The 57,671-nt window shown below is 38.1% G+C and carries 48 protein-coding genes and 2 pseudogenes (1 of these 50 running past the window's edge); 27 read left to right on the top strand and 23 right to left on the bottom strand.

Features of this window, described 5'->3' with window-relative positions:
• The 4 genes and pseudogenes from AN490_RS01550 to AN490_RS01535 form a co-directional block, all read right to left on the bottom strand.
• Positions 1 to 130, bottom strand: the start of a protein-coding gene (locus AN490_RS01550) for a hypothetical protein (RefSeq protein WP_015078563.1). The gene continues 410 nt to the left of window position 1, outside the view; 130 of the gene's 540 nt are visible here — the first part of the coding sequence; it begins with the start codon at positions 128 to 130; the stop codon falls past the left edge of the window.
• Complete coding sequence (locus tag AN490_RS01545) at positions 127 to 408, bottom strand: hypothetical protein (protein ID WP_015078564.1); 282 nt, start codon at positions 406 to 408, stop codon at positions 127 to 129. Before AN490_RS01545 ends, AN490_RS01550 begins: the two co-directional genes overlap by 4 nt.
• Positions 408 to 1,145, bottom strand: coding sequence for a TIGR04255 family protein (locus AN490_RS01540; RefSeq protein ID WP_299999309.1), 738 nt, complete (start codon positions 1,143 to 1,145; stop codon positions 408 to 410). Before AN490_RS01540 ends, AN490_RS01545 begins: the two co-directional genes overlap by 1 nt.
• A gap of 101 nt (positions 1,146 to 1,246) precedes the next feature.
• Positions 1,247 to 1,581, bottom strand: a pseudogene (locus AN490_RS01535) (glutaminase); the annotation flags it as partial.
• A 766-nt stretch (positions 1,582 to 2,347) separates the two neighbouring features.
• On the opposite strand from AN490_RS01535, the gene AN490_RS01530 reads away from it, so the two are divergent.
• From AN490_RS01530 to AN490_RS01520, 3 genes are all read left to right on the top strand, one after another.
• Positions 2,348 to 3,463 carry a septal ring lytic transglycosylase RlpA family protein gene (locus AN490_RS01530; protein WP_299999307.1) on the top strand — a complete coding sequence of 372 codons (1,116 nt, stop codon included), beginning with the start codon at positions 2,348 to 2,350 and terminating at the stop codon, positions 3,461 to 3,463.
• 148 nt (positions 3,464 to 3,611) lie between these two features.
• A complete protein-coding gene (locus tag AN490_RS01525; protein ID WP_271837327.1) occupies positions 3,612 to 5,231 on the top strand; it encodes a bifunctional pantoate--beta-alanine ligase/(d)CMP kinase in 1,620 nt (539 codons plus the stop codon).
• Between the two features lie 383 nt (positions 5,232 to 5,614).
• Positions 5,615 to 6,217: a superoxide dismutase gene (locus AN490_RS01520; protein ID WP_299999304.1), complete on the top strand. Its 603-nt coding sequence runs from the start codon at positions 5,615 to 5,617 to the stop codon at positions 6,215 to 6,217.
• Between the two features lie 157 nt (positions 6,218 to 6,374).
• On the opposite strand, the gene AN490_RS01515 is transcribed toward AN490_RS01520, so the two are convergent.
• The 6 genes from AN490_RS01515 to AN490_RS01490 form a co-directional block, all read right to left on the bottom strand.
• Complete coding sequence (locus AN490_RS01515; RefSeq protein ID WP_299999302.1) at positions 6,375 to 7,721, bottom strand: O-antigen ligase family protein; 1,347 nt, start codon at positions 7,719 to 7,721, stop codon at positions 6,375 to 6,377.
• Positions 7,703 to 8,545 carry a YaaW family protein gene (locus AN490_RS01510; RefSeq protein WP_015078571.1) on the bottom strand — a complete coding sequence of 281 codons (843 nt, stop codon included), beginning with the start codon at positions 8,543 to 8,545 and terminating at the stop codon, positions 7,703 to 7,705. The genes AN490_RS01515 and AN490_RS01510 overlap by 19 nt, the downstream gene beginning before the upstream one ends.
• Positions 8,546 to 8,823: 278 nt before the next feature.
• Positions 8,824 to 10,071, bottom strand: coding sequence for a DUF4912 domain-containing protein (locus AN490_RS01505; RefSeq protein WP_299999299.1), 1,248 nt, complete (start codon positions 10,069 to 10,071; stop codon positions 8,824 to 8,826).
• Positions 10,072 to 10,481: 410 nt separating this feature from the next.
• Positions 10,482 to 10,634 (bottom strand): hypothetical protein, encoded by a 153-nt coding sequence (locus tag AN490_RS01500; RefSeq protein WP_299999297.1) that lies wholly within the window; start codon positions 10,632 to 10,634, stop codon positions 10,482 to 10,484.
• Positions 10,592 to 12,877 carry an IMS domain-containing protein gene (locus AN490_RS01495; protein ID WP_299999295.1) on the bottom strand — a complete coding sequence of 762 codons (2,286 nt, stop codon included), beginning with the start codon at positions 12,875 to 12,877 and terminating at the stop codon, positions 10,592 to 10,594. Before AN490_RS01495 ends, AN490_RS01500 begins: the two co-directional genes overlap by 43 nt.
• A 308-nt stretch (positions 12,878 to 13,185) precedes the next feature.
• A complete protein-coding gene (locus tag AN490_RS01490) occupies positions 13,186 to 13,494 on the bottom strand; it encodes a DUF3067 family protein (RefSeq protein ID WP_015078574.1) in 309 nt (102 codons plus the stop codon).
• Between the two features lie 7 nt (positions 13,495 to 13,501).
• Between AN490_RS01490 and AN490_RS01485 the strand changes: the two genes are divergently transcribed.
• From AN490_RS01485 to AN490_RS01470, 4 genes are all read left to right on the top strand, one after another.
• On the top strand, positions 13,502 to 13,675 hold the full coding sequence (locus AN490_RS01485; protein ID WP_299999292.1) for a hypothetical protein: 174 nt from the start codon (positions 13,502 to 13,504) through the stop codon (positions 13,673 to 13,675).
• A 224-nt stretch (positions 13,676 to 13,899) separates the two neighbouring features.
• Complete coding sequence (gene petC / locus AN490_RS01480; RefSeq protein ID WP_213800604.1) at positions 13,900 to 14,439, top strand: cytochrome b6-f complex iron-sulfur subunit; 540 nt, start codon at positions 13,900 to 13,902, stop codon at positions 14,437 to 14,439.
• Positions 14,440 to 14,570: 131 nt separating this feature from the next.
• Entirely contained in the window at positions 14,571 to 15,572 is a 1,002-nt protein-coding gene (petA, locus tag AN490_RS01475; RefSeq protein ID WP_299999288.1) for a cytochrome f, read from the top strand.
• Between the two features lie 159 nt (positions 15,573 to 15,731).
• A complete protein-coding gene (locus AN490_RS01470) occupies positions 15,732 to 16,502 on the top strand; it encodes a glucosamine-6-phosphate deaminase (RefSeq protein ID WP_299999287.1) in 771 nt (256 codons plus the stop codon).
• A 42-nt stretch (positions 16,503 to 16,544) separates the two neighbouring features.
• Here AN490_RS01470 and AN490_RS01465 read toward each other — a convergent pair whose 3' ends face one another.
• The 4 genes from AN490_RS01465 to AN490_RS01450 form a co-directional block, all read right to left on the bottom strand.
• Positions 16,545 to 17,240, bottom strand: a complete 696-nt coding sequence (locus AN490_RS01465; protein ID WP_015078579.1) for a DevA family ABC transporter ATP-binding protein — start codon at positions 17,238 to 17,240, stop codon at positions 16,545 to 16,547.
• Positions 17,241 to 17,246: 6 nt separating this feature from the next.
• Complete coding sequence (gene devC / locus AN490_RS01460) at positions 17,247 to 18,422, bottom strand: ABC transporter permease DevC (RefSeq protein ID WP_299999282.1); 1,176 nt, start codon at positions 18,420 to 18,422, stop codon at positions 17,247 to 17,249.
• Positions 18,423 to 18,647: 225 nt separating this feature from the next.
• Positions 18,648 to 19,850, bottom strand: a complete 1,203-nt coding sequence (locus AN490_RS01455) for an ABC exporter membrane fusion protein (protein ID WP_299999280.1) — start codon at positions 19,848 to 19,850, stop codon at positions 18,648 to 18,650.
• Positions 19,851 to 20,221: 371 nt separating this feature from the next.
• The gene (locus AN490_RS01450) at positions 20,222 to 20,551 is read right to left on the bottom strand and encodes a hypothetical protein (RefSeq protein WP_015078582.1); all 330 of its coding nucleotides are present in this window, start codon (positions 20,549 to 20,551) and stop codon (positions 20,222 to 20,224) included.
• 896 nt (positions 20,552 to 21,447) lie between these two features.
• Here AN490_RS01450 and AN490_RS01445 point away from each other — a divergent pair.
• The 10 genes from AN490_RS01445 (at position 21,448) to proC (ending at position 39,650) form a co-directional block, all read left to right on the top strand.
• Entirely contained in the window at positions 21,448 to 28,170 is a 6,723-nt protein-coding gene (locus AN490_RS01445) for a type I polyketide synthase (RefSeq protein WP_299999278.1), read from the top strand.
• Positions 28,171 to 28,285: 115 nt separating this feature from the next.
• Entirely contained in the window at positions 28,286 to 30,970 is a 2,685-nt protein-coding gene (locus AN490_RS01440; protein ID WP_299999276.1) for a PfaB family protein, read from the top strand.
• A gap of 139 nt (positions 30,971 to 31,109) precedes the next feature.
• Positions 31,110 to 32,714 (top strand): PfaD family polyunsaturated fatty acid/polyketide biosynthesis protein, encoded by a 1,605-nt coding sequence (locus tag AN490_RS01435; protein WP_299999370.1) that lies wholly within the window; start codon positions 31,110 to 31,112, stop codon positions 32,712 to 32,714.
• Between the two features lie 114 nt (positions 32,715 to 32,828).
• Positions 32,829 to 34,157, top strand: a complete 1,329-nt coding sequence (locus tag AN490_RS01430) for a condensation domain-containing protein (RefSeq protein ID WP_299999274.1) — start codon at positions 32,829 to 32,831, stop codon at positions 34,155 to 34,157.
• Entirely contained in the window at positions 34,158 to 34,463 is a 306-nt protein-coding gene (locus AN490_RS01425) for a phosphopantetheine-binding protein (RefSeq protein WP_148761347.1), read from the top strand. It abuts the gene before it with no gap.
• Positions 34,464 to 34,603: 140 nt separating this feature from the next.
• On the top strand, positions 34,604 to 36,463 hold the full coding sequence (locus AN490_RS01420; protein ID WP_299999271.1) for a hypothetical protein: 1,860 nt from the start codon (positions 34,604 to 34,606) through the stop codon (positions 36,461 to 36,463).
• A 402-nt stretch (positions 36,464 to 36,865) separates the two neighbouring features.
• Entirely contained in the window at positions 36,866 to 37,144 is a 279-nt protein-coding gene (gene pipX, locus AN490_RS01415; RefSeq protein ID WP_027402694.1) for a transcriptional coactivator PipX, read from the top strand.
• On the top strand, positions 37,141 to 37,809 hold the full coding sequence (locus tag AN490_RS01410; protein WP_299999266.1) for a YggS family pyridoxal phosphate-dependent enzyme: 669 nt from the start codon (positions 37,141 to 37,143) through the stop codon (positions 37,807 to 37,809). Before pipX ends, AN490_RS01410 begins: the two co-directional genes overlap by 4 nt.
• A gap of 365 nt (positions 37,810 to 38,174) precedes the next feature.
• Positions 38,175 to 38,777: a cell division protein SepF gene (locus tag AN490_RS01405; RefSeq protein ID WP_271837142.1), complete on the top strand. Its 603-nt coding sequence runs from the start codon at positions 38,175 to 38,177 to the stop codon at positions 38,775 to 38,777.
• A gap of 57 nt (positions 38,778 to 38,834) precedes the next feature.
• The gene (gene proC / locus AN490_RS01400; RefSeq protein ID WP_299999368.1) at positions 38,835 to 39,650 is read left to right on the top strand and encodes a pyrroline-5-carboxylate reductase; all 816 of its coding nucleotides are present in this window, start codon (positions 38,835 to 38,837) and stop codon (positions 39,648 to 39,650) included.
• Positions 39,651 to 39,697: 47 nt separating this feature from the next.
• Here the strand turns inward: proC and AN490_RS01395 are convergent, their stop codons facing one another.
• From AN490_RS01395 to AN490_RS01380, 4 genes are all read right to left on the bottom strand, one after another.
• A complete protein-coding gene (locus tag AN490_RS01395; protein WP_053540356.1) occupies positions 39,698 to 39,961 on the bottom strand; it encodes a type II toxin-antitoxin system RelE/ParE family toxin in 264 nt (87 codons plus the stop codon).
• The gene (locus AN490_RS01390) at positions 39,954 to 40,223 is read right to left on the bottom strand and encodes a hypothetical protein (protein ID WP_234413229.1); all 270 of its coding nucleotides are present in this window, start codon (positions 40,221 to 40,223) and stop codon (positions 39,954 to 39,956) included. Before AN490_RS01390 ends, AN490_RS01395 begins: the two co-directional genes overlap by 8 nt.
• 26 nt (positions 40,224 to 40,249) lie before the next feature.
• Entirely contained in the window at positions 40,250 to 40,468 is a 219-nt protein-coding gene (locus tag AN490_RS01385) for a DUF433 domain-containing protein (protein WP_299999260.1), read from the bottom strand.
• Between the two features lie 183 nt (positions 40,469 to 40,651).
• Entirely contained in the window at positions 40,652 to 41,731 is a 1,080-nt protein-coding gene (locus tag AN490_RS01380; RefSeq protein ID WP_299999259.1) for a hypothetical protein, read from the bottom strand.
• Positions 41,732 to 41,962: 231 nt separating this feature from the next.
• On the opposite strand from AN490_RS01380, the gene AN490_RS01375 reads away from it, so the two are divergent.
• The 5 genes from AN490_RS01375 (at position 41,963) to AN490_RS01355 (ending at position 46,538) form a co-directional block, all read left to right on the top strand.
• Positions 41,963 to 42,583 (top strand): type I restriction endonuclease, encoded by a 621-nt coding sequence (locus tag AN490_RS01375; RefSeq protein WP_299999257.1) that lies wholly within the window; start codon positions 41,963 to 41,965, stop codon positions 42,581 to 42,583.
• Positions 42,584 to 42,620: 37 nt separating this feature from the next.
• Positions 42,621 to 43,055 (top strand): DUF29 domain-containing protein, encoded by a 435-nt coding sequence (locus AN490_RS01370; protein ID WP_299999255.1) that lies wholly within the window; start codon positions 42,621 to 42,623, stop codon positions 43,053 to 43,055.
• 160 nt (positions 43,056 to 43,215) lie between these two features.
• Positions 43,216 to 45,897: an RNA helicase gene (locus AN490_RS01365; protein ID WP_299999253.1), complete on the top strand. Its 2,682-nt coding sequence runs from the start codon at positions 43,216 to 43,218 to the stop codon at positions 45,895 to 45,897.
• Between the two features lie 180 nt (positions 45,898 to 46,077).
• Positions 46,078 to 46,317: a DUF1902 domain-containing protein gene (locus AN490_RS01360; protein WP_299999251.1), complete on the top strand. Its 240-nt coding sequence runs from the start codon at positions 46,078 to 46,080 to the stop codon at positions 46,315 to 46,317.
• On the top strand, positions 46,317 to 46,538 hold the full coding sequence (locus AN490_RS01355) for a type II toxin-antitoxin system HicA family toxin (RefSeq protein WP_148761377.1): 222 nt from the start codon (positions 46,317 to 46,319) through the stop codon (positions 46,536 to 46,538). Before AN490_RS01360 ends, AN490_RS01355 begins: the two co-directional genes overlap by 1 nt.
• A 50-nt stretch (positions 46,539 to 46,588) precedes the next feature.
• On the opposite strand, the gene AN490_RS01350 is transcribed toward AN490_RS01355, so the two are convergent.
• Positions 46,589 to 48,433 (bottom strand): tetratricopeptide repeat protein, encoded by a 1,845-nt coding sequence (locus AN490_RS01350; protein ID WP_299999247.1) that lies wholly within the window; start codon positions 48,431 to 48,433, stop codon positions 46,589 to 46,591.
• A gap of 331 nt (positions 48,434 to 48,764) precedes the next feature.
• On the opposite strand from AN490_RS01350, the gene AN490_RS01345 reads away from it, so the two are divergent.
• Complete coding sequence (locus tag AN490_RS01345; RefSeq protein ID WP_299999245.1) at positions 48,765 to 49,166, top strand: hypothetical protein; 402 nt, start codon at positions 48,765 to 48,767, stop codon at positions 49,164 to 49,166.
• Positions 49,166 to 49,606, top strand: a complete 441-nt coding sequence (locus AN490_RS01340; protein WP_299999243.1) for an HNH endonuclease signature motif containing protein — start codon at positions 49,166 to 49,168, stop codon at positions 49,604 to 49,606. The genes AN490_RS01345 and AN490_RS01340 overlap by 1 nt, the downstream gene beginning before the upstream one ends.
• Positions 49,607 to 50,009: 403 nt before the next feature.
• Here AN490_RS01340 and AN490_RS01335 read toward each other — a convergent pair whose 3' ends face one another.
• From AN490_RS01335 to AN490_RS01325, 3 genes and pseudogenes are all read right to left on the bottom strand, one after another.
• On the bottom strand, positions 50,010 to 51,872 hold the full coding sequence (locus AN490_RS01335) for an NACHT domain-containing protein (protein ID WP_299999241.1): 1,863 nt from the start codon (positions 51,870 to 51,872) through the stop codon (positions 50,010 to 50,012).
• 128 nt (positions 51,873 to 52,000) lie between these two features.
• On the bottom strand, positions 52,001 to 52,924 hold the full coding sequence (locus tag AN490_RS01330) for a CHAT domain-containing protein (protein ID WP_299999239.1): 924 nt from the start codon (positions 52,922 to 52,924) through the stop codon (positions 52,001 to 52,003).
• A 122-nt stretch (positions 52,925 to 53,046) separates the two neighbouring features.
• Positions 53,047 to 53,256, bottom strand: a pseudogene (locus AN490_RS01325) (adenylate/guanylate cyclase domain-containing protein); the annotation flags it as partial.
• 33 nt (positions 53,257 to 53,289) lie between these two features.
• On the opposite strand from AN490_RS01325, the gene AN490_RS01320 reads away from it, so the two are divergent.
• The 3 genes from AN490_RS01320 to AN490_RS01310 all read left to right on the top strand — a co-directional run bounded on the left by AN490_RS01320 (position 53,290) and on the right by AN490_RS01310 (position 57,234).
• Complete coding sequence (locus AN490_RS01320) at positions 53,290 to 54,354, top strand: NADH:flavin oxidoreductase/NADH oxidase (protein ID WP_299999237.1); 1,065 nt, start codon at positions 53,290 to 53,292, stop codon at positions 54,352 to 54,354.
• 179 nt (positions 54,355 to 54,533) lie between these two features.
• Positions 54,534 to 56,090: a DEAD/DEAH box helicase family protein gene (locus tag AN490_RS01315; RefSeq protein WP_299999235.1), complete on the top strand. Its 1,557-nt coding sequence runs from the start codon at positions 54,534 to 54,536 to the stop codon at positions 56,088 to 56,090.
• Positions 56,020 to 57,234 (top strand): DUF790 family protein, encoded by a 1,215-nt coding sequence (locus AN490_RS01310; RefSeq protein ID WP_299999233.1) that lies wholly within the window; start codon positions 56,020 to 56,022, stop codon positions 57,232 to 57,234. The genes AN490_RS01315 and AN490_RS01310 overlap by 71 nt, the downstream gene beginning before the upstream one ends.
• A gap of 80 nt (positions 57,235 to 57,314) precedes the next feature.
• Here the strand turns inward: AN490_RS01310 and AN490_RS01305 are convergent, their stop codons facing one another.
• Positions 57,315 to 57,644 carry a BrnA antitoxin family protein gene (locus AN490_RS01305; RefSeq protein WP_299999230.1) on the bottom strand — a complete coding sequence of 110 codons (330 nt, stop codon included), beginning with the start codon at positions 57,642 to 57,644 and terminating at the stop codon, positions 57,315 to 57,317.
• Between the last annotated feature and the right edge of the window lie 27 nt (positions 57,645 to 57,671).

Here is a 57,671-nt window from a genome sequence, read left to right as displayed (position 1 = left end):
CCTGAGTTTCATAGTTTTTTCCAAAAGTTGTCGGATCAAATATTGGTAATGGTACAATACACCCAGGTAGGTAATCTCCTTGCCTGAGCGTCGCTTCATTTATCTGCACCCAAAAAGATTCTATCGTCATTCTTCTTCTAAAGGATATGGCATAGGTTTTCCACGCCCTTTAAATTTGGCACGCATAATTATACGTTCTGAGCGTTTTGGTAAAACAGGATTGTAATTTATTTCACTACTTATTTCAATAGATTCTAGATATTGCTTGATAAATATCAAATTACGCAAAATATCATCAATCTTGCGTCCTTCTGGACTTTGCAACTGTGAAGTTGCTTTTGTGTCTAACACTATTCGTCTTTGTGGGATAAGAGTCCCATTCGGACGTAGGGGGGTAATAGTAGCCATTAGTTAATCAACTCCCTTGTGCGTTCTGTAATACAAGCTTCAAAGGCTTGATTATTTTGTGTGTGCATTTGTTCTAGAAGTTCCCAAATTCCTAGTTCATTATTAGCAATATTCTGTTCCACAAATAAGTCTAAATCTAATAGTATAGAAACAACTTCTTCTGTAGGTGGTGTAACAATTGCTTGGTTAATAACTAGCATTGCTCCTAAATTATCCTGAGGAATTTGTAGCTGCATAAAATAGCCGCTTAGTCCTTGAGGTAAGTCACCAGAAACTTCAGGAAATGTCCTTAAATATTCTTGTAAATCACCAACAGGTAGAGGAATATCTAATCTATTAATATACCTAATTGCTAAACGAGTAATAGCTTGTGGATATGTCAATGATTGATATATACTCCACAATCGCTGGGCTTCATCTCGGAAGTTTTCCCAACAGTCATAGGGCGCTAACCGACTGAAACTAAATCCATCCAATCGCATTTCTATAATATGCTTTTGGTCACTACTTAAGACTCTATAACCAATTTGAGATTGAGTGGCTGTGGACTCTACAGTAGCAGCTACAATCATTTGTCCCTGCAAAATGAACACATCTTCGCACTTTGGGTACTCAGTTTGAATATTTGAGTACATTTGCCACAAAACATCGAGCTTAACTTTTGGCGACAGTTGAGCTTGGATGTTAATCACTGCTTCGGTGATTGGTGCGTGTGAATAGTGTTTTCTAGCTTCCATACTAGAACTATTGTAAACTGCCTTGTCAGTTGAAACAATACAAATTACACTACTTTACAATTTATATGGGTGTTTCCCAAGGCATTTTGTTTAAAAATAATTGCTATAGCCCCAGCATTTACCACCGGATGATCAGGACGCTTGGAATGTCCATCAAGGACAATGGCGTTAATGGCGTTAAATGCGCCTCCTGTCCATAAACAAAGACTTTGGCAATTAACTGGATAGTAAACGGTTGTTGAAAATCTCCAACTTCGTAAATTTGTCCGTTTGTAGTAACAATACAAATCATCAATAAATCAGGATTTAATTTGGTAAGTTTGGGAATATAGTTGGCTACTACACCATCTTTCAGGGATTTATACTGGGAATGCAATTCTTTGAGAGTGTCTAAAAGTGCTGGTGGTAATATTTCTGGATTTTCTAGCTTAAAGATGGGGCTGATTGATTGATACAAAATTGATTGCTGGGGTTATTACGGTAAAAGCTAATATAAGGTAGTTTCTTATACTTAAAATACTTATATATACGCGCTTACCACTCTTTTCATTGTCTCATTAATTATTTATCTCAGGATAAGAATAAATACTTACTGGAGATAAATCACTTTTATTGCTTCAGTAATTATTGTAATAATTAAAACTTATAAAGTTAAATATTTAATAGTATTTACTTATTTAAAATCTAGATAAAAAACTATCATTCTTGAGCGAAACAACCAAAGTATTTTGCAAATAAAATCTTTGTAGAGATTGTTTTTGCGCTAATTTTAGCTTCTAACAATCAAATTATTGAAAGTAAAATTTTATCTAAACGCAAATTGACTTGATCATTTTTCAATACTTAATAATTTACAACTACTGAGGATAAATGTTAGGGAGTAACCGTTGAATTATGTGATCAGCCAACATGAAGTTTCCCTAGGAAAATCTGGAAATTTTCCAAAAAAACGTTACATAGCCAAAATCCTGACTTGAACACGGTTTACAAGCTCAAACTCAACCGTAAATTTAAGCATTTCTTTCAGACTTCCGCTAAAACCCTGATCCCCAAGCCCAAAAATTCATGCTAATGTATTCGAGTTACAAAACGCAAAGTGAAAGCGGAACGGGTTCGAGTTTCCAAAGGGGATCACTATTCATCAAGTGAAAAACCCTAGCTAAATAAAACTTAAGTTCTATAGTCGCTTTAAAATCGGACGCATGAATCAAAGACATTTGTGGACTACAGTTGCCGTATTTCTAGCTGTTTTGGGTCTACCCTCAGTTGGTCGAACTCAAACCATTGCGGGAATTTCCCCAACTAGCCAAGCATCATCTGCGAATGATGCAGTCAAAGTAGGAGAGTACCAATCCCAGACAGAAAGCCCCATTTCCAATCCTGTGATTACCAGAATTCATCCTCACAGTATTCGCGGCTTACAAGCAGCAACTCTTTATATTCGGGATATTCCCGTTCTCACCTTTTTGGGTTCTAACCCAGTTACTAACAGCAAAACAAAAGTTGGAGTAATCGGCAATGGCGAGAATTTAAATTCTTACCCGCGGACTGCTACCAACTCCGCCAAAGTTACCAGTTTTAGCAATACTGGGAATGTAGTCGATTTTAATAAAAAAGTTAGGTCCATTGACAATGATCCAGTTCAAAAAGCTAGTGTTATAGCCGCTAGAATCAATGAACTGATCGAAAAAAATGTAGACGCGAGCAAGATTACCGTCAGTTGGAAAACAGGAGACAACTCCACAATTAACAATAAAGCCCAAAAGCCAGGCTTCATCGTTCAACAACCGTCGGCAGATCGCTACACCATTACTATTGACGGTCAAGAACTGGTAGAAGTCAATAAAGTCACAATATTAGCAGATAGTACCAAAAATCTTGCCCAAGATGCCTTACAAGCAACTAATAGACTGCGGCGACTTATAGGTAACGCATCTCCTATTCAAGCAATTGCCAACTTACCAGTAGATAGATCAGTCTCCAGTGCCAGTTTACCGCAAAAGATTGCCTTTGGAAATATCAATCTCAGTTTTCAAGGGATAGCTTCTTGGTACGGATATGATGGCTCTGGCAATAAAACCGCCAGTGGTGAAAGATATAATCCCGAAGGATTAACTGCGGCTCACCGGAGTTTACCCATGGGGACAAAAATCCGTGTCACTAACACCCGGAATGGTCGCTCTGTCGTCGTGCGAATCAATGACAGAGGTCCCTACATCCGAGGTCGAATTATTGACCTTTCCGCTGGTGCTGCCCGGCTATTAGGCATGATCGGCAGTGGCGTTGCTCAAGTCAGTCTTGAGGTTTTAGGAAAATAACCCGTTTCCTAATTCCTACTCTCTTTTCGCTCTTCACTATTAAATTCCCCTGGTTCGTCCCTCTTATCCCCCAATTATCCTTTGCGCCACGCTGCGCTATCAGATATACACTAACGGGGGAAAGGATTATTGGAACTAGGGGTATTTTGTGCGTGTGCTGACAAAAGTTGTAGCCTTACGCTGCTATTTAAATCGCCGTCGCTGGCCAAGCCATCTTAGGCTACCAGAGGATCTCGGACTTGATGAACAAACCAGTTGGTCTCCCACAGCAGTTGGTTTAGTGCCAACTATGGGGGGTTTACATCAAGGTCATTTAAGTTTAATTGAACGGGCTAAACAGGAAAATTCGACGGTGATTGTCAGTATTTTTGTCAATCCCCTGCAATTTGGACCAAATGAGGACTATCAACGCTATCCCCGCACTCTAGAGCAAGACCGACAATTTTGTGAACAGGCGGGAGTTGATGTGATTTTTGCCCCAACTCCGGAGGAAATTGGTGTCCCTGGGAAGAATATAGCAGCAACTCAGGTGACACAAGTGATCCCGCCATCTGATATGATATCTAGTTTGTGTGGTAATTTTCGGCCGGGTCATTTTCAAGGTGTGGCAACGATTGTTACCAAGCTTTTTAATTTGGTACAACCTGACCGAGCTTACTTTGGACAAAAGGATGGCCAACAACTAGCAATTATTAAACGGTTAGTAGCTGATTTAAATTTGCCAGTAGAAATTGTTGCTTGTCCTACAGTGCGGGAATTGTCCGGCTTGGCTTTAAGTTCTCGTAATCAATATTTGACGGCTACAGAAAAAGAGCAAGCAACGGTGTTATTTAAAGGTTTACGGCAAGCTGAGGCGGCGTTTCGGGCTGGCGTTCGTGACAGTGGTGAACTCATAGCATTAGCGCGGCAAGAAATCGCAAAAGTTAGCAATATCAGCTTGGAATATATTGAATTGGTTGAACCGAATACGTTGATGTTTTTAGAAAAAGTTGAGGATGAAGGAATGTTGGCGATCGCTGCTCGTCTTGGTTCTACACGGTTAATTGACAATACGATTTTGCGCGATGGCAACGACGGACTACGCCAACCAATCATTGCTATTGATGGTCCGGCTGGTGCTGGTAAATCTACCGTCGCTCGCCAAGTGGCACATCAATTAGGTTTAGTCTATTTAGATACGGGCGCTATGTACCGGGCGATTACTTGGCTAGTGCTGGAACAGGGAATTGCCATTGATGATGATTGTGCTGTTACTGAATTAGTTGCTGGGTGTAAAATTGAACTGACTCCCAGTCAAAGCCTGCAATCTCCCGTCAGAGTCCAGATTAATGACATTGATGTCACTCAGAAAATTCGCACAGTTGAAGTCACTTCTCAAGTATCAGCGATCGCTGCTCAAAGCACTGTGCGTCAAGCATTGGTTCAACAACAGCAAAGCTGGGGACAACGTGGCGGTTTAGTGGCCGAAGGTCGGGACATTGGCACTCATGTTTTCCCAGATGCGGAAATTAAAATCTTCTTAACCGCCTCTGTGGGTGAAAGAGCGCGTCGTCGTCAGCAAGACTTTCAAAAGCAGAACCAACCCGCAGTTAGTTTAGAACAACTAGAACGGGACATTGCTGAACGGGACTTGAAAGACAGCAATCGCAAGGTTTCCCCCTTGCAAAAAGCGGCTGATGCGATTGAATTACAAACTGATGGTTTAACAGCTTCTGAAGTAGCAGCACAAATTATTAGCCACTACAATCAACGGCTATCCCATTGGTAATTCGGGAATTTTTGAGTTGAAAATGGTGGTGAGTGCCGACGGACTCACCATTATTAGATTTTAGTGCTTTGAACTACATCCTAAACTATTTGCAGATTGATTCATCTATCTTGAGATGGATATTAGTCTGAGTTGATCATTATATATTTTAGGCTGGGCTTTTTTCTCACGCTTCAGGTGCAGAGGCAACAGAGGGAAGTTAGGAGTTTGGTCTAAATAGATGAAATTTGCTTTATTTATAAACTAATTGCTGGGAATTTTCAGTTTGGTAGTAGAATAACAATGTTAAGTTTTGTATAAAATTCCTGAATACGAAACCTGTAATTTGCCTAGCTCTGGCAATAGCTTTCAACTAGAAAACAGTAAAGAGAGGATTTCACAAAATGGCATTTACCCAACTAGCTTTACCTTTTGCTTCTGATGCTTTAGAATCCTATGGCATGAAAGCGGAAACCTTTGAATATCACTATGGTAAGCATCATAAAGCTTATGTAGATAATTTGAATAAGCTTGTTGATGGTACAGAATTAGCTAATAAGTCTTTGGAAGAAGTAATTCAAATTGCTTTTGGTGACTCTGCTAAGGCTGGAATCTTCAACAATGCGGCTCAAGTTTGGAATCACTCTTTCTTCTGGAATTGCTTGAAACCAGCAGGTGGCGGCGCACCTACGGGCGCATTAGCAGCTAAAATTGAAGAGGATTTTGGTAGCTTTGAGAAATTCAAAGAGGAATTTTCTACTGCTGCTGCAACTCAATTCGGTAGTGGTTGGGCTTGGTTGGTTGATGATGGTGGTACACTCAAAGTTATCAAAACCCCTAACGCAGAAAACCCCCTTGCACATGGTAAAAAAGCATTGCTTACCATTGATGTTTGGGAACACGCATATTACATTGACTTCAAAAATGCTCGTCCTGGATTCATCAAGAATTTCTTAGATAATTTGGTGAACTGGGATTTTGTTGCTGCAAATTTTGCAAAAGCTTGATGCTTAGATTTTAATGGGGAAAGAGGTAATTGATAATTGTTAATTACCCCTTCCCTCACACTAATCCTCTTGTTAAGATTGCTTTACACATTTGGGTTTTCCCCAGTCTACCTACTTGTTTGACACTCTCAGCGGCTTTAGCCGCTGAGTTTCCCACTTACCGCGAGGTTTTATGACGTGATTGATATTCATACATAACTCCGCACAATGCAGCAACAAAAACCCAAGAGAGAGTATTCAACCGAATATCAAATGTGGTGACATCAACGGTATTAAATAATATCCACCCTATAAAGGTGATGAGATAACTAAAGAAGATTAGGCGATTTTCTGGTTCTATAGATGCAGAGATCCCCGACTTCTTTAAGAAGTCGGGGATCTTATTCTTATTGTTAAATAAAATTTGACTAGCTGCAATTAATATCCAAGCCAGCAAACCACAAAATAGCAAAGTAGTAATTAACCCAGTTTCCGCAGACAGCATTAAAAATAGGTTATGGGGATGGTTGACATCAATTTGCATTTGGGTTTTATAAAGTCCACTAAAACTGCGTAAACCTGAACCAGTTAAAGGATGTTGCTGAGTTAAATTCCAGGCAAATTCCCATTGAGTTTTCCGCATTAATTCCAGCGGTCTATCAGGAAACATATCATCATTTAACCGCGCCCAAATGCCGTAGGGAACAAAAAGGCGGAAAAATTGGGCAATAGGTGAAGGTGCAAAAGCTGCTAAGAAAAAACAACTTGTAATACTGACAACAGCAGCAACAATTAATCGCCAACCTTGATATAAAGCATAAACTAAACAGGCAAAAATAGTTATTCCCCAACCATTGCGAGAATTGGTTAATATCAAGGCGATAAAATTAGCAAATACCGTAATTGTTAAGAAGATAATCAGGCGATTTTTTTGCTTGAGTTTGTGATAGTTTTCTAGCAATAAACCTAAACCCAAAATAAAGATAGTTACTAAGTATGCGGCTAAGGTATTTGGGTGCATGAAGTTAGAAGCCATGCGTCCTGATAATGATTTTTCTGGTGCAACTATCCAATCAAAGACAATCCATAAAACCTGAAATCGGAAATTCCAACCGAGAAATAATTGCCCAAAACCGATGATTAAAACAGGTACAGAACCAAACACCATGATCCAAGAAATTTGTCGTAATTGGTTGGGTGTTTGCATCAGGGAAGTTAGTCCTGTAAAAAAGAAAAAGAAGGGGATGAAGTTGAATAAACCTAAAAAAGCATCTAATTTATGATAGGCAAATCCGGTAGTAATGAGTAGTAAGATACTCAAAAGAGCAAATCCCTTGTGAATTGGCCGATTGCTAATAAGCCGCGATTGTTTTCGCCAAGTTAACAATGATGCCACGACGATAGAAATACCGCCCAAAAATGGACTCAGGGGGCAAGATAATAGTCCAAATTGCAACCAATTCCAAGGGGTTTGTAAGTGGGAATTTGGATGATAAAAACTTTTGTTTAAGCTATTTCCCAACATTCTGTACGGGTAAGACGAATTTGCGCGAGGGTGAAGACACAAGGAATAATTCTGCCATAGTTTGTGGCGATCGCTCTCCAACCTAAATCAGCAAAAAACCAAGCCCACATGACTGGACCAACCAAAGCAAATGCACTGCGAACCGCACCATAACGGGCTGCACTCATAGTCATACCTCGACGGGACATTTGTAAAGCTACATAGTTTTGAAACTGTTTGGTTGCTAATCCTGTACCTGTAATTGTGGCTTCTTTCGCTACTTGATAAGTAGCTAAATGAATAGCAAATTGACGGGCGATTTGTTGGAGAACAAAAGGTTGGATTACAGACGTTACAGCCAAGGCACTACCACCTTTAAATATTAATCCTAAAGGATCACGTTGCAATGATAATGGTAATGGTTGTTTAAGTTTTGATTGTGCTAATTGATGTTGAACATTAATAGTTAGTTGTTGTTTTTCCTGTTTTGGTAGTTTTTTCCAAACCTTTCCTAAGAGATGCAAAAATACTTCTGCTTCTAAATCAATTGTTGTTAGATCTTGATAATAGTGAATTTTCAAATATTTGCATACTTGAATTAGGGCTTGTCTGTAAGTTACTTGATCAGTACGTCCCCGTAATACTGTCATCCCGTCAGCAGCTAAAAAACGAAAGCGATTTTCTATTGTATCTAACCAAGTTTGACGATCTTGGCTTTGTACTGCAATGGGTTCGGGTGTGTGAACATAATCTAAGGGGTTAAACTTGCGACTAAACAGAATTGCTGTTAAGTCCTGTAGTTCCTCTTCTGTAGCTAGTTCCAATACCGCTCTGAGTTCTTCCAATTTCCCTTCCTCTCTTCGGTGCAGCTTATCTGTCCCCTATTCTACTATCTTGTAAATCAGATTTTCCATATTCATGACTGCTCAAATGTCTTTTTTGTCTATATAAACCTCATTTTATGCTTAATTTATATTTTTCTTCCAGTAATTAACAATTGTGACAGTTGAGGTCGGAATGTGAGCTAAAGTTGTTTATTTTTTTCAGTAAAAAACCCGCTATAGTATTCCTATAGCGGGTAAAATTAACAATTACAGTTATGGTTAATTTTCAGATACAAATATTATGCCAGCCATTCCAGAACAGCTTCATCTTTAGTATTAGTATGACGAGAAGGTGTTTCCCGCTCAAATTTCATGTGAATAGAACGGGTTTGTTCACCATCAGCCGCAACAGCTAAAATTGGATAGTCAATTAAACCATCTTGGAAGGACATTTGGAAGCGGAATGTACCATCGGAATTGAGTTTAATTGGACGACCACCAATGGTAACATTTGCATCAGGTTCAGTTGCACCGTAAACAATCAATTCAGCGTCAGCAACTAACCAGAATTTGCGAGGACGTGCAGGAACAGCAGAAGCGGAGAAACCGGACATTCCCACACCGGACATGGTTAAACCAGATACGGTAGGAACAGCCCACATACCCACACCAGATGGGAAAACGTAGGAACTGAGAGTTTGTTCGGGAGCAGCAGAACCGGGAACGTGCTGCATAGAACCGAAGATAGAACCTGCTACCCGTTGAGCTTCAGCGGATTCTGCTAGACCAAAGATTTGTTCGTAAATGGGATTTCCACCACCCGCAGTCGCAGCAGCAGCAGTTGCTAATTTCTTAGATGGGGGAACTAGTTCGTAGAAGGTCTTAGCACGCAGGTCTTCTTCAAAGTCTACAGTGATGAACACATCTTCAATCCAATCGGAAGGATAGACGGGGGGAATATGTACTCTCGCAGAACGTGCTAATACTAACCAACCACCATCAGCGGTGCGATAACCAACATCTATCACATAATCGCGATCGCTCACAGGAATTGGCAAATACCATTCTCTGGCTAGTTCATCCGCAGGATATTCTTGGATACTGTGGGGACTTTGATAATCTAGATCAAGATCAGTGACATCATAAATCCGCAAAGCTAGGGTTTGTCCACCTTGACGACGCAATTCTTCTTTATGGTCGTTAGGAATATCCCAGTAAGTGTAAGCCCATTGAGGATCACGGGGTAATAAAACTATCCGGCTGTCACCATAACCAGCAGGTAAATCCGCCAGTGCTTCATCAACGTCAGCCAGAGAACCACCAGTCCGATCTTCTTGACCTAGCTCGAATTTTGCTGCTTCCACGGTTTCTTGTGCCTCCAGATTAGGGGATGAACTGAGCGAGAACTTACTATGCTGAACTTCTTCAATTGATGCTAATAACTGCGATTTCCGCATTCTGCTATAGCGAGATATACAATATTCACTGGCAACTTTGCGTAATTGCCGTAGGGTCATCTCTTCTAGCGGTGGCCGTTCTTTTGCCATTAATTTGGACTCCAGTAGTTTACAAGGTAAATTATTTTTTCCGGGTTAAAAAAATTTTGATGAAATATCATCTACCCAGATTTTTTTATTCCTGACTCCTGGTTTGTCTCCAGTTTTAAATTTGTTTACTGTTTGTTTTTTTATTGAGAACCAACTCATCTAAATTCCTAGTTATGCCGTTGTTTTGCATTTCTTTGGGATTGCCAAGAGTTGTTAAGTAAATATTAACCAGTAAAACTATCTAGGGATCAAGGGGTCTAAAGATAGGTTTTACTATATTTCACGTAGTTATCAGCCCTGCGGGGATCAGTTTGTCATGGAATCTTAATATAGTGATCTCAGACAGAAGATTACTGTCAAGGTTTGATGACATTGAGGGCAGGGAACACGGAAAAGAGTAGATTTAACAACTAACAACTGACAACGAACAATTGTACGGACGAAGCATTTGGAGAACTATTTTTGGCAATGACCGATAATTTATCTTCCAAATGCTTCGCCCCTACTAACAACTGACCAATTACAAAAAATTCTGAATTACTGACATTCGCTGAATCAGCCATTTACCTTCTTTGCGAACCAAATCATAGCGAACGCGCAAGTTTTCATTAGAAGACTTTTTCTGCTGACTATTCTGATAGAACTGGGTAACTTCTTGTACCTTAGCGTCTACAGATACATAATCTTTATCTGTACCTTTTTTAGAAACAGCTACTATTTCTACATTATGTTTATATTGGCGATAGCGTTTCTCTTCTTGTTCTTGCTGGGCTACTGACTGCCATTGTGATAAAACTGCACCTGTTAAAATTTCCTTTAAACCATCAATGTCATGTTTTTGCCCTAAAGCTGAGGTTTTGGCAGATAACCAAGTTTCAATTACTTCCTTTGCTGTCTCCTTGGTCAGTTCTTCGGTGCTTGATTCAGGTTTGGTGTTAGGGTTAGGAATGGTTATTGGTGGTTGATTTAGTTGTATTGCTAACTGTTCTCCCTGTAATGATGCACTGGGAAAGAAGATATTTTTGACTAAGCCAAAAGTTGTTGATACTAATAACGAAAAAATTAATACTCCTCCCAATGAAAACAAAACTAGCCAAACTAAGCGCGTTTTTGGATCTAGGTTACTGAGAAAATTAGTTTGAGACTGGATAAACCGCTGAGGAAGGGTATTAGTAGTGGGTTTTCGTCTTCTGCGTTTGGGGGACTGGTGGTTTGTTACTGCGGTCGGAGTACCATTGGTTTGATGTGGTCTTAGGTTCGGGGTTGCTGCTGTTGAAGGTATTTGTGATGTTTGATTTCCCGCATTTGCATTTGTTGGTGGATGATTCCATCTCGGTATGGAAACTTGGGTAGATTCAGGTTGAGGTCGAGGGTGGGTTTCTGGTAATTCAGGATTGACGGGTTGATGGTGTTGTGATGTTTTTGTGGTGTGATTATTATGGTGATTGGAATGATGAATATCTGGTTGGGGAAAGGATTGATGATTAATTACTGACCATTCATTGGTAATTTGGGCATCGGTGGGTAAAGATTCTAGATAAGCTTGTACTTGTCTATCGGCAAAGTAATCTTTTAAAGAGGCTTGCTGTTTTGCTAAATCCCGAAAATGGGGAAATACTTCTTGCTGTAACCATTGTTCACTATATAAACACAGTCCTGGTAATAGGTCTGGTGAGTCTTGGGATTTTTCCCGAATAAAAGCTAAGGCTTCATATTCTTGACTTAGTTCTAAAACACGGGTGGCTTCTTCGGTTTGTCCCATTAGCAAAGCACAAAGCGATTGTTCTAAATGCACGTCTTGGCGTTTGCCTAATTGCATTAACATTTGCTTGGCTTGGCGAATTAATGCTGGTTGGCGTTGGGCAAAACCTCTGGCGATTAGGGAGTATACTGCTAAATATGTGGCCACGGCTGAGGGGCGTTTACTTTCTAATTCAAAGAGTTTATGCTGTTCTGCGACTGTTAAATAATGGCGAATTTGTTGGATAAATCGTAAAAAGTCATCTATATTTAATCCTGATTGATCGTTGCCTGTACCATCAATACCGCCACGATCTTCTAAGATACTTTGTAATAATTCTAATCCTTGCCGACGTTTGGGAATTTGTGTTTGTGGTAGTGCTAATAGTTCCAAGATGCGGTAGGGACGCAGTTTGTAAAGATCAGCGGTCATTTCAGCGCGGACGCTGGGAAATAAGCCTTCTCGTGCTAATAATTCTTCACCTATTTCTAAGGATACGGCGGCATTTTCATAGTGACCTTGTTGCCATTCTTCCCGTCCTAGTTCTAGGCAAGCTAGGGAGACGGTGAGGATAATATCTGGTAAGTCAGGGTTTTCGGGAATTTCTATTTGGGTAGCACGATGACCTGTTTTCAGACTAACTGAACTAGGTTTATTAACTAGGTACGGGCGACCAAGTTTTAATACTAATTCATATTCTCCTAGTTCTTGGAGGATTAACAAAGAGCCAACTAATCGCTCTGGGGTGATTTCGATGCTGAGACTTTGAGCATCTTGATCTTTGGAGTTATTATCTGTTAGGGTTTGTTGTGGAATTTGATCAGCAGTTTTGTTAGGAGTATAAACGTGAGCTAGATAAAGCTGATCGTAGGCTTTGCGCTCGTCGGTATCTAATAAAACCATATAAGCTTCTTCAATCAGCTTCTTGCGAGAAGATATAGATGTAGTCGAATATTCCCGTCGGGGCAATTGGACAATGCGATCGCTGTATGCCTGTCGCAATTGTTCCTCATTAGCCGCCAACGGTAATCCTAGAATTCGGTAATAATCAAGCGGAATTCGCACAGCTTACGTCCCCTGCACTGTGTTCTCGTAGCATCTCGTAAAAATTAACATAATTTACCCAGAGCGTTCCAGGCTTCTAAAACCGTCCCATAATCATAGCTTGATTAATACCGTGTTGACCTAGTACAATAAGTGTAGATAGTAACAGATATATTAGTCATTTACGTTAATTTTTTTATAGCCCTTATTACCTATTTAAGTAGGTGAAGTAAAATCGCCCAAAACTCTCTTCCTGTTCCCAGTTAAGAGTTCCCTGTTCCCTTGCCCCAACGACAATTTTTAACGCCAACCTACTTATTGCCTGATTTTTAAACAATCCATTCAGATGCGCGTTCACCTAAGTCAAGGGGAATGCTAACTGCTTTACCAAGACGGGGACGCTCTTTGGTTTCTAGAATGAAAGTTTGTACTTGTTGTATTCCCCCTAAGGCATTGAGATAATTAGCAATGCTGTCAAGATGATCTTGGTAATCTGTTTCGCTTAAAGGGAAAGAGGCTTGTCCAAAATATTTCCACATGATTTGCAGGAATATTTTGCCCTGGGTGCGGCGAAACTGGACATCATAAGGTTGTCCCCATTTATCAATCAACAGTTGGCGTAATTCCTTTCCAGTCATAGCAATTTTGGTCCGTTGTCCGTTGTCCGTTGTCCGTTCTCCGTTGTTAGTAGGGGCGAAGCATTTGGAAGATAAATTATCGATCATTGCCAAAAATAGTTCTCCAAATGCTTCGCCCGTACAGTTGTCAGTTGTCCGTTGTCAGTTGTTAAGAAGTTTCCTTCTGTTCCCTATTCCCTGAGCTTATCTAGATTTTACATTTAGTTATGATATTAAGTTCCGTGACTCCAGTATGATAAGGATATAAAGAAATGTAATGCTAACAGATAAAGATGCTCACTATGTCTTGCAACTGAGAATTAGGGTATCGCTGTGAGCGTTATGATTTCGATTCAGATAAGAGTGGCTCTTGTGCTGGTACTCTTGTCAAAATGATTAATAAATTACACAAACAGCGCGGAGATTATGGCTCAATTTTCAGAAATCACAGATGTTCCCGATATGGGTCGTCGTCAGTTTATGAACCTGCTCACTTTTGGGACTGTTACCGGGGTGGCGTTGGGTGCATTGTACCCTGTTGTTAGCTACTTTATTCCTCCTGCTAGCGGTGGTGCTGGTGGCGGTACAGTAGCCAAGAATGAATTGGGTAATGATGTTAGTGTTAGTCAATTTCTAGACAGCCATAATGTGGGCGGTCGCAGTTTGGTACAAGGACTCAAGGGAGATCCTACCTATATTGTAGTGGAAAGTAAAGAAGCGATCGCTGACTACGGGATTAATGCTATTTGTACCCACTTAGGTTGTGTTGTCCCTTGGAATGTGGCTGAAAATAAGTTTAAATGCCCTTGTCATGGTTCACAATATGACGCTACTGGTAAAGTAATTCGCGGTCCTGCACCAAAATCCTTGCCTCTAGCCCATGCCAAAGTGGCAGACGACAAAATTCTGTTAACACCTTGGACAGAAACCGATTTCCGCACTGGGGATGCCGCTTGGTGGGCTTAAATAGTGCAAAAGTTATTAGTCTCAAGTCAACAATCTAGGGCTTTTAATCAACTCTTGACTACTGACTACTGACCAATGACAACTGACAACTGACAACTGACAACTGACCACTGACAAATGACTTTATAGAGATGAGAAATGCCCTTACACCTGCGAGGTTAACTCGCACTGCTAAAGCAATGGTTAATACATTGCTTATAGCGATCGCTACTGTGACTTTTTTCTTCACTAGCGATATAGCCGTCCCACAAACTGCTGCTGCCTATCCTTTCTGGGCGCAAGAAACCGCTCCTGCAACCCCCCGCGAAGCAACGGGTCGAATTGTTTGCGCTAACTGTCACCTAGCAGCTAAACCCACAGAAGTGGAAATTCCTCAATCTGTGCTTCCTGACACTGTATTTAAAGCCGTTGTCAAGATTCCCTACGATGCCACTGTGCAACAAGTGGGTGCTGATGGTTCTAAGGTGGGCTTAAATGTTGGTGCTGTATTAATGTTGCCTCAAGGCTTCAAGATTGCCCCAGAAGATCGCATTTCTGAAGAACTCAAGGCAGAAGTGGGTGATATGACATTCACTCCTTACAACGACAGTACAGATAATGTTGTCATTGTTGGTCCATTACCTGGTGAAGAATATCAAGAAATTGTCTTCCCTATTCTTTCTCCTAACCCCGCTACAGACAAAAATATCCACTTTGGCAAATACTCTGTTCATGTAGGCGGTAATCGTGGACGTGGACAAGTTTACCCCACAGGTGAAAAGAGCAATAATAACGCATTCAACGCTTCTGCTGCCGGTACAATTAGCAAAATTGCTAAAACAGAAGATGAGGACGGTAACGTTAAGAATCTAATTAGTATCACAACTGCAACTGGTGATGTTGTTACAGATACAGTTCCTGCTGGTCCTGAACTAATTGTCACTGAAGGACAAGTAGTTGCAATTAGTGATGCTTTGACTAACAACCCCAATGTTGGTGGTTTTGGTCAAAAAGATGCAGAAATTGTTTTGCAAGATTCTTCTAGAGTTGCATGGTTGGTTGCTTTTATCTGTTTGGTGATGTTGGCACAAGTAATGCTAGTTCTCAAGAAGAAACAAGTAGAAAAAGTTCAAGCTGCGGAAATGAATTTCTAAATCATAACTATGATTTGTGTGATTGATTTGATTGATTTGATTGATTACAACAATCAGGGTTGAGGATACTGACAAATTCTTTGCTAAATCATCAGCTATTTGACAGGCTTTTTGCCTGTCTTTTTTTATAATTGATAATTAGTAATTGGGAGTAAACAAATGATAGAACCTAGCAAATCTTTTTATGTTGATCATCTATTGGTAGAGGTTTATGCTTCTGAAATGGAAATGTCAGAAAGTGTGGCTAAAATCACACATCAATATTTACAAAATCTGCTTGATAAACAGGATACAGTTGCGATTTTATTAGCTACGGGAAATTCCCAAATTCGATTTTTGGAGGCTTTAATTGCTTTAGAGGGAATAGATTGGTCACGGATAATTTTATTTCATTTAGATGAATATTTGGGAATTACATCCGATCATCCTGCTAGTTTTCGTCGTTATTTGCGGGAACGGGTCGAAGAAAAGGTGTGTCCCCAACAATTTTATTATATAGCAGGGGATACATTACAACCAATAGCTGAGTGCGATCGCTATACTCGACTCTTAGAAAATCAACCTATTGACCTATGTTTTTTAGGTATTGGGGAAAATGGACATTTAGCATTTAATGATCCAGCGGTGGCAGATTTTCAAGATCCTGCTAAAGTTAAACTTGTCAAACTGGATGATGTTAACCGTCAACAACAAGTAAATACAGCATATTTTGCCAATTTAGCAGATGTTCCTCAATACGCATTTACTGTAACTATTCCCATGATTTGTCACGCTAAAAAAATAATTTGTTTAGCACCAGCAACCAGAAAAGCCCAAGTAGTTAAAACTCTGTTAACAGGAAATATCACTACTAATTGTCCAGCTTCTATTTTACGTCAACAACCCCAAGCTACTTTATTTTTAGATGTTAATTCTGCTAGTTTACTATAACTAGATCCCCGACTTCTTTAAGAAGTTGGGAATCTAAATAAATCAATCATGTTGGATTAAATAACCATCTTCCATATTAATGATTCTGTCAGCAATATCTAAAATTCGGTTATCGTGGGTAACAATTAAAATGGTGCAATCTTGTTCTTTTGCTAATTGCTGCATTAAATTAACCACATCTCTTCCTGATTTACTATCTAAAGCCGCCGTAGGTTCATCAGCTAAGACTAACTTAGGATGACTCACCAAAGCCCGCGCAATGGCTACTCGTTGCTTTTGTCCCCCGGAAAGATCAGAGGGATAATAATTAATTCTATCTCCCAATTTCACAGCCTGGAGCATTGTTTCTGATTGGATATAAGATTCCCATTGAGAAATATTGCGTTGTAATTCCAAAGACATTTGCACATTTTGCATAGCTGTGAGGAAATCTAGTAAATTATGAGCTTGAAAAATATAGCCAATTTGTCGCCGTACCTGGACTAATTCTTCATTACTAGCACCTAATAATTCCTGTCCATTAAATTTTAAACTTCCCTCTTGGACAGAACGCAAACCGCCAATTAATGTTAATAAAGTAGTTTTTCCTGAACCAGATGGTCCAGTCATAATCACAATTTCTCCAGCTTTGATAGTTAAATTAATATCAAACAAAGTTTGAGTTCGTAATTTACTATGACCAAAGTAATGATTAAGGTTTGTGATTTTCAAAATATTGGCATCAGGTAAATATTGCATTATTAGTTAATTAAAGATTTCTGCTGGATCTACTTTACGGAGTTTATTGGTAGAAAAGAAACCAGAAGTTAAGCACATAATAATCACAGAAGTGAATACTAATAATCCCTTACTTAAATCCATAACAATTGGTAATTTAGTTGCATCTTTAGCAATATCATATAGTCCTAGAGAGATAGCAAAACCGGGAATAAAACCCAAGACAGCTAAAATTATAGCTTGCTGAAATACGACATTTAAAAGATATTTATTTCTAAATCCCATAGCTTTAAGTGTCGCAAATTGGACAAAATGAGTTGATATATTACTATAAAGGATTTGATAAACAACAATTACACCAACCACAAAACCCATCATTACCATTAAATTAAATACAAATCCAATTGGTGTTCTTAATGTCCAATAGCTTTTTTCAAAGTCAATAAATTCTTGGCGTGTCATTACCGTGACATCTTTTGGTAAACTATTAGATAAAGTTGTGAGAATTGTTTGGGGGTTAACATTAGGTTTTAGATGAATTAAGCCTATATCTATTTGATTTGATCTATGTTCTGGAAAGATTTTAAAAAAAGTAGAAGAACTGACTATTAAATTACCATCCACACCAAAGGAAGGACCAAGAGTAAATAAACCACTAACTTTAACTTTATAACCAATAGTTCCCAAATAACTAAATATTTCCATACCTATAGGTTGATTTTTTTGAAAATATTCAGCAATTGGTCCAAATTCTGGCCGGGCTGCGCGGTCAAAAAATACTTGATCAGGAATTTTTAGTAATTGAAAATCTTGATCTACTTCTGGTAATCTAAAGATAGATTTTACCGGATCAAATCCTAGAACGTAAATAGGATATTTGCGGCCATTAATGGGATTTTTGAGTTTAGCAAATTGGACATATAAAGGTTCAACAGATTCTATGCCGTTAAAACCTAATATTTGATATAAACGACTACGAGGAAAGCTTTGAGTAGAAGTCAAAGATTTATATTGGGAACTAATTAAAAACAAATCACCTCGCAGGTGTTTATGGACTTGAGTAGCACTAGAATAAAGAGCATCCTGAAACCCAATTTGCATAAACATCAACACAGAAATAAAAGCAATCCCAGCCAATGCTACAAAGAAGCGCACTTTTTGTTTTATCAATTGTAGCCAAGGCAAAGGTATATTTAAAATCATGTTTTACCTCCTATTCCTTATATAAATGCACCCCACCTCAACCCCCTCACCGCAAGCGAGGAGGGGACTATGATGTATTTCCCGGTGTTATGAGGTACATATCTAGCGGGCAAGATGCCCGCACTACAAGAGTTTCATGATTCAACTTTGTACCTCATAAGAGCGGAAATCGCTGTATAAATCATCCAAATCAAATTAATCAGACAAATCATAGTTCAGACTTTGTTATATTTTAATAAGTGCCTGTACCTGTAAATTAGTTAAACTAGAAACTCGTTGATTATCTGCCGAGTTGTCAATGCGAATTTTCACATCAACTATTTTGTTATCTGTATCTGAACCGGGATTAGTATTGAAGATATTTTGTCTACCAATTTGTAAACCAATATCTGTGACAGTTCCCTTTAATTTTCCGCTAAAAGCCTCACTGGTGATAGTTACTGATTGACCTAAACGAACTTTTTTAATATCAGTTTCGTAGACTTCTGCAACTACATACATTTGTTGAGTTTGTCCTAGTTCTACTATGCCTTTATTGCCAATTATTTCTCCTGGCCAAGTATTAATTTTTAGAACTTGAGCATCAATAGGGGAACGGATAGAACTTAAATTTAGCTCGGCTTGAGCTTGTTGAACAGATGCTATAGCACTTTTTACATTTGCTTGAGCTAGTTGCACATCTGTGGGGCGAATTTCGGCAATACTATTAAGTCTAGCTTGAGATTCAGTTAACTGTTTTTGCAAAGTTTCTATAGTTCGTTTTAGACTAGCATTAGCTTCATTAAGTTGTTCTTGCACAGTATCCCTGCGTAATCTTTTAGTATCTGCATCAGAAGCAGAAATAGCACCATCTTGATATAATTTCTGATAGCGTTGATTTTCGGTTTCTGAATTTTTTAGTTCAGCTTCTAAACGAGAAATTGTAGCTTTTTGAGTAGAAACTGATCCTCGTAAATCAGCTTCTAAACGAGAAATTGTGGCTTTTTGGGCTGAAATATCCCCTCCTTTTGCCCCTGCTTCTACTTGTTGAAGATTCGCTCGACTAACTTCTACTTGTCGGTTTGCTTTTTCTAAAGCTGCAAGATTAGGTATATAATTATCAAGAATTGCTACTAATTGTCCTTGACGAATTTTATCTCCTTTTTTAACTAGGAGTTGATTAACTCTTATCCCTGTTTGAGAATTAGGTGCGGAGAGACGAATTACTTCTCCTTGGGGTTCTAAACGTCCTAAAGCAGCAACAGCAGTAATAGTAGGGGCTGAAATGGGAGAAGTAGAAGATATGGTCGGGGATGATTTAGACGTTTTCTGAAAATATGAAAGGCTATAGATAGATATTATGCTAGTAGCTATAACTCCAGCACTTCCTAACATTATCGGCCACAAACTCATAGGTTTTGTGAATGAGTGCTTTTCTTTGTGTACCATAATTTTGTCTTTTAAATTAGGAAATATGACAATATTTCTGACTCTAAATTAGAGACAGAAAAGCCATTACACTTGATAGCATCTCTTGATAACCTTATCTGGTTCAGTTAAGAAAAAAGTAGGTTGGGTTAAGTGACAGCACCACCCAACATTATCAATCATTTTGTTGGGTTTCCTGCCGTCAACCCAACCTACATAATTAACTAACCTGGATTAATTGATAACCTTAATATCCAACAAAATACAACTAATCAAAAATTCTTTACTTTGGTTGACTAAATGGAAAGTTACATAAAATACTTAAATACTAAAATTCTGCCAGGTAATTGGTAATTAGTTGCTGACTATTACCAATTACCATGATCAAAATTTTATTTATTTAACACAACCTCTTTCTCTTTTTTCTTCCGCATGATTGCCAAATATTCGCTGCGGGTTCCGTCTACTCGATAATGATCACAAATTTGACAAAGTTTGAGAAGATCCAAGCGACTGAAGATTTTTTGATGTTCAATAGCGTTGTCATTCCGCCACCGCCAGAATGTGGTTCTATCAATTCGACGATTGCTTTCAGGCCATCTTCTCCGTGATAGAAAATCTACTAATTCATCTTCATGAAATGAGTAACCTTTTGGTAATTTGAGGAGTTGTTCTCGTAACTCATTCAGCGGGATGAGTGGATCTAATTCAGATAGTCTCATGCCAGCAATTCCTTGTAGTTTTTGTAATTCCAATATTGCAGAAGCCAAATAATGCAATAACGTTTAATTGACTAATTTTATGCTCGAAGACTGTTTGAAATTCACAGTCTAAACTTCCCTGATTTAATAATTTAGAGTAAACTTATTTTTTGGGAATTTCAACCTATATGCAACATATTGTTTCATAGACCTTGTTGATCGCACTATCTGGGATTTGTAAAAATTGCAAGCCTCGGATTTTTAATTCTTTAAATAAAGGATTACTAATTTTGCATTATCTCAAATTTAGGACTTAAGTTGATGAAAAAATATATTTTTAACTCCTTAGATATATTTAATAGTGACTTATTTTACAAAGGTGAAAAAATATTTCTGGAGATAGATGTAAAAAATAACTATTTAGCATTAGACACTAATGAACAATAATTACATATTGCACATTCTATTTCTATCCAGAGAATTTGTTATTCTTAGTTATTGTAAAATAAAGTTTTCAATAAGTTGGAACTAATAATATGCAATCTCTATGCAACTTTTGTCAAAATGGCTAAAACTTAGATAATAATTAGTGTATTGGATAAGCAAAGATATTTCTGCGACGACTCTATCAATTTTACATCTGCAAGACTTTTATAAAGTTGCACGTAAGTTGCTTATGAGTTGCAATAGGGTTGTCACCAAACTCAGATTAATATAGGCGAAAATTTAATTTATAGTCTGGAGGATTAATCAGACTATTTCATATTTAATCGCCACAATATTTATCAATAATTTATGTCGAGTTCAGATTTCAATACTTTTAAGAATGAAAATCAATTCTAGCTTAGTTTAATTTAGTCAAAAAACAAGCTGCTATTCACCTCTATATTGCTCGATCAAAAGAGGGAAATATGATCATGGCTGCTTCCAAATTTGAAGCTGCTTTTGCACAGTTGCAATCTGAAATTAGTAACTGTGAAAAGTCTGTACTCAAGATGATAAAGGTTAAAAAAAATATGCCTGATACCACAAAGATGAAAAATGAAATTAATGCTAAATTGCGAACAACTAATGTAGCAATTGTTGGGATGGCTTCTATTTTTCCCCAGGCGAAGAATTTACAGGAATACTGGGAAAATATTATTCAGAAAGTGGATTGTATTACTGATGTTCCGGCTTCCCGTTGGCAAATAGATGATTATTATGATCCTGACCCCAAAGCAGCGGATAAAACCTATTGTAAACGGGGTGGTTTTTTACCAGATATTGATTTTAATCCCATGGAATTTGGCTTACCTCCTAATATTTTGGAGGTGACAGATATTTCTCAATTACTCGGTTTGGTAGTGGCAAAAGAGGCATTAGAAGATGCTGGTTATGGGACATCTCGCCAATTTAATCACGAACGAACAGGAGTAATATTAGGAGTAGCAATTGGTAGACAATTGGCTGTTCCTTTAGGTGCAAGATTGCAAGATCCACTTTGGAAAAAAGTTCTCAAAAATAGTGGTTTATCAGATGAAGATAGCCAGAAAATTATTGAAAAACTCAAAAGTGGATATGTGCAATGGGACGAAAATGCCTTCCCCGGAATGTTAGCTAATGTGATTTCTGGACGTATCGCCAACCGTCTGGATTTGGGCGGAATGAATTGCGTAGTTGATGCAGCCTGTGCGAGTTCGCTAGGTGCATTAAGAATGGCTATTAGCGAGTTGGTAGAACATCGCGCCGACATGATGATAACTGGCGGAGTGGATACGGATAACTCAATTTTCGCCTATATGTGCTTCAGTAAAACCCCTGCTGTTTCCCCTGGAGAAAAGGTAAGACCCTTTGATACTAATGCAGATGGAATGCTATTAGGAGAAGGCGTGGGAATGCTGGTACTTAAACGCCTAGAAGATGCCCAACGAGATGGCGATCGCATCTATGCAGTCATTAAAGGGATGGGTAGTTCTAGCGATGGCAAGTATAAAAGTATTTACGCACCTCGCGCAGAAGGACAAATTAGTTCTTTGGTTCGTGCCTATATAGATGCAGGTGTTTCCCCTGCTAGTGTAGGATTAATCGAAGCACATGGCACGGGAACGATGGTAGGAGATCCTACAGAATTTACATCTATTACCAGCGTTTTTGGCGAAAATAACCCGAAAAAACAGCATATTGCTTTGGGAACTGTCAAATCTCAAATTGGACATACTAAGGCGGCGGCTGGTGCAGCTAGTCTCATCAAAGCGGCTTTAGCGTTGCACCACAAAGTCTTACCACCGACGATCAATGTCAGTAAACCCCATCCTAAACTGAATATTGAGAACTCCCCATTTTATTTAAATACGGAAACTAGACCTTGGGTAAGTCATCCTACCCAACCAAGAAGGGCAGGAGTCAGTGCTTTTGGCTTTGGTGGTACAAATTATCACGTTGTCCTGGAAGAATACGAGCATGAACATCATCACCCTTACCGTTTACACCATAGGCCAGAATCCTTACTGCTATTTGCCCCCACCCCTTCAGAGTTGTTATCTCGTTGTCAACAAATCCAGCAACAATTACAGATTGAGGGTAAAGAAAGACACTATCAACAATTAATTACTGATTCTCAAACCAGGAAAATTCCCGTTAATTATGCCAGAATGGGCTTTGTAGCTAATGATTTAGCGCAAGCTGAGGAATTACTGAAAATTGCGATTGCCGGGCTAAAACAGAAGCCTGAAGCCGAATCCTGGGAACATCCTCAAGGGATTTACTACCGTCAAAAGGGGATAGATCCGACAGGTAAAGTAGTGGCTTTGTTTTCTGGACAAGGTTCACAATACTTAGAAATGGGGCGGGAGTTGGTGATGAATTTTCCCTGCTTGCGCCAAACCTATACGCACATGGATAGCCTTTTGTGTGAGGACGGGTTACAGCCCTTGTCAACGGTAGTATTTCCTCAGCCTGTTTTTGATGAAGCACAAAAGCAAATTCAGTTAGCAACATTGCAAAAAACTGAATATGCACAACCAGCAATTGGAGTATTTAGTGCGGGTTTATATAAAATTTTGCAACAAGCTGGATTTAAACCTGATTTTGTTGCTGGTCATAGCTTTGGTGAATTAACAGCTTTGTGGGTTGCAGGTGTATTAAATGAAGAAGATTATTTGTTCTTAGCAAAAGCTAGAGGACAAGCTATGGCTGCACCAGCAAATCCCAATTTTGATGCTGGAGGAATGTTAGCTGTTAAAGGAGATATTCAGCAGATAACGGCAGTAATTAAAAAGTTTCCCCAGGTAGCAGTTGCTAATAAAAATTCTCAGCACCAAATAGTATTAGCTGGGAAGAAAGAGGAAATTAGTCAAGTCCAAGATATTCTCAAAAAACAAGGCTTTACTACTTTTTTATTAGGAGTTTCCGCCGCATTTCATACACCATTAGTATCTCATGCTCAAAAACCTTTTGCCCAAGCTGTTGAAAAAGTAAATTTCAACGAAGCACAAATTCCCGTTTATACTAATGTTACAGGTGGCTGTTATCCTCAAGAACCCCACGCTATCCAAAAAATCCTCAAAGAACAATTGTTCAATCAGGTATTATTTCAGCAGGAAATTGAAAATATTTATGCTGCTGGTGGTTATTGTTTTGTGGAATTTGGACCTAAAAATGTGCTTACCAATTTGGTAAAAGAGATTTTAAATGATCAACCCCATATAGCTATAGCTGTAAATCCAAATCATACCAAAAATAGCGACAAAACTCTTCGACAAGCCATAGTTCAATTGCAGGTAGCTGGGTTATCTTTGCAAAATTTAGATCCCTATCAAGTCGTAACTAAAATTCCCGAAATTCCTCAACAAAAAGTTTTGAATGTGCGGTTAAATAGTACCAATATTACCGAAAGAACTCAAAAAGCCTTTGCGAAAGCCTTAGAAAATGGTCATCATGTAGGGGTAATATCTTCCCAACCAACAATTAACGAAAATCATCAACCACAGGGTAACGAAAAGCCTCCAACTTCACTCAACGGTAAATTAGAACAAGTAGAAATTCACCCTCAAAATTCTGAAAAAGTTATTCACAGCTTAGAAAATTTCATCACAGAATTTAGCCAGCAACAACGGGATATTATCCATGTTCATGAACAATCTTTGCAAAATCAAACAGAATACACAAAGACATTTTCTCAATTAATGCAGCAGCAGTATTCATTATTGGGAAATAATGAACCTACAGAACATCAATCTCAAACTCAGCAATTAGCAATTTCCAATTCTGAACAGAACATGATGCGGTTTCATGATCATCAAGGTGATACCCTCCGCATTCATGAACAATATCTCAAATATCAACATGAATATACCCAAAATTACTTTCAACTTCTGCAAAAACATTTTCATTTACTGACTTCAGAAAATAAAGTCATCAATTATGTAAATCATCCTCAACCCACTTTTTCTCCCCAAATTCAACAAGACTTAGAAAATGATGAAAAAACAGACTTATCTCCACCTCTTCCTCTCTGTGCCTCCGCGCCTCTGCGTGAAGAAAAAATCATCCCAAATATAGATAAAGCCACCCTTAGTCAAACTCTACTAAACGTTGTCAGTGATAAAACAGGCTACCCAGTAGAAATGTTAGAACTGTCCATGGATATGGAAGCAGATTTAGGAATTGATTCTATCAAACGAGTCGAAATTTTAGGAGGTTTATTAGAAATATATCCCGATTTACCTAAACCCAACCCCGAAGAATTGGGACAATTAAGAACTTTGGAACAAATTGCCGAATATATGCAAACTTTAGTTTCAGATGTCTTAAATCAACAGATAGAAACATCAACCGCAATTATTACCACAGAGGTATTAGTAGAAGTTCCTCAACCGGAATTAATCACATCCACACCTGAAATTGAAGAACAAAAAGCAGAAGTAGAAATTCCCGCAGATTTAAGCGATATTCTGTTAACAGTTGTCAGTGATAAAACAGGCTACCCAGTAGAAATGTTAGAACTGTCAATGGATATGGAAGCAGATTTGGGAATTGATTCTATCAAACGGGTAGAAATTTTAGGAGGTTTATTAGAACTATATCCCGACTTACCTAAACCCAACCTTGAAGAAATTGGAGAATTGAGAACTTTGTCCGAAATTGCCACTTATATGCAGCAACAAGCCCAGGGAATTTCTAATTTATTGACTGAAGAAATAGTAGAGATCACAACAACCACATTTCTGCCAAATATCCGCCGCAGTATTGCCAAATTACAGCAACTTCCCACACCTGATAGTTTAGAATTTTCTCTTCCTGAAAACCACATTATATTAATAACTGATGATGGTTCTTCTACTACTGAAAAATTAGCAGAAAGTTTGACAGCTAAAGGTTGGAAAACTGTAGTTTTAAGTTTCCCTGGAATTGATTCAAATATTCATAAAGGAATCAATAGAGTAGTTTTAACTGATTGGAATGAAGAAAATTTACAACAACAGTTAGAACAGATTGCTGATAATTATGGTACTGTAGCTGCATTTATTCATCTCCACCCAGCAACACCATTACCATTAGACATAGATAAATCCATTCTGCGTCACGTCTTCTTAATCGCTAAATACCTGAAAGAACCACTCAACAAAGCCGCAAAATTTGGCCGCAGTTGTTTTATTAACGTTGCGCGTTTAGATGGTGAATTTGGATTAGGAGAAAGCCATGATTTTAGTGCAATTTCCGGAGGATTATTCGGACTTAGCAAGAGTATTAATCAAGAATGGGAAAATGTATTTTGTCGTTCCCTTGACTTAAATCCAGAAATAGATCCAGAAACATCTGTAAAACATATCCTCGCGGAAATTCATGATTCAAACTTGTTAATTCAAGAAGTAGGATATAGCAAAAAAGGAAGAGTCACTTTAATTGCAGACTTCAGCCCATTACCAACTACTAATTCTCAAAGAGAGATTACCAAAGATCAAGTTTTTCTAGTTAGTGGTGGTGCCAAAGGAATCACAGCCCAATGTGTCATTAAAATCGCCCAGCAATATCAATGCAAATTTATTCTTTTAGGGCGTTCCAGTCCAGAACCTGAACCAGTTTGGGCAGAAAATTGCGAAAATGAAGCAGAATTAAAACAGCGAATTTTAGAAAATTTCCAAGCCCAAGGGGAAAAAGCCACACCAATAATGGTACAGAAAAAGTATCAAGCAATTTCCTCACAGCGAGAAATTCAAAATACTCTTAAAGCCATTGAACAAGCAGGAGGAAAAGCAGAATATCTGAGTGTAGATATTACCGACACAGTATTACTAGAATCAAAACTTGCAGATGTAATTGAACGTTTTGGGGCGATAACTGCCATAATTCATGGTGCAGGAAACTTAGCTGATAAACGCATTGAAAAAAAATCAATTCAGGATTTTGAAAATGTTTATGCAGCTAAAGTTAAAGGTTTAGAAAATCTTCTGCGGTGTGTACCAGCGAGTCAATTGGAATATTTAGTTTTGTTTTCTTCCGTGGTGGGATTTTATGGCAACGTGGGACAATCAGATTATGCCATAGCCAATGAAATCCTGAACAAATCTGCCCATTTAATTAAACATAATTACCCCAATTGTCATGTCATGGCTATTAACTGGGGTCCCTGGGAAAGTGGCATGGTATCATCAGAACTAAAGAAAGCTTTTACAGAAAGAGGAATTGAAGTTATTCCCGTAGAAACAGGAACACAAATATTAGTTAATGAACTAACTACTGCTGATCAAGACACAGTTCAATTAGTGATTGGTAGTCCCTTAATTTATGTTCCTGCAACCTTATCCAATGAGTTAAAAACCTATCGAATTAACCGCCAATTAACATTAGCAGAAAACCCATTTTTACAGGATCATGTTATCCTCGGTCGTCCCGTACTTCCTGCCACCTGTGGGTTATTATGGATGACTAATGCTTGTGAACAACTCTATCCTGGATTTACAGCCTTCGGTTCTCCCAATTTCAAAGTTTTAAAAGGCATAGTTTTTGATGAAACCTCAACAAATGAATATGTTTTAGAAATTCAAGAACTTGCGAAACATGAAAATCAGAAAATAGAATTTTCTGCTAAAATTAGTAGTAAGACATCAGACGGAAAAGTCCGCTATCATTTCAGCACAAATCTAATTCTCAAACGAGAAATCCCCACACCTCCTAATTATGGAAACCTGAACTTTAATCAGGATGAAAATCTCCTCAAAACCAATCAAGAATTATATCAAGTAAATGCTTCTAGCCTATTTCATGGAGTCACCTTTCAAGGTGTAAAATCAGTTTTAAATACCAGCCCTAGTCAGATAACGATTGAATGCTACTTACCAGAACCCACAGCACAGCAACAGGGACAATTTCCAGTGCAAACATTCAATCCCTATATAGCAGATGTCCAGATTCATTCTCTCTGGATTTGGACACAACATTTTCATCAAGTTGGATGTTTACCATCAGAAATCAAGAACTTTGAACAATTTGCAAAAGTGCCTTTTGGTGAGACATTTTATGTGACTTGTGAAGTGCAATCAAAGACAGAATCATCGGTGGTTACAGATGTGATTACCTATGGTCATCAAGGACAAATTTATAATCGCATGATTGGTGCTAAAGGAACAATTTTACCTCGACAAATAGTCAAAGATTAGATTTTTTTCACGCAGAGATGCAGAGGCACGGAGAGAATTAAGAGTGTATTTATCTGCAAATATTTTTTCTGTGTCCTCTGTTTCAGTTAGTTTGTAAGAAAAATGGAGAATCATAATGAAATCAATTGCACGGAATCAAAAGTTAGCAATTGTCGGTATGGATTGTTTTGTGAGTAATTCACCAACATTAAATAAGTTTGAACGTCTGATTTATGAAGGTAAGCAAAATTCAGTTACATCTGAAAATTATCAGCAAACTCCTTTAAGCCGAGAGGTGATCAATTCTGCGCTGGAAGATGCTAAAATTCAACCAGATAGAAAGATAGCTTTAATCATCATTTCTCCCACAGAAAATTCTGCTAAATTAGCTAATTATATTTCTGCTGAATTAGCATTTTTTGCCGAAGAAAATTCGCTTTTATCAGCCTTGGATGTCAGTAAAAAATTATTAATTTCCCAACAAGTTGAGGCTGTTTTAATTGTCGGGATAGATAAGAATTACCCGATAGAAATTAATCTGACTGGATATGCTTTCAGTTATGACGAAAAAGCTCAGAGTATCATAAAAACAGCAGGTGCTGCCGCAGTAGTATTACAACTGTATGAAACAGCCAAGCAACGAAATCATTGCATCTATGCAGTCATTGATGGTTTGAGTGTAGTGAAAGATGCTCCAAATCATCCAGAAACTGTTAAGCAAGCTTGTCAAGAGGCGTTTCAAATAGCAGATGTTAATGCCGCAGATATTGGTTATTTGGAAGTTGTTGCTAGTGGGATTCCTAACGCAGATATAGCGGAAATTCAAGGTTTAATATCGGCTTATCAGACAGGGGCAGAAAATCTGAGTTGTGCCTTGGGTAGTGTGAAAGCAAATATTGGCAATACACAAGCCTCTGCGGGCATATTTAGCCTCATTAAAACCGCACTTTGTTTATATTATCGTTATATTCCCGGTGTTCCCCAATGGTTCAATCCTAAACAGCCAGAAATTTGGCACGGAAGCCCCTTTTATGTAGCCGTAGAATCAAAACCTTGGTTTTTAGAACCTGGTGCGACTAAAAGAATAGCTGCGGTAAATATAATGGAAGAAGATAATATTTATGGACATTTAATTTTGTCAGAAGAAATCAGCCAGATAGAACGCAGTAGTCAATATTTAGCAGAAATGTCCTATTATTTATTTCCCATTGCGGCTGATGATCGTGCTTCTTTATTAACACAAATTACCGCACTTCAACAAAGTCTCACAGATGTTTCTTCTCTATCACAACTTGCTAGTGATTATTTCCAAAAATATCAGCAATATCAACAATCAACTTACGCTTTAGCAATTCTTTCACGACATCCAGAAGAATTAAAACGAGAAATTGAAAGGGCAATTCAGGGAGTGAAAATTGCTTTTGCTACTGGCAAAGATTGGCAAACTCCTCTTGGTAGTTATTTTACAGTTAATCCCCAAGGAAAAAAAGGTCATGTTGCTTTTGTTTATCCTGGTTCTTTTACTTCTTATATAGGAATGGGACGAAATATTTTCCGTCTTTTCCCTCAACTCTATGATGATGTTGTCGTTAAAAGCGTTTATAATCGAGCCGCTGACATTGAAAAATTTATCTATCCTCGCAGCATTAATAAATTATCAAAAAGACAACTAGAAACTATAGAACAAAAATTAATAAATGATCCAGTTTCTATGCTGGAATGGGAAGTTGGTTTAGCGAGATTAATGACAGTAATGCTGAAAAATCACTTTCGCATTCAGTCCCCCCATGCTTTTGGATATAGCCTTGGTGAAACTAGCATGATGTTAGCACAAGGGGTCTGGACTAGCTTTAAAAGTACCAGTGATTATTTGAATTCATCCCCTTTATTTAAAACCCGGCTATCTGGTCAAAAAAATGCAGTTCGTCAGCATTGGGGATTACCTTTAATCCATGCAGGTAAAAGCGAAGAATTTTGGAGTAACTATATTTTGATATGTTCCTCTTCCCTAGTCCAAGAAGTTCTAAAAAATGAAAGTCGGGTTTATATCGTTTTAATTAATACACCTGAAGAAGTCATTATTGCTGGTGAAACTCAAGCTTGTGAAAGAGTTATTCAAACATTAAAATGTGACGCTTTTCCAACATCAATTAATCATGTAATTCATTGTGAACCAATGCACTCTGAATATGATGAATTAGTAAAAATCAATACCTTACCTAGCCAAGCAAATTCAAAAACAATTTTCTACTCTGCGGCAGAATACGCACCCATGAAAATTGATAGTAATTTAATAGGCAAAAATATTGCTAAAGCCCTTTGTCACCAACTTGATTTTCCTCGCTTAGTTAATCGTGCCTACAATGACAATATCAGAATCTTTATTGAAGTTGGTGTTGGTAGTAACTGTAGTCGGTGGATTAGCGAAATTCTCAAAGACAAAGAACATCTAGCTGTATCTCTAAATAGAAGAGGTGTAGATGATCATACCTCCATTATTAAAGCCTTAGCCAAGCTATTTAGTCATCGAGTTGAATTGGATTTATCACCTTTATATTCTTTTCCCAACATCAAATTGGATCAAGATAATGCTTGCGAAAATCAGTCATCTTTTCCAGATACTTCCTTATTAAATTATGAACACAAAATAAAATCCACCCCTAATTATAAAAGTTTAAATGATCATCATGTCCGGCTGGCTAAAGCACATGGATTTTTATTAAAGTCCCGGCAAACATCACTTCAACAACTTAGTCTCTTTCTCCAGCAGCAATTAGATTTGTACAAAAAAATGGTGACCCAAGTTAGAAAAGAAAAGTAGAAATACAGAGTAATTCTTGTGAATCTATTGTGGGATAGGCATCTTGCCTGTCCAAAACATTCAAATTGATGATTAGAGGTTAAATAACGTGGTTAATTTAGAAAACAAATATCAACAACAACTCAAATTTTCTCCTTCAATGAATAACAATTATCAAGGATGGCAAGGCGATTTAAATACTGTGTCTTTTGATGCAGTAAATATTAAAAATAAACTGATGAATTTAAATTCTCCTTGTTATATTCTGAATAAAGAAGGACAAATTGGCATTAGCAATGAAGGCAGTTTATCATATAGTGCTAACGGTAAAACTCAGAAATTGGAAATGCTTTTAACTGTTCCTACTATCGGATTTCATCAATTAGGTGATCCAACTTTTCTAGAGTTCTACGGCGTAAAATATGCCTATATGACTGGGGCAATGGCTCAAGGTATTGCATCTGAAGAAATGGTAATTACCTTGGGAAAAGCCAACATTTTAAGCTCCTTTGGTGCAGGAGGTTTATCTCCTTCCCGGATAGAAACAGCAATTCACAAAATTCAACAAGCTTTGCATCACAAATCTTATGTTTTTAACTTGCTTCATAGTCCTAGCGAACCTGCTATTGAACGGCGTTTAATTGATTTGTATTTACAGCATCAAGTCAGAATAATTGAAGCCTCTGCATTCTTAGATTTGAGTGATAATATCGTCTACTATCGGGCTGCTGGACTAAGTTTAAATTCAGCTAATGACATTGAAATCAAAAATAAAATTATTGCCAAAGTTTCCCGTCGAGAAGTTGCCACTAAATTCCTCCAACCTGCACCCACAAAAATCCTCACCCAATTAGTTGAACAAGGATTAATTAGCGAATTGCAAGCTAATCTTGCCGCGAAGATTCCTATGGCTGATGATATTACCGTAGAAGCAGATTCAGGAGGACATACAGATAATCGCCCCTTGGTTTGTTTATTACCTTCTATCTTAGAATTAAGAGACGAAATTCAACGTAAATATTGTTATAAACAACCTGTAAGAATTGGGGTAGCTGGGGGAATTTCCACACCCCAATCAGCACTAGCAGCCTTAATGATGGGTGCAGCTTATATTGTCACCGGTTCTATTAATCAATCTTGCCTTGAAGCTGGGACTTCTGAATATACAAAAAAGCTCCTAGCTGAAGCAGAAATGACTGATGTCATGATGGCACCCGCAGCAGATATGTTTGAAATGGGAGTCAAATTACAAGTTCTTAAACGGGGAACTCTTTTCCCCCTTCGCGCTCAAAAACTAGGGGAATTATACAGAAATTATAATTCCTTTGCCGAAATTCCTCCAGATGAAATAGAAAAGTTAGAAAAACAAATTCTCCGAAAAACAATTGCCGAAATTTGGCAAGAAACATCTACTTATTTATCCCAACGTAACCCAGAAAAATTAAGCAAAGCAGCTAATAATCCTAAATTAAAAATGGCATTAATATTTCGCTGGTATTTAGGACTATCTTCCCGGTGGTCAAATACTGGAGAAAAAGGTCGGGAAATTGATTATCAAATCTGGTGTGGCCCAGCAATGGGAAGTTTTAATAATTGGGTACGTCATTCTTACTTAGCAGATATCAATAATCGTCGAGTAGTTGATATAGCCGATCAAATTATGACAGGTGCAGCGTATTTATATCGTATTCAAAACTTAAAAGTTCAAGGCTTACAAATGCCAGAAGAATTCAGCCAATATCATCCACAAAGTAGGTTGGGTTGAGCGACAGCGAAACCCAACATTATCAAGAATTTCGTTGGGTTATGGCTAACACCACGCCACGCTGCACGAACGTTCCTTAACCCAACCTACAATTTTCCAATAAGGTTTATAAATATGGCTATAAATAGAAAATTAGGACAGCTAGAAGAAACAATGGAAATCCTGAATCAACGAGCTAAAACATGGAACTTAGTTACCATTAGCCGGATTCAAGGAAATATTCAAGAAACGGTTCTCAGACAGTCTTTAGATATTATTCAATATCGTCATCCTGTGCTTAATGCTCATATTATTAATTCTAGAAATTCCTACTATTATCAGTCCAAAGGTACAGGAAAACTTCCTTTGCAAGTTGTTAATATTAGAGAAAGTCAGGAATGGGAAGCAGTCGTTAATACAGAAATGAATCAGGTAATTGATAGTAGTAAATATCTGCTACGAGTCGTACTTGTAAAAATATTAAATCAGCAGAATATTAATTATCTAATTACAACTACACATCATGCTATTACCGACGGTTTATCAAGCATCCAACTTCATTCAGAAATTTTAACCTACTGTCAAAAAATTACCGCAGGTAAATCCATTCCAGCAGTTACTACGTTAGAACCACTTCCACCCATTGAAAAACTATTACCTCCATGGACAAATAGTTTTAAAGGCAAACTAGGGAGAATTGCTTTATTATTAAATCTCGCACTGCAAAAATATTGGAATCAACCAAAAACATTAGGAGTAGAAAAATATGTTCCCATTTCTCAACGGCGTTGCGAAATTATTCATAGACAACTTAGCGAAGAATCAACACAACAGTTTATTCAGCAATGCAGACAAGAAAACACTACAGTACAAAGTGCTTTATGTGCGGCATTAATGTTAACAGTCTCCAAACAACTGACTAAAAGCCATGAAGATAATATTCGAGTTAGTTGTTTATCATATCTTGATTTAAGAAGACATTTACAACCAGAAGTTAGTCAAGAAAATATGACGGTTTTAGCAGCCTCTATCATGGGATTTTATCGAATTACTAATAATATATCTTTTTGGGAATTAGCGCGAAAAACAAAACATACTCTTAATAAAAAAATTAGCCAAGGAGAAATTTTTCAAATGATATTTCTCGCTAAACAATTGATAAATTTTTCTTTGCTATTCCCGAATCAAGTATCTGCTACAGTTTCAGTTTCTAACGTTGGTAAAGTTAATATTCCCCATACCTATGGTGAATTAGAACTAGAAGAAATAAGTTTTGTTGGTTCTCATGCTTTATATGCAGGAATGTTTATTGTTCACGCTGCTACTTTTCAAGAAAAAATGACTTTAAATTTTGTTTTTTCTCAGCCTGCACTTAATCGCCAAACCATGGAAAAACTTGTTGATAATTGCATTGATTATATCATGAATATCTCATCTCATTACTTAATACCAGGAGGTACATAAATGAATAACAATCTCTCTCATTCTCTACCCGACAACCAAGATAACGCCACTAAAATTCAAACTTGGTTAGTTTCCGAAATTTCCTCTTTACTGGGAGTTAATCCAGAAGAAATAAATATTCGTGAACCTTTAGATAGTTACGGTTTAGACTCAGCACAAACCATAATTATCGCTAGTAGAGCCGAAAAGTTTTTGGGATTTAAATTATCACTTATCCACCTTTGGTATTATCCCACCATTGAAGAACTTTCTCTCAGATTATCTGAAGAATTAGAAAATTCTCAGTCAGAAATTATCCAGATATAACCTCTACAAATTCTGTTTAATTACTGATAAACCAGTTTTTCCTCCTTGATTATTGGGACACTTCGCTAGATTAGGATAGCCTAATTCAGCCAGGTGTCCTCTTTTCTAACTTCCTATTTTTAAATACAGGAAATTTTGTTATGAACGCAGCAGAAATTTTAGCAAAACTCACTCAACAAGGTGTATTATTCTGGTCAGAAAATAGCAAGCTAAATATTCGTTCTCCCAAGGGTGTAATTACTCCAGAAATACAAATAGAAATAGCTACATATAAAGAAGATATTTTAGCATTAATCCAGGAAATGAATGTTACTAATAATTATGCCCATGAACCTTTAACTCAAGGTATTAGTTTACAAACTATTGGTAAATTAATTGGTGGCTTTTCTGGAGAATCACCCACAGGATATCAAGCACCAATTATTAATCCTCAATTCATGGCTGAAAACTTAAAAGTTACTTTTAGACCTTTACCCGATAATTATCATCATCAAGTTATTGTCAGATTTCGCCAACAATTAATTTTCTATTTGCAAAAGCATGGTGTGAAAGTAATTCCCTGGAAAGAAGCCACAACCGAATTAAAACATACCATTAAAATCCCCATTATTAACTGGCAGAAATCTTTAAAAATGCAGAGTGTCAGAGCAGATATTGATGCTGTAATAGACGTAGAAAGACCAAACTCATGGTTAAGAAAATTAGGAATATTTATAGCTGAGGCTTGGTATAAGTTATCTTATACATGGTTGAAAGAAAAACAGCAAATGTCCGTTATTGAAATTGCTAAATTAAGTAGTTGGGCTGAAGATCATGCTGCCAAATATGTCGAAGATCCGACAAATACACAAGTAATAATTCTCACTGATATAGATGCTGAATTTGTTAATCCACTCACACCTTATTCAGAAAAAATTCGCATTGGTATCAATACACTAATTAAAACCTTTTCCGAAATTGTTATTGGTGTATCTGATGAAAAATTTTCTATTTTGAATATGAATCTTTCTGATTCTAAATTCGCTCCCAATGAAATTGAAAATTTTGCTTTAAAATCACTTATTCCTAAAGTATTTGTCCCCATTACTCCATTATTAATTAGTCGCTTTGAACTAGGAGAATATAATCCTCATCTATCAAACTATGCCGGAAAGCTGGTAAAATTAGGGCAAGAATTAGCATCTACAGGTTTATTTCCCGCCGGATTTAAATTAGATGAAGTTATTAAAAGAAAATCCCATAGAGACATTGTTAATGTTATCGTTAATGGCAGAACAGGAGTATCTTATGGTTTTGTGGCTTATGCTGAACCTCCTCATTATGTCGGTAAACCAGAAATCACTATTGATGAATGGGAAAATTTATTACCTGTGGTCGGATTTAGTAATTATGAACTTCGCCAAAATGAAAAAGGTAGACGTTTTATTAAACTAAATATCAAAGCTGAAGATAGATTTAAGCAAATACCTGATATTTGGTTAGTTAGTTCTCGTTCTGGGGCAAATAAAACAGACTTAAACATTGATTCTGATATTCTTCGCATTGGGTTACAAGATAAATTACATCTGCAATTACCATTAGGAAGTAATTCAAAAAAAACAGATATCAAACCTTCCTATGATATCTATGTCATGTTAGCTATTAGTTTAGCTGCGGCTTTATATACACCAGAATTAATCGCCAATGGTGCGCCCATAGTTCACTTTCATGGCTATCCTAGTTTTGATTGGTTTCAAGAAAATGAATATTGTGTAGGAATGAATAATCCTTCTGTACCTTGTGGAACTTATGAATCAGGGGTTTTCAACTTTCTAGGAATTGCTGATTTAGGTGATCAAATAATAAATGATGTCAATTTAATTAGCTTAGTAGAACCAGATCATGGCACAAATTTTATTGCCAGTGATTTAGAATATTTAGTAAATAGGTTAAAAGCTGGGTGCGTAACTGGACAAATTGAACTAGGTGGGAAAAATTTTCCTTCTCTTAAGAATCGGTAACAGGGAAGAGGCAGAGGGGGGGGAAATTTCCTTCTTCTTCCTTCCTTTCTTCATTCTGACTCCTGACTCCTGACTCCTGACTCCTGACTCCTACTTATATGCCGGCTGGATAAATGTCCATCTTTGCGCCGTTGGGTGAGAATTGTGGCAGGATAGAAAGAAGCCTGTGCAACATCACAGACTTAAAAGGGTGTTGTTTTGCATCAGAAACCGTCAAGAAGATTGTTAGTTTCGCACTGTCAACGAAAAATTTGGCGGAACGGATATACTATCCTCTGAATGTTAGTGAATTGCAGAACAAGCTATAGCGGTTGTCAGTTGCATGAAAACATCCAGTTATCATCAAACTTTTCAGCCTGTTCCCCGTTCCCGGCTACATATACTCCCCACCCTGACTAGGAAATGAATCCAGAAAACTCAGAAACTTACATAAATCATCCAACTTGGGGTTTACTCTATAGGATCTGTATGGTTGATGAGAACCAGGATCTGTTTACCACACTCTACGCCCAACGCTTATTTTTTCTGGTAACAACTGAACTAAAAGTCCTGAAATTTCAGCCAATTGGCCGGACTGAAGCCAGAATGATGCTGGAAAATCGCCTACGGACTTTGCGCCGCAGTGGTAATTCTCAAGAGTACGAGCAACTTCAAGGTGTATTTCAGCGCACATTCCAATGAGTAGTTCACTTAGCGATCGCCTTACTCAAATTCGCGCCTCACTCCCATCTACAGTGAGGTTGATTGCTGTTACAAAAAGAGTATCTACCGAATTAATGCGGGAAGCATACACCGCAGGAGTTCGTGATTTTGCCGAAAGTCGCATCCAAGAAGCTGCCAGTAAACAAGCCGAATTGCAAGATCTATCGGATATTACCTGGCACTTAATTGGACATCTCCAAACGAACAAGGCCAGAAAAGCCTTAGAACTATTTCAATGGATTCACTCCGTTGATAACTTGCCGCTGGCACAACGCTTAAATACTCTAGCGCAAGAACTGGGAGTGAATCCGAATGTATGCTTACAAGTCAAAATTCTCCCCGACGCGAATAAATCTGGTTGGATGGTTCCAGAATTATTAGCTGACTTGGCAGCACTCAACCAATGTCAAAATTTACAAATTCAAGGTTTGATGACAATTCCGCCGCAAGGGTTGGCGGATGCAGAAATTTTAACACTATTTAATAGTACATACAAATTAGCACAAACCATCAAATCACAAAATTGGCCAAATATTACAATGCAGCAATTATCAATGGGTATGTCTGGAGATTACCAATTGGCAGTGCAAGCAGGGGCAACAATGGTGCGATTAGGTACAATTTTGTTTGGTGAACGAGTCTAGACATAGCTGTAGTCATACTTCCAGACGGCATGATTAACACTCGGTTGAGAATTTACTACCAAGTATTGATAATTGTCAAAGAATATAATAGTCTCATAAGTAATGCTTAATTGCAAAGGTGGTCAGACCCCCTTTATTTTTAATGATCATTAGGCTACAATTTTAACTCAATGTTACAAATTCGTTAATGTGCAGGCATTAACATGAGTATCTGTTGATAATTGAGAATTTGTACTAAAGAGTAAAATCAGTAGTACAATTGCTACGTCCAACATCTACTATAGTTACGACTACTGCCTAAAAGTAACTTTAATGTAACTTATAGCCAGGAAAATTAGGGGAATTTTAATCCAGGAGCGTACAACATGAGTAATATATTTTCCAAACTCAGGGACTTTGTCGGTTTGAATGAGCAGGTAGAATACGAATACTACGAAGAAGAGGCAGAAACAGCCAATAATTATCAGAATATCTATCAGCAAGAAAATCCTCAACCAGCGCCACAGGAAGCCACTCCTGCCAATCGGCGTTGGCGGGAAAATCCACCTACCAGTACAGAAGAAGTAGCTGCAACAGTATCCAAACCTATGAGTAACGTTATTGGTATGCCAGGCGCAATTAATGGAATCTCTGAAGTTCTAGTCCTCGAACCTCGCACATTTGAAGAAATGCCCCAAGCGATTCAAGCACTGCGCGAACGCAAATCAGTAGTATTAAATTTGACCATTATGGACCCCGACCAAGCTCAACGTGCAGTTGACTTTGTTGCCGGTGGTACTTATGCCTTAGACGGACATCAAGAACGAATTGGTGAAAGCATCTTCTTGTTTACTCCCAGTTGCGTGCAAGTTAGCACTCAAGGTGGTTTAATACATGAAGTGCCTATCAGCCAAGCTCGTCCCGCTCGTCCCGCAGCTACAGCAGCAACGACCGCTTGGGGAAATGAACCCACTCGGATGGCACAGTAAGGTAAATTAGTCATTAGTTCTGATAATTAATTGACAGACCACTAGTGACTAATGAAAATGAATATAAAATTTGGCTTAATTGGGGGTGGGGTAATGGGAGAAGCTCTATTATCCCGTCTTGTTATCAGTGGCATTTATCAAGGATCAGAAATCATCGTCAGTGAACCCCAGGCTGAACGTCGCGGCTATTTAGAGCAGCAATATGGGGTGGTTGTAACTACGGATAATAGCCTGGTGTTAGGGGCAGCAAAAACAGCGGTGATGTTGGCAATCAAACCCCAAATATTTAGTGCTGTAGCCCAAGAATTAGCAGATATCCTGCCCACAGAACATTCACCCCTGATCATTTCTATCCTCGCGGGTGTAACTTTAAAACAATTGGAAGCAGCCTTTCCCCAAGTTCCCATAATTCGGGCTATGCCTAACACTCCCGCTACAGTAGGTGCAGGTGTAACCGCAATTTCTTTAGGTGCTTATACTCATCTCCATCACCAACAAACAGCACAGCAGATTTTTACCGCTGTGGGGGAAGTTGTGGAAGTATCGGAAAGTCTCATGGATGCAGTGACAGGATTATCTGGTAGTGGACCTGCTTATGTGGCATTGATGATCGAAGCTTTAGCCGATGGGGGTGTGGCTGTGGGTTTACCAAGAGCGATCGCTCAACAACTAGCTGTACAAACGGTCTTAGGAACAGCCACACTGTTACAAGAAACAAAAATCCACCCCGCTGAACTCAAGGATAGAGTTACCAGTCCTGGGGGGACAACCATTGCCGGTGTTAGCGCCTTGGAAAAAGCCGGTTTTCGTTCCGCTGTTATTGAAGCTGTGAAAGCCTCGAAAGAACGCGCTCAAGAATTGGGGAAAGGGTGATAAGTGAGGTTGTTGATCCAATCTACCAGTAAAATCATAACTCACATTTACTGTTCATATACTTCGCTGCGATGAGCGATAGCCACAACAAATACCTGCACCACTTCATCCTCTATCGAATAGATTACCCTGTAGTCGCCGATTCGGTAGCGATAGTACCCTGCATAATCTCCCTTGAGGGCTTTGATGTTAGGGTGCGACTGGGGGGTTTGCTCTAACTGCTGTAAACATCGGGCAATTTTCTTTGCTAGGGCTTTATCAGCATTAACATAAACCTTTTGGGCATCGGGATGGAGAACAACTTCATACATCAGAGCGAAGGGTTCTCCAGTTTGTGTAATGGGTTTTAGGAGTTGTTTGATTTTGCTTAACTCGTTCTAGCAATCCAGGAATTGCTAAAAGTTCTTGGGTTGCAGCTTCGCTTTCAGCATTTGCTAAGTAAGCCGCAAAATCAGCAAGCACTTGTAATCTTTCTGGTGATAGTTGTTTGAGTAAGTCATTAAGCTGATTTTGTAACTCTGTCACGGATACTAAAATCTCTGATGATCTATCTGACCCTGGGGAATTATCCATAGTATTCATTTGCTTGCTTCCCAATTTTAAGGCCTAGTGTTTATTATAAGGCAACCAGTCTCATAGGCAAGAGCTTCATGTATATCTGCTTCTTCAAGGTATGGGTAAACCTTGAGGATATCATTTGCACTGTGTCCAGATGCCATTAAGCAAACGATAGTACCAACTGTAACAAGCATTCCCCGGATACAGGGTTTACCGCCCATTACTTCTGGGTTGCGGGTAATTCTGGTGAGATTTTGCATAGCTGATTAGATTGGAAAACCAGAAATGGCTGCGTTAATCTTTTCCATTATTACTGAAGGTAAAAGACATCTGGTGAAAAAGAATGTAGAGACGTTCCATGTAACGTCTCTACAAGGGTTCTGGAAAACGCATATTTAAATTTGATCACTGAAACGTGCTTAATAACTGATTTATATCCCAATTCAAGATTCATAAAAAAGCTCCCAAGGATATGATTCAGTTTTGTGAAATACTAAATCACCAGTCTCGTCAGAACCTAAGTACATAACCTTTCCAAGATTACGAGGATTAAGTGCTTCCTCAATTTCCTTACCTTGCCATTTCTTTAGATAGAATCTAGCAATAATATAGCTAATGAAATCAGCAAGTTCGAGGCAAGGTTGAGAAGCAGGTTTAACAAAAATAGGTTCGGGAATCTCTACCCCCTTAGCTAAAAATGGGTATATAAGACAACGTTGGCTACCAGAGAAAGCATCACGCGCCCAACCTTGAATTACCTGATCAGCCTTTGTTTGCTTTTCCGCATCAAATTGTAGAACTGGCTGACCTTTTGCTTTTGTACATTCATTAATAACATACATAATAAGCAAAATATATGCATTATCTTGTGGACGTTCTAAGACTGGCTTTGACTTAAAACCTTTCAATGAACCCTTAGCAGTCAAAGCTATGTTGTACATGAAAAGATATTCAGCATGACTTTGAATTAATTGAAAAAGACCTTGAACTGCCAACTGTACCTTCTCAAAATTCCAATCACGAAATACTCTGTGTTTTTTCCGTTCATCCCCAGACCAAAGTTCTTTCATATGAAAAGCCCAACTATCAGGGGCTTCAGAAGGACAAAGCTGTGATTTTAGCTCGCGCAAAGAATCTTCTATTTTCGACATCACTTTAAAGTCAGCACCAACCAGCGAATAAGTGAAGATAAGCTTACCCTGCTCCTCTCTATATGCCTCGTCTCCAAAAAGCATAACCTTTGACTGCATTTGAACTACAGGAAGATCAAGAGGAACAGCCTCTTCACAAAAAGGACATATTTCATAAGTTTTTATAGGAATCCATCTTCCTGGACCATCGTGATCATTGGGTTTAACCGGAATAAGTGGCTCATTACTGAGCTTGAACCAGTTAGGTCTAAATTGCTTTGAACATTCAGAACACTCCAGTCTGAATGCTGCAATATTTTCTGGTAAATGTCTTAGTAAGTTCTGTACTTGTTTGTTCTTATTTTTGTTTTGCTTAATTTCGTGAGTTGCCATGAAATCAACAGTGTGATAGTAGAAATATTCGCAATTGTAGCTTATTGAGCTAATTGGCTGTCACACGTTTCGCCATAGTTTCGCTACATATTATCTCATCAGCTTGATCTGGAGGAAGAGTTTTAGCGATCGCATAAATCTGTTCAGCAATAGTCATAATAGAGTTTTAGATAAAATCAGGTCGGTGAAATTATTTTATCGTAGATGCAACTACTGAGACAAAAATCCACTATGCAAACACTAGCCGTTACTGAAACTATCACCACCATCGCTGAAGCAGAAAAACGATTTGGCATGAGTCGCAATGAATCTGAGGATTTTTTTACAGAATGGCATAATCAATTACCTGAAATTAATCCCAATGACCGCACCAACCTAGAAATTCTCTGGAAACGTTATCTTTATCATCGTTCAGGTGGGCATTTATTGGAAAGTACAGTAATGCTATTACTCGTTTCTCCATTACTTACCGTTGCCGGTTTATATGATCCACCTTTTCGCATCAAAGCAGAAGAATCTGTACAAATAACCATAGCTGATAGTGAAGAAACCCTCCAAGGTCGAATAGATTTACTGGTATTACAAGATCAACTATGGGTAATTGTTTTAGAATCAAAAAAAACCATTTTATCAGTTTGGTCAGCATTGCCACAAACCCTGGCTTACTTAATGGCTAGTCCCAACCCTAATCTACCCAACTTCGGAATGTTAACCAATGGCGACGATATTGTGTTTGTCAAACTAGAAAATAAACACTATGCCATATCACGAGTATTTGCCCCATTGTCTACACAAAGCGAATTAGAATCTGCGTGTCGAGTTCTCCACAAAATTGCCGAAATAGTAAAATGATGAAAAAGTGTAAAATTAGGGAAAGAGGAAAAATACTATGCTAACCCAAACAGATTACGCCCTCTGGATTGAAGAGACAATTAATCTATTGAAAGAGCAAAATTATCATAGTGTTGACTGGGAAGACTTAATTGAGGAGATTGAAAGTTGGGGAAGGAGTCAAAAGCGAGAATTGCGAAATCGGCTCATCACAATGCTAGAACATTGTCTTAAACTTTGTTATTCAGACTATGTTCAAGACTATCGTGGTTGGACAGAAACAATTAAGCGTAGTCAGCGAGAATTGAAAAGCCTATTGGAAGACTCTTCCAGCTTAAGACCGTATTGGGATGAAATATTTATAGAATGTTATATCAGCGCATTAACTACTCTGCGAGAGAACTCTGATTATCAATCTTTTTCTTTTCCTGATGATTGTCCTTTTCCTCAAGAAATAGATCAAATTTTGCAACAAACTTCTTGGCAGAAGTAGTCAGTGTAATTGCTTGGCGAGGTCTCCGCAAAATTGCCGAAATAATCAAATGATTAACACAGGCTAAATAATACCCCTGCAACTTAGTTTTTCATGTCAACCTAGCAAACCACTAATCACGTTATGATAGTAGATGGTCTGCTTAGTAAATTATGATTGAGTGAATTATCCAGCCTCTGTTAATGATATTGCCCCAGAGTCAATATTCCCCTTTGAATTAGATCAATTCCAGAAAGAAGCGATCGCCTCTCTCAATGCTGACCGTTCAGTAGTTGTCTGTGCGCCCACAGGTTCAGGAAAGACCCTCATCGGGGAATATGCTATCTATCGTGCCTTATCTCGCGGGAAACGGGTATTTTACACCACTCCCTTAAAGGCATTATCTAATCAAAAACTTCGAGACTTCCGCGAAAAATTTGGCTTTGATCAAGTTGGACTCCTCACCGGAGACGCTTCCATTCACAGGGATGCACCAATTTTGGTCATGACCACAGAAATTTTCCGCAATATGCTCTATGGTACACCCATAGGTCAAATCGGCATCTCCTTAACCGACGTTGAGGCTGTGGTACTAGATGAGTGCCACTACATGAACGATCGCCAACGCGGTACAGTGTGGGAAGAATCCATCATCTACTGTCCCCGCAGCGTCCAACTTGTAGCCCTTTCCGCTACCGTTGCCAACAGTGATCAACTCACCAGTTGGTTAAATCATGTTCATGGGCCAACAGACCTGATTTACTCCGATTTTCGCCCCGTTCCCCTAGAATTTAACTTTTGTAATCCCAAAGGATTATTTCCGTTATTAAATGAAACCAATACCAAAATTAATCCCCGCTTAGTCAAAAAGGCTAAAAAAGGATATTGGGAAAAAGGCAAAGCTGGTAGACCAGAACCGCCCGGTATTATTTATACCCTCAGCCAACTGCAAGCACGGGATATGCTTCCTGCGATTTACTTTATTTTCAGTCGTCGGGGCTGTGATAAGGCTGTCGAAGAAGTTGGTGATTTATGGTTAGTTAATAATGATGAGTCCCAAATCCTGCGGCAACAAATTGATGAATTTTTACGCAAAAACCCTGATGCTGGCAGGGCTGGACAAGTTGCCCCACTGTATCGAGGCATAGCTGCCCATCATGCCGGGATTTTACCAGCTTGGAAAGGATTCGTCGAAGAACTGTTTCAACAGGGATTAATTAAAGTTGTATTCGCTACGGAAACCTTAGCAGCGGGAATTAATATGCCCGCCCGGACAACAGTAATTTCTACTTTGTCTAAACGCACTGATAATGGACACCGCTTACTCAATGCTTCGGAATTCCTGCAAATGGCAGGTCGCGCTGGTCGTCGGGGCATGGATCTCCAAGGTTATGTAGTGACATTGCAGACACCCTTTGAAGGAGCAAAAGAAGCATCCTATTTAGCTACATCTAAGGCTGATCCCCTAGTTAGTCAGTTTACACCCAGTTACGGCATGGTATTGAACCTGCTGCAAACTCACACCATAGAAAAAGCCAGAGAACTGATAGAACGGAGTTTTGGACAATATATGTCCAACTTGCATTTGCAACCAGATTTTGAAGAACTGGCGCAAGTTCAAGGCGAATTATCGCAAATTCAGTCACAATTGGCAGCTATTGATGAAAATGAATTGATGCAATATGAAAAATTGCGTCAACGGCTGAAAGTAGAACGGCAAATTTTCAAAACCTTGCAAGAACAAGCACAGGAAGATAGACAGGCACAACTGGCAATGATGCTAGATTTTGCCATATCTGGAACTATGTTGAGTCTCAACGACAGAAACGCCATGTCACCCCTACCGATAACAGTAGTGTTGGTTGACAAAGCCGTGAGTGTGGGTGAAACATCTTACTTTGTCTGCTTAGGGCAAAATAACCGTTGGTATGTAGCAACTTCAGCAGATATATTAGATATGTATGCGGAAATACCACGGGTAGAAGTTCCAGCGGAGCTAATACCACCTTCAGAATTGAGCTTGAAACGAGGACAATCAATTCGTGGTGATGAAAGCACGATAGCGATCGCTCAGAGTATACCCAATCCTGAAGAATTTAATCATCTACCGACAGAGGTACAGGAGCAACTCAGTCGCTTAACTGCGGTTCAAGAACAGTTAGAAACCCATCCCATTTATAAATCGGGGAATATTGCCAAAATATTTAAAAATAGAGCGCGTTGTGTGGAACTAGAAGCAGAACTTGAACATTTACAAGAGCAAGTATCATTACAATCCCAACGATATTGGGAAGAGTTTCTCTGTTTAATTGAAATCTTGCAATCCTTTGAATGTTTAGATAATTTAGTCCCCACAAAATTAGGACAAATTGCTGCGGCTATTCGCGGTGAAAATGAATTATGGTTAGGTTTAGTTCTGTCCAGTGGAGAGTTAGATAATATTGGTCCCCATAACTTAGCAGCAGTAATAGCCGCTTTGGTGACTGAAAGCCCCCGTCCAGATACAAAAGTTGACTTTAATCTATCTCCAGAAGCGGACGCAGCTTGGTTAACATTGCAACCCATTCGTCGTTCTGTATTAAAGGTGCAGTATCGTCATGGGGTAGCCTTACCGGTGGGTTTGGAAACTCGTTTTATCAGCTTAATCTCTTTGGTGGAACAGTGGGCATTAGGGGTAGAGTGGAAAGTATTATGTGAAAAAACCACTTTAGATGAAGGAGACGTAGTGCGAATTTTACGCCGCACTCTGGATTTATTATCTCAGATTCCTCATGTTCCTAATTTACCAGATATGTTGCGGCGGAATGCTCAACGGGCGATGCAGTTAATTGATAGATTCCCTGTGAATGAAGCAATGGAGTAATCAGTTAAAAAATCTCTAATTTACAGACCATATTTAAATAAAACCATTGTGGGACGGGCATCTTGCCTGTCCGAGTTGTGTAATTTGAATATGCTATTGCTGACAATCATAAATTTAAGTAGTTATTCTTAATCTGTTGAAAAATCATTAACGCTGTTTTTGAGTAAAAAGGTTAAGTAAATGCAAACGCTAATTAGACTCAAAATTGAAAGATTTATTGAAGATGGGCAAGAATATTTTGTGGCTACAAGTGATGATTTACAGGGTTTAGTTACGGAAGGAAAAACAGTACAAGAAGCTATAGAAATTGCTGAAGATGTAGCTAAGGTATTATTAGATTTAGAGAGAGAGAAAAATCAGAATTTTTATCTCCAAGATTTACCTTCCCAATTTGAATATCCGCTAATTATGGAGGTGTGATGGGAAGATTAGCAGGGTTTTCTGATCGAGAAGTAATTAGGAAGTTAGGAAAACTAGGTTTTGAGTTTTACCGTGCAGCAAAGGGAGATCATGAAATTTGGTTTAATCCAGAAACAAATCAAAAAACAACTATTCCTCATCATCGAGAGATTAAGGAGGGAACACTGAGAAGTATTTTAAAACAAGCTCAAGTTGATGTTGATATTTTTCTGGATATTTAGTTATTAGAGCCAAAAAAATCAAATAGGAGTATTACAGATGTGGTTTACTGTTACATCTCTTCTTGATATTTTACTAACAATGTGGGAATATAATCATAGCCATCAACACCAATAATGGCAATCATTTTGGGGCGATTTTGTTGGAGTAATAATTGGAATTTGTCTGTACCAATTTGTCCTCTAATAATAGTTAACAAAGCCGCAGGTTGTCGCCATTCATCAGAAGCAATTTGTTCTAAAAGATACATTCCCAGACTACCAGTATAACTGGCTTTTTCATAATTAGCAATATGATAATTAGCTTCAGCTAAATATGCTAAATTTCTGCCTTGTAAATACAAATCTCCGGAAATTTGGGCGGCTTTAAAGGCATTTTCTAAATATTTAATTGCTGTTGGATATTGTGCGGTAACTAAATAAGCAATTCCTAAACTACTAAAACATAAAGCTTGACTTTGTAAATCATTTAATTTTTCTGCTAGTTTTAATCCTTGTTCCAGATAGTTAATTGCAAATTCATAAACTTCTGGTTCACTAATTTCTGTTTGCTTGGCTTGCATGACTTCGCTATAACCTAGATTTACTAAAGCGTTAGCTTCTCCAGTTTTGTCCCCGGTTTGTCTACTAAAAATTAATGCCCGTTGACTATAATTAATGGCTTCACCATAATTTTGTTGTTGCACATAAGTCCGACTCAGATGGTTAAGATTGGCGATTTCACAGATTTTATCTCCGGCATTTCTGGCTATTTCTAAGGCTTGTTGATGAAAATCAAGGGAGCGATCATATCTGCCTAAACCGCGCTGGGAATACCCCAATAATGTCAAAATCCGGGCTTTTTCTTGAGTACCTTCGGCAGAACGTAAAGGGGCATCTAAATAATCTAAAGCATCCCGCAAATAACTACCAGAAAATGAGGCGAAAATCCCCCCATAAAGAGGAAAATAAGGACGTTGGGCAAAGGTTCGCAAAATTTGCAGCATGATTTGCGATGCACCGTTACTATATATTAGAGCCTGATTTTGAAAACCACTGGCTAATTGACTCCAAATGACGGCAAATGTTAAAAATGTGGAAATAGATAATTTGGGTCCTGCTTGAATATCATAAGCTTGTTGGTCAAACCAATTAATTAAACCCCTTTGTAAAAGCTGTAAAACTATTGTTAATTCTACCCAATTACTCAAACTAATTTGCTGTTGTTGTTGAGCAAATTCCAAAGCCGATTGTTCTTTGGCTAGAATCTGAAAAAATGCTTGGGGAACTTGACTATTAACTACTTTAGCCCAACTTGCCCAAGGACTATTTTCTCCAGGTACACCTCCAAATCCTAATGAATTTTTGCGTTCATACATCCAATTCAGTAAATTTGCTTGGATTCTTTGCCAAGAAGCGATACCATGATTAATCCCGTCAGCAATTTGCTGAAAATCTTGATTAGCACTGGCAAATTGTTGTAAAGATTTGGCTAACTGTTGAAGTTGAGACAAATTTAAGGGATACTTCAAATTGGGATCAGTAGCTCGTAGCAAAGCCGTTAATCGCTCATCTGCGGTGGCTGTGGTAATTTCCCGCACAGATAGAGATATCGCTTCAGTGGCTTTATTTTGTTCTTGCCACCGTTGCCATTGTGTTTGGATGGTTTTGGCAGCGCGTAAGCTGCGGGTGGCTTTGGCTTTTTTCAGTTCATCGGTTTCCGAGTCTACTTGAGATTGTATCGTATTCAGGCGATCGCTCAAAACTAACTCAAACACCTCCCCAGTCCCGGAAGTGATACCTTTGAGCAACATTTGATAAACCTGCTCTACAGAGCTAATCTTACCCTTGAGAGTGGTTTCGATAATATCGTTAATTAAAGCGAGATAATGCTCGCGTAATGGTAAAGAGTCTGACACTTTAGCTAATAGGGAACATCACAACAATTCTCATTGTAGCTGTTGCAGGTTGAGAGATTGGGAATTGACTGTGATTAAATTCCCATAAACATAAGTTTGAAGACTGAGCGATAGAATCTAAAATAATCACAATTTGGCATCTAAATTACAACAGCGATCGCGCACAGTGACAAAATCTGGTAAATTTTGGATTATATAGGTAAGGCGTTGGAAGTCTATTTGTGATATTTGTACGGTCATGGGTATTGTGTTCTATTGAAATTAGGTGATAAATTTTAGTTTAGGGCAAGATTTATAATATAAGCTATATATAAATGAGGTCAGATTGAGTATGACTGCACCTACAGAAATTCGTCAAAGGGCAATTGCACTCCTGGAACAATTACCGGGAGAATCTTTAATAAAGGCTGTTGAATTTTTAGAATCTCTTTCTCATCAAGCTTTACAGGTATCAGAAACAAAGATATCTGAAACTAGAGAAACCGACTTAATTCAAATTATTCAACGTCGGTTTTCTTCTGAACAACAAGATAGATTAAATTATTTGCGTCAACAAAACGAGACTGGAGAAATTACAGAAACAGAGCATCAAGAGTTATTATTTTATGTTGAACTGATTGAAAAACAAGATGCGGAACGTGCAGCAGCAATAATTGAATTATCTCAAATGCGTGGAGTTGATTTGCAACTTTTGATTAATGAGTTTTTGCCCACCAATATTAGTATTTTCTGATGTCAGAACGAGTTCCCGAATCAATTAGGAGTATTGTTGCTACTCGTGCGGGTGGTTATTGTGAGTATTGTTATTGCTCGGAACAATTTGCCACACAAAGCTTTACTATTGAACATATAAAACCCCGACAAGCAGGTGGTAAAACAATTTTAGAAAATCTAGCCTGGAGTTGTTTTGGGTGTAATAGTTATAAACATACTAAAACACAGGCAATTGATCCAGAAACGGGAGAAAAAATAGCATTGTATAATCCCCGGTTACAAATTTGGAGTGAGCATTTTCAATGGAGTGATGATTTTACACAGGTAATTGGTAAAACATCTTGTGGTCGAGCAACTGTTGAAGCTTTGCGTTTAAATCGTGCTGGTGTTGTGAATTTACGTCGTGTATTGTTTGGTGCAAATCTACATCCTCCACACAAGGTTAAAAGTGATGAGTAGTTTTCATTTTTCACGTTTGCGTTTTTTGATTTCGATGGTGGGTAGTAGTAAAGTATCTTCAATTTCTTTGCGTACTGCATCGCTGACTGTGCAACCACTGTTAAGACAGTTTATTAGTAATTTATTAGCATTGTAATATTGTTGAAGTAGTATTTTTTGTTCATTCGTAAATTGCCAATTGTGACAAATATTGCAATATTTTGTTACCACTTTTCTAAGTTTCTCCGTCCAAATTAAATGGTTGCCATTCCACCATTGTTCCCATTCTTGCCACTGCTCAAAGTCCTCGCTAGTAGTGATTAAATTAAAAGTATGGTTCTACCGTTCCCCTTATGATCAAACATCCTTTTAATATATCCAATTTGAAAATATTAAAACCTCAAATCCAATCGGTGTAGGGGTTTCAGGGATATTTTACCGAAAATATCATAAAGGGAGCGGTAGAGCCAAAAGTATTAATAATTTGCTCAAAGATTTCTTCTAAATCATTCTTAAGTTCAGAATCGTGAGTGATATCCGAGATATAAGAGCCATGTAAATCATAATGGCAATTATAGAGTCCATTACCAAGGTGGGAATTAAAAATTTCTTCAGCAATTTTGATGTCATCATTTATATCTTTCACAAGTTCTGGAATATCAAACATATTAGCAAGTTTGGTTTCCAATTGTTGTAAATAACTAGGATCGCAATCTTCATGGGAGGCTATGGAGTAGTCAGCAACAAGGTCTTCAATAATATATTCACGTTCAAGAGCATCTTTAAAAGATTTATCTATACTATGGGCTAGTTGCCAATCACAAGAGATATTTAAATCATTTGTTTTATACTGTTCTCGTTCAATGAGACAATTAAAATCTAAATAAAAATATAAAGCTCTAACCGCTGCTGCTTTATAAGGAAATTCAATTGATAATACTTTCTGATGCGTCCATATCAAAAAATCCTGTAATTTTTCATCTTCCTCTATCAAATTATCTATTTTCTGCTTCATCAATAGAATCAACTCATCTGCTTTTGATGTCATGGTGGCAACAAGTAAAAATACTTCTTGCCAGTGGGTTTCTTTTATATGTTCAACTAAATTGAATAGAATATCGGATGTACAACTAGAATCTACTATTTTCTTGGCAACCAAATACTCTTGAAATGTTAAATGAGAAAATGACCAAAACTTCTGTGTTCTTTGAATCAACAAACCATGCTGGTTCTCAATTGATTTTAAAACTGCTCGACTATCCCGTTTTGAAGTCTCTAACAACTCGGCAATATACCCCTCTATCTCTTTTTGCTCAAACAGCAAATACTGGGGCTGTTCAAACTTCTTTTCTGCCAAATTACTTAATAATTCCTGTTTCTGTTCTACTGACAAATCTTTGTAAATTTCATCCCGTTCAATTGCTTTTTCTCTGTCCCAATTCTCCAACAGTAACTCTAATGCTTCCTCATACAATTCTAATCGTTTTGAATCAAACTTTCCCCGCGCATGAAATACCGCACAACTTAAATTTAATAAAATTGGCGTAATTGTTAATTCTCGAATAGTTCTATTTTCTTCTAAATACAAATGGTCTACAAATTGTTTCGCTTTTATTAGTCCTTCTCTTGTATTAGAACAAACAGCCTTAAAAAAGTGCTTTACAAATACGTGTACTTGTTCTTTATTAAAATCTTCAACTTCTACAAAAATAAACCTAAGTGATTTCCAATTAATTTTATCCTCTACGCTTTGAGTTCGACAGGTCACTATAAATTTATTCTGCGGATAATTACGAGCAAATTGTTTAATTTTTTTGGATATCTCCCGTCCATCTGTTCCTGATACCTCATCTAACCCATCTAATAAAATTAAGGCTTTACCGTGATTTAAAATTAATTCTGTTTCAGTTTTATCAAGTTGCCATTTTTGAGCTAAATAAGGTTCTAACTTATATTCAAATTTACGAGCATCGTCATCTTCTACAAAATCTCTTAACTTAATTAATATTGGAATTCGATGCGGTTGCAAATTACCCTGATTGCATTCAGTGACAATACGCTGTAGATAAGTTGTTTTGCCTGAACCTGGGTTTCCCAATACCATTAAATTGCTATTTTTATCTAGCACTTCTAACCCAGATACTGGCTGTTGCTGATTTCCTAAAGCAATTCGGTCGAAACTACGATAACTAGAATATTTTTTAACACCATCTGTAAAATCTTGCCGCAGATCATTTAGTTCTAATCTGCGATCGCTACTTATTGCTTCTACGATATTAACATCCACAAACAACTCACCCAAATCTACCGAATGGCTAACACCCAAAAGTGGCATTTTCCCGTGTGAAGTTTGGATGTAGTCGTAAAAACGCGATCGCACTTTCTGCACTAATTCATCAACCGGATTTGCTACCGTTAATTGGACTTTTTTTTTAATATTGGGGTATGTTCTTCTGGGATTCCTTGGAGTGCGATCGCATCACAGCCACCATGATAAGCATCTTCATAAGAATAACCAGCCCCTAGTTCATCATAAAAACCAACAGCAAACTTAATAGCTGCATCGTCTCCAATGGTATTATTCATCCCCACTACATAATCAATATGTTTAACTATCTCATCTGCTTGAATTTCCGAGTAGCAAGCATTGAGAACAACACACTCAAGTCCTCGCTTGGCAAATCGTTTGAATAAATTGGCTAAAGCCTCAGTTGAAACAAGTTGTGCTTCTTCTAAATCATTTTCTAAAACTAATCCATGTTTACCCGAACCATGTCCAGAAAAATGAACAATCTGTGGGGTAAAATCTAACAAGGCACGACGTAAATCATCAGGACGAACTGCCTCACATTGCTGGAAAGTAAACAGTTCTCGCTTTTGCGCCCTTCGCAAACCTTCTTTAATTTCTCGTACTTCTTTATCTAGGTCTAATTTATCTTCATCCGTAGGGCTAGATGCTAGGAATAAAATAGTTTTTGTTTGACGCGAACTACTTTGAAGATTTTCTAATTTTGCCAAGTCCTGAAACTCATCTTGATGTTTATTTGATGAAATTGAAGCCAGTATTTTGTCTATACGTTGCTGTTTATCTATTCCTACTTGCGATCGCGCATATTCCAAAATCTGACAAAGTAATTGTTTTCCACCATAATCTGCTAATTTACGTAGTATCTGCGGTGCAAAAGTCGCCACAGAACCACCCCAATCAATATGTTGCAAAACAGGTGTGCCAGTACCTAACCCAGCTATTAAGAAAGATTGACGTTCTCTCTCAGATTCTAAAAACGGTCTGAGTATTTCCACTAATTCATTAATAGTGCTGGAGTCTAAATTCACCATCGAATCAACCTTTCACCTGTGGTAACGTTGTTAGTAACATCCTCAATAACAAATATACTGTAAAAATACTTCTATTGTCAGTATTAGAGGCACAAAAACTTTTACTCCTGACTCCTGCTGGATTATATCTTCTTGTCATGTAATAAATAAGTCATCATTTCCCCTTTGCCTTTAATTTTAATTAAACCCCGTTTTTCCAGCAAATATTTATCTTTCAACAACTCATATGTAGCTTCACAAATCTGGATATTATCTGGAATACCGTGGGATTCCATTCTACTAGCTGTATTCACCGTATCACCCCACAAATCATAGGGAAATTTCTCTATAATAATCTTTTACAGGTATCCGCAGGACATTCAATTATGCCGCATTTATTTGAGCCATTAAATCAACGCAGTGTTAACTTTCCCAATCGCATTGCAGTTTCTCCCATGTGCCAGTATTCCAGCGAAAATGGCTTTGCAAATGACTGGCATCTCCTTCACCTTGTCAGTCGTGCTGTGGGCGGTGCAGGGCTGATTATGACCGAAGCAGCGGCAATTGAGCCACAAGGACGGATTACACCGCAAGATTTGGGAATTTGGCAAGATGCCCACATTGAAATGCTGGCAAAAATTGTCGAGTCACTACATCATCATGGGGCTGTAGCGGGGATTCAGCTTGCTCATGCTGGTCGAAAAGCTAGTAACACACCACCTTGGGATGGAGGTGGAGAGCTTTCTGAATCTGAAGGAGGATGGACTCCAATCGCTCCCAGTGCTATTCCCTTTAGGTTAGAAAGTCCTGCTCCCAAAGCATTGAGTATTGAAGATATTAAAGAACTGATTGCATCATTTGTAAATGCGGCTCAACGTTCCCTAGCAGCCGGATTTAACTTAATTGAAATTCACGCGGCTCATGGTTACTTGTTGCATGAATTTATGTCTCCACTGAGCAATCAGCGGACAGATGAATACGGTGGCAGTTTTGAAAATCGGATTCGGTTCTTATGTGAAGTAGTTCAAGCCGTGCGAAACATTTTACCTGATCAGATGCCGCTGTGGGTGCGGATTTCTGCCATTGATTGGATTAGTGATGGTTGGGATATTGAGCAAAGTATTGCCCTCTGTCATATTTTAAAATCCCTGGGCGTTGATTTAATAGATTGCTCATCAGGGGGAATTGTACCTGGAGAGAAATTTGTCCTTGGTGCTGGTTATCAAACTGCCTTTAGCGATCGCCTTCGCCGCGAAGCTAAAATCGCTACCGGAGCAGTGGGCATGATTACAGAACCGGCACAAGCCGATCAGATCCTTCGCACTGGACAAGCAGACATGGTGTTAATCGGTCGAGAAATGTTACGTGATCCTTACTGGGCAAGGCGGGCTGCAAAGCAACTACGCCAACCTGTATCAGTCCCCAAGCAGTATGATCGCGCTTGGCATTAAGAACATCTAAAACCAAATTAATATGAAGCTGCATAGAATACAATATCAAGAATAATTGACCGCAGATAAACGCAGATAAACGCAGATAAATATGGATGATTATTATTCTGTGCAGTCTCTCAATCCCCATTTTGCGTTATGAGTAGTTACATCAGTGTAACTGGATTGAGAGAAAATAAATGGCTCGTCACCCGACTTTAACTTTTGATCGTGGTACGTTAATTTTACACCCACCACCACGCAGTAAAACTTGGATAGATTATGCAATTTGGGATGATAGAATTGAAAAATTCCGTATTCCGGCAATTAGATACCGTTCCTTAGTTGAAGCACTCCAAGCAGAAGCCACAGATTTTATTGATGAAGCTAAGGCTTTTTATCCTTTAGAGTTGATTGCTAGTTTGGAAATGACTCCCTATCCCCACCAAAATGAGGCATTAGCGGCTTGGAAACTCGCAGGACGACAGGGGGTAGTTGTGCTACCGACAGCAGCGGGTAAGACCTATTTGGCGCAAATGGCGATGCAAGCCACACCGCGCACCACGTTAATTGTCGTCCCCACCTTGGATTTAATGCACCAGTGGTATGCTCACTTAGTAGCGGCTTTTCCTGACGGGGAAGTAGGTTTACTGGGGGGTGGTTCGCGGGATAGAACCGCAATTTTAGTTGCTACCTATGATAGTGCGGCTATTCACGCAGAAAGTTTGGGTAATAAATATGCCTTGATAATTTTTGATGAATGTCACCATTTACCTACAGATTTTAACAGAGTTATTGCGGAATATGCGATCGCTCCCTATCGGTTAGGACTGTCCGCAACCCCAGAACGCACAGATGGTAAACACGTTGATTTAGATATCCTCATTGGTAAAGAAGTTTATCGCAAATGCGCTGAAGATTTAGCAGGAAAAGCTTTAGCTGCTCATGAAATTGTGCAAATTAAGGTTAAATTATCCCAATTAGAACGGGAAAAATATAATCAGTTAATTCAAACTCGCAATGATTTTTTAAAGCAATCAAAAATATCTTTAGGAAGTCTCCAAGGTTGGCAAATGTTTGTGCAAATGAGTGCGCGTTCTCAACCTGGACGTAGGGCAATGTTATCACATCGTCAAGCCAAAGAAATCGCTTTAGGAACAGATGGTAAAATCCGGGTACTTGTAGACTTATTAGCCACCCATTATCCCGAAAGAATTTTAATTTTTACCGCTGATAATGCTACGGTTTATCGCATTTCTCAAGACTTATTAATCCCAGCAATTACTCATCAAACACCAGTTAAAGAAAGACATGAAATCCTAACTAAATTTAAATCAGGTGAATATAATACTTTAGTTGCTTCTAATGTCTTAAATGAAGGTGTAGATGTCCCCGCAGCTAGTATTGCCATTATTTTATCAGGAACAGGTTCAACGAGGGAATATATTCAACGTTTAGGGAGGATTTTACGCAAAGGTAATATAGAAAATAAACAGGCAATTTTATATGAAGTCATAGCCGAAGATACCAGCGAAGAAGGAACTTCAGCCAGACGCAGAGGAGAAAATAATAGTCAGGAAGAAAAACCGCAAAGAGCAAATTTACAAGTTGTTTATAGTAGTGAAAAGAAAAGCGATTTAAAAGCAGCAGAACAGTTAGAAATTAATTATTCAACCGAAAAGAAAGATGTTACCAACAGACCTACTGATACACCGCCAAAACGGCGAAGAAATTATCCCAAAAAGACTGAAACTTGATCAAAAACATTTGAATCTAGCAACTGAATTAATTAGCTTTTTTCAGGAAGCAGTCGGAAAAACTCAAGGATTATTAGAACGTCAATTAGCAGACTTTGAAGGAGATACCACAGATTACCGCATGAAACGGGGTTTAGCTTATATTCTCAAAAGTGGTTTTTGTACATTTGAAGTAGTTAGTCCCCTCGAACCTCCCATGTTAAGAGCAAAAGTATTTGCATTAGCAGCAAAATCCGTTGCTAGTCGAGAATCAACTGATATAATTTTAAATAAAATTGCTGATGATTTAAGTCAAGAACTCAACCAAGAAGTTTTACCTGCTCAAATAAAAAATGGAATTTATGCTGATTTATCAGAAAATAAAATTTTAACTGCTTTTGATGCACCTAAACCAGAAGAAGTTTTACATCGTTATAATTTATCTCAAGTCCAAGGAGTTTTTTATAAAGCTAGTCAATTAGTATTAAATGCACATCGCAATGTTCCCGGAGAATATAAACTCTTATTTCGTTATTTAAAACTATTTCAACTAATGGCTTATATTGAAGGTGATGCTGATCATGGTTTTACAATTAGTGTAGATGGTCCTACCAGTTTATTTACTCCCAGTACCCGCTACGGTTTAGCCATAGCCAAACTAATTCCGGCTTTACTTCATGTCACCAAATGGAGTTTATCAGCAACCTTAAAAACCCGTGATTCTTATACAAACGAATGGAAAACTGGACGATTCACCCTCAATTCAGAATGTGGATTAGTATCCCATTATCCCCCAGGTAAACCCTATGATAGTATGTTAGAAGAATCCTTTGCGAGTAAATGGGATGGCTTAAAAAGTGGTTGGATCTTAGAACGAGAAGTAGATTTAATTCCCATTCCTGGTAGTGTAATGATTCCCGATTTTCGGCTAGTTCATCCAGACGGACGGGTGTTTATCTTAGAAATTGTCGGTTATTGGCGACCAGAATATTTACAAAAGAAATTTGCTCAAGTAAGAAAGGCAAATTGTGATAATTTGATCTTAGCAATTTCCGAAAGATTGAACCTAGAAAAAGCCGGAGTCAAACTAGATAACGTTCCTGCAAAAATTATTTGGTTTAAAGAAAAACTCTTACCAAAATCTGTATTAGCCGTCATGGAATAATCACAATTTTATATGAAACTGTACAGAATCATAAAAATCTGCGTTTATCTGCGTTTATCCGCGTTCAATTAATCATAAACTTAACTAACAACAGTTACAGCCCGCAGTTCTTCTTGAAAGACTCGGCGTAGTGTATCTTCATCTAAGGGGGGTTTGGCTTGATCAAGATATTCTCGTAACGCTTGGTTCATCATTGTTTGATAACCTTTCCCTTCAGCGTCTCCTTTTTGTCTAAACGCTTCCAAAATATCATCATCAATATAGATGGTAATACGAGTTTTACCTTGTTGTGGGATAATCGCACCCCGTTTAGCCTGATCAAAATCATATTCCGGTTTCATATTCACGTCTCTGCATTTAATCTCATAAAATTGTAGTTTTCCGTAGTCAAACGTAGCTATATCCGTCACTACAATGAACCTTAGTAATATCTTTCA

This window comes from Anabaena sp. AL09 (genome assembly GCF_001672255.1).
GTDB lineage: Bacteria > Cyanobacteriota > Cyanobacteriia > Cyanobacteriales > Nostocaceae > Dolichospermum > Dolichospermum lemmermannii.
Note: the sequence above shows the minus strand (reverse complement) of the source record. Positions and strands in the feature narration are given on the sequence as shown.

Excerpts from the sequence above, each read along its gene's own strand:
- AN490_RS01320 (WP_299999237.1), top strand. The coding sequence starts at position 53,290 with ATGCCGCATTTATTTGAGCCATTAAATCAACGCAGTGTTAACTTTCCC.
- AN490_RS01515 (WP_299999302.1), bottom strand. The coding sequence starts at position 7,721 with ATGTTGGGAAATAGCTTAAACAAAAGTTTTTATCATCCAAATTCCCAC.
- AN490_RS01345 (WP_299999245.1), top strand. The coding sequence starts at position 48,765 with ATGACTGCACCTACAGAAATTCGTCAAAGGGCAATTGCACTCCTGGAA.
- pipX (WP_027402694.1), top strand. The coding sequence starts at position 36,866 with ATGAATCCAGAAAACTCAGAAACTTACATAAATCATCCAACTTGGGGT.
- AN490_RS01435 (WP_299999370.1), top strand. The coding sequence starts at position 31,110 with ATGAATAACAATTATCAAGGATGGCAAGGCGATTTAAATACTGTGTCT.
- AN490_RS01355 (WP_148761377.1), top strand. The coding sequence starts at position 46,317 with ATGGGAAGATTAGCAGGGTTTTCTGATCGAGAAGTAATTAGGAAGTTA.
- AN490_RS01370 (WP_299999255.1), top strand. The coding sequence starts at position 42,621 with ATGCTAACCCAAACAGATTACGCCCTCTGGATTGAAGAGACAATTAAT.
- AN490_RS01420 (WP_299999271.1), top strand. The coding sequence starts at position 34,604 with ATGAACGCAGCAGAAATTTTAGCAAAACTCACTCAACAAGGTGTATTA.
- AN490_RS01395 (WP_053540356.1), bottom strand. The coding sequence starts at position 39,961 with ATGTATGAAGTTGTTCTCCATCCCGATGCCCAAAAGGTTTATGTTAAT.
- AN490_RS01455 (WP_299999280.1), bottom strand. The coding sequence starts at position 19,850 with ATGGTACACAAAGAAAAGCACTCATTCACAAAACCTATGAGTTTGTGG.
- AN490_RS01540 (WP_299999309.1), bottom strand. The coding sequence starts at position 1,145 with ATGGAAGCTAGAAAACACTATTCACACGCACCAATCACCGAAGCAGTG.
- AN490_RS01500 (WP_299999297.1), bottom strand. The coding sequence starts at position 10,634 with ATGGCTGATTCAGCGAATGTCAGTAATTCAGAATTTTTTGTAATTGGT.
- AN490_RS01530 (WP_299999307.1), top strand. The coding sequence starts at position 2,348 with ATGAATCAAAGACATTTGTGGACTACAGTTGCCGTATTTCTAGCTGTT.
- AN490_RS01380 (WP_299999259.1), bottom strand. The coding sequence starts at position 41,731 with ATGGCAACTCACGAAATTAAGCAAAACAAAAATAAGAACAAACAAGTA.
- petC (WP_213800604.1), top strand. The coding sequence starts at position 13,900 with ATGGCTCAATTTTCAGAAATCACAGATGTTCCCGATATGGGTCGTCGT.
- AN490_RS01505 (WP_299999299.1), bottom strand. The coding sequence starts at position 10,071 with ATGGCAAAAGAACGGCCACCGCTAGAAGAGATGACCCTACGGCAATTA.
- devC (WP_299999282.1), bottom strand. The coding sequence starts at position 18,422 with ATGATTTTAAATATACCTTTGCCTTGGCTACAATTGATAAAACAAAAA.
- AN490_RS01310 (WP_299999233.1), top strand. The coding sequence starts at position 56,020 with ATGTTACCAACAGACCTACTGATACACCGCCAAAACGGCGAAGAAATT.
- AN490_RS01490 (WP_015078574.1), bottom strand. The coding sequence starts at position 13,494 with ATGACTGGAAAGGAATTACGCCAACTGTTGATTGATAAATGGGGACAA.
- AN490_RS01385 (WP_299999260.1), bottom strand. The coding sequence starts at position 40,468 with ATGCAAAATCTCACCAGAATTACCCGCAACCCAGAAGTAATGGGCGGT.
- AN490_RS01465 (WP_015078579.1), bottom strand. The coding sequence starts at position 17,240 with ATGCAATATTTACCTGATGCCAATATTTTGAAAATCACAAACCTTAAT.
- AN490_RS01470 (WP_299999287.1), top strand. The coding sequence starts at position 15,732 with ATGATAGAACCTAGCAAATCTTTTTATGTTGATCATCTATTGGTAGAG.
- AN490_RS01330 (WP_299999239.1), bottom strand. The coding sequence starts at position 52,924 with ATGGTGAATTTAGACTCCAGCACTATTAATGAATTAGTGGAAATACTC.
- AN490_RS01440 (WP_299999276.1), top strand. The coding sequence starts at position 28,286 with ATGAAATCAATTGCACGGAATCAAAAGTTAGCAATTGTCGGTATGGAT.
- AN490_RS01545 (WP_015078564.1), bottom strand. The coding sequence starts at position 408 with ATGGCTACTATTACCCCCCTACGTCCGAATGGGACTCTTATCCCACAA.
- AN490_RS01405 (WP_271837142.1), top strand. The coding sequence starts at position 38,175 with ATGAGTAATATATTTTCCAAACTCAGGGACTTTGTCGGTTTGAATGAG.
- AN490_RS01340 (WP_299999243.1), top strand. The coding sequence starts at position 49,166 with ATGTCAGAACGAGTTCCCGAATCAATTAGGAGTATTGTTGCTACTCGT.
- AN490_RS01520 (WP_299999304.1), top strand. The coding sequence starts at position 5,615 with ATGGCATTTACCCAACTAGCTTTACCTTTTGCTTCTGATGCTTTAGAA.
- AN490_RS01390 (WP_234413229.1), bottom strand. The coding sequence starts at position 40,223 with ATGGATAATTCCCCAGGGTCAGATAGATCATCAGAGATTTTAGTATCC.
- AN490_RS01315 (WP_299999235.1), top strand. The coding sequence starts at position 54,534 with ATGGCTCGTCACCCGACTTTAACTTTTGATCGTGGTACGTTAATTTTA.
- AN490_RS01375 (WP_299999257.1), top strand. The coding sequence starts at position 41,963 with ATGCAAACACTAGCCGTTACTGAAACTATCACCACCATCGCTGAAGCA.
- AN490_RS01450 (WP_015078582.1), bottom strand. The coding sequence starts at position 20,551 with ATGAGACTATCTGAATTAGATCCACTCATCCCGCTGAATGAGTTACGA.
- AN490_RS01445 (WP_299999278.1), top strand. The coding sequence starts at position 21,448 with ATGGCTGCTTCCAAATTTGAAGCTGCTTTTGCACAGTTGCAATCTGAA.
- AN490_RS01360 (WP_299999251.1), top strand. The coding sequence starts at position 46,078 with ATGCAAACGCTAATTAGACTCAAAATTGAAAGATTTATTGAAGATGGG.
- petA (WP_299999288.1), top strand. The coding sequence starts at position 14,571 with ATGAGAAATGCCCTTACACCTGCGAGGTTAACTCGCACTGCTAAAGCA.
- AN490_RS01410 (WP_299999266.1), top strand. The coding sequence starts at position 37,141 with ATGAGTAGTTCACTTAGCGATCGCCTTACTCAAATTCGCGCCTCACTC.
- proC (WP_299999368.1), top strand. The coding sequence starts at position 38,835 with ATGAATATAAAATTTGGCTTAATTGGGGGTGGGGTAATGGGAGAAGCT.
- AN490_RS01425 (WP_148761347.1), top strand. The coding sequence starts at position 34,158 with ATGAATAACAATCTCTCTCATTCTCTACCCGACAACCAAGATAACGCC.
- AN490_RS01430 (WP_299999274.1), top strand. The coding sequence starts at position 32,829 with ATGGCTATAAATAGAAAATTAGGACAGCTAGAAGAAACAATGGAAATC.